Annotated in this window: 47 protein-coding genes and 1 tRNA gene (2 of these 48 cut by a window edge); 33 read left to right on the forward strand and 15 right to left on the reverse strand. The window is 68.3% G+C overall.

Annotated features, from left to right (window positions below; genetic code table 11):
• The 5 genes from ACG00X_RS02250 to ACG00X_RS02270 form a co-directional block, all read right to left on the reverse strand.
• A protein-coding gene (locus ACG00X_RS02250) for an MlaD family protein (protein WP_394486296.1) crosses the window boundary here: on the reverse strand, window positions 1–653 show its 5' portion. 313 nt of this gene lie to the left of the window's left edge; only the first 653 of its 966 coding nucleotides appear in the window; it begins with the start codon at window positions 651–653; its stop codon lies off the left edge, out of view.
• A 65-nt stretch (window positions 654–718) separates the two neighbouring features.
• Window positions 719–1,582, reverse strand: coding sequence for an ABC transporter ATP-binding protein (locus ACG00X_RS02255; protein WP_394486297.1), 864 nt, complete (start codon window positions 1,580–1,582; stop codon window positions 719–721).
• A complete protein-coding gene (locus ACG00X_RS02260) occupies window positions 1,579–2,742 on the reverse strand; it encodes an ABC transporter permease (RefSeq protein ID WP_394486298.1) in 1,164 nt (387 codons plus the stop codon). The genes ACG00X_RS02255 and ACG00X_RS02260 overlap by 4 nt, the downstream gene beginning before the upstream one ends.
• 94 nt (window positions 2,743–2,836) lie before the next feature.
• Window positions 2,837–4,531, reverse strand: a complete 1,695-nt coding sequence (locus ACG00X_RS02265) for a M20/M25/M40 family metallo-hydrolase (RefSeq protein WP_394486299.1) — start codon at window positions 4,529–4,531, stop codon at window positions 2,837–2,839.
• A gap of 130 nt (window positions 4,532–4,661) precedes the next feature.
• Complete coding sequence (locus tag ACG00X_RS02270; RefSeq protein ID WP_394486300.1) at window positions 4,662–5,981, reverse strand: leucine-rich repeat-containing protein kinase family protein; 1,320 nt, start codon at window positions 5,979–5,981, stop codon at window positions 4,662–4,664.
• A gap of 195 nt (window positions 5,982–6,176) precedes the next feature.
• Between ACG00X_RS02270 and ACG00X_RS02275 the strand changes: the two genes are divergently transcribed.
• From ACG00X_RS02275 to ACG00X_RS02305, 7 genes are all read left to right on the forward strand, one after another.
• Window positions 6,177–7,019 (forward strand): HDOD domain-containing protein, encoded by an 843-nt coding sequence (locus ACG00X_RS02275; protein WP_394486301.1) that lies wholly within the window; start codon window positions 6,177–6,179, stop codon window positions 7,017–7,019.
• Window positions 7,020–7,248: 229 nt separating this feature from the next.
• Window positions 7,249–10,017, forward strand: coding sequence for a M16 family metallopeptidase (locus tag ACG00X_RS02280; protein ID WP_394486302.1), 2,769 nt, complete (start codon window positions 7,249–7,251; stop codon window positions 10,015–10,017).
• Window positions 10,018–10,158: 141 nt separating this feature from the next.
• Entirely contained in the window at window positions 10,159–10,584 is a 426-nt protein-coding gene (locus tag ACG00X_RS02285; RefSeq protein WP_394486303.1) for a VOC family protein, read from the forward strand.
• Between the two features lie 151 nt (window positions 10,585–10,735).
• Window positions 10,736–11,254 carry a hypothetical protein gene (locus ACG00X_RS02290; RefSeq protein WP_394486304.1) on the forward strand — a complete coding sequence of 173 codons (519 nt, stop codon included), beginning with the start codon at window positions 10,736–10,738 and terminating at the stop codon, window positions 11,252–11,254.
• Between the two features lie 8 nt (window positions 11,255–11,262).
• Window positions 11,263–11,811, forward strand: coding sequence for a hypothetical protein (locus ACG00X_RS02295; protein WP_394486305.1), 549 nt, complete (start codon window positions 11,263–11,265; stop codon window positions 11,809–11,811).
• Window positions 11,808–12,434 (forward strand): glutathione S-transferase, encoded by a 627-nt coding sequence (locus tag ACG00X_RS02300; protein WP_394486306.1) that lies wholly within the window; start codon window positions 11,808–11,810, stop codon window positions 12,432–12,434. The genes ACG00X_RS02295 and ACG00X_RS02300 overlap by 4 nt, the downstream gene beginning before the upstream one ends.
• Window positions 12,434–13,555, forward strand: coding sequence for a patatin-like phospholipase family protein (locus ACG00X_RS02305; RefSeq protein WP_394486307.1), 1,122 nt, complete (start codon window positions 12,434–12,436; stop codon window positions 13,553–13,555). Before ACG00X_RS02300 ends, ACG00X_RS02305 begins: the two co-directional genes overlap by 1 nt.
• A gap of 34 nt (window positions 13,556–13,589) precedes the next feature.
• Here ACG00X_RS02305 and ACG00X_RS02310 read toward each other — a convergent pair whose 3' ends face one another.
• The 5 genes from ACG00X_RS02310 to ACG00X_RS02330 form a co-directional block, all read right to left on the reverse strand.
• Window positions 13,590–14,105, reverse strand: coding sequence for a DUF1697 domain-containing protein (locus tag ACG00X_RS02310; protein ID WP_394486308.1), 516 nt, complete (start codon window positions 14,103–14,105; stop codon window positions 13,590–13,592).
• A gap of 5 nt (window positions 14,106–14,110) precedes the next feature.
• Window positions 14,111–16,102, reverse strand: a complete 1,992-nt coding sequence (locus ACG00X_RS02315) for a M3 family metallopeptidase (RefSeq protein ID WP_394486309.1) — start codon at window positions 16,100–16,102, stop codon at window positions 14,111–14,113.
• Window positions 16,103–16,312: 210 nt separating this feature from the next.
• Window positions 16,313–17,167, reverse strand: coding sequence for a bifunctional methylenetetrahydrofolate dehydrogenase/methenyltetrahydrofolate cyclohydrolase FolD (folD, locus tag ACG00X_RS02320; RefSeq protein WP_394486310.1), 855 nt, complete (start codon window positions 17,165–17,167; stop codon window positions 16,313–16,315).
• Between the two features lie 59 nt (window positions 17,168–17,226).
• Window positions 17,227–17,850, reverse strand: a complete 624-nt coding sequence (locus tag ACG00X_RS02325; RefSeq protein WP_394486311.1) for a response regulator transcription factor — start codon at window positions 17,848–17,850, stop codon at window positions 17,227–17,229.
• A complete protein-coding gene (locus ACG00X_RS02330) occupies window positions 17,847–20,441 on the reverse strand; it encodes a PAS domain-containing sensor histidine kinase (protein ID WP_394486312.1) in 2,595 nt (864 codons plus the stop codon). Before ACG00X_RS02330 ends, ACG00X_RS02325 begins: the two co-directional genes overlap by 4 nt.
• A 200-nt stretch (window positions 20,442–20,641) precedes the next feature.
• On the opposite strand from ACG00X_RS02330, the gene aceE reads away from it, so the two are divergent.
• The 4 genes from aceE (at window position 20,642) to ACG00X_RS02350 (ending at window position 27,289) form a co-directional block, all read left to right on the forward strand.
• Complete coding sequence (aceE, locus tag ACG00X_RS02335) at window positions 20,642–23,350, forward strand: pyruvate dehydrogenase (acetyl-transferring), homodimeric type (RefSeq protein WP_394486313.1); 2,709 nt, start codon at window positions 20,642–20,644, stop codon at window positions 23,348–23,350.
• 18 nt (window positions 23,351–23,368) lie between these two features.
• Window positions 23,369–25,030, forward strand: coding sequence for a dihydrolipoyllysine-residue acetyltransferase (gene aceF / locus ACG00X_RS02340; protein WP_394486314.1), 1,662 nt, complete (start codon window positions 23,369–23,371; stop codon window positions 25,028–25,030).
• A gap of 66 nt (window positions 25,031–25,096) precedes the next feature.
• A complete protein-coding gene (gene lpdA / locus ACG00X_RS02345; protein ID WP_394486315.1) occupies window positions 25,097–26,896 on the forward strand; it encodes a dihydrolipoyl dehydrogenase in 1,800 nt (599 codons plus the stop codon).
• Window positions 26,897–27,076: 180 nt separating this feature from the next.
• Complete coding sequence (locus ACG00X_RS02350; RefSeq protein ID WP_394486316.1) at window positions 27,077–27,289, forward strand: hypothetical protein; 213 nt, start codon at window positions 27,077–27,079, stop codon at window positions 27,287–27,289.
• 65 nt (window positions 27,290–27,354) lie between these two features.
• On the opposite strand, the gene ACG00X_RS02355 is transcribed toward ACG00X_RS02350, so the two are convergent.
• Together ACG00X_RS02355 and ACG00X_RS02360 are read right to left on the reverse strand one after the other, a co-directional pair.
• Window positions 27,355–27,921 carry a hypothetical protein gene (locus ACG00X_RS02355; protein ID WP_394486317.1) on the reverse strand — a complete coding sequence of 189 codons (567 nt, stop codon included), beginning with the start codon at window positions 27,919–27,921 and terminating at the stop codon, window positions 27,355–27,357.
• Between the two features lie 6 nt (window positions 27,922–27,927).
• Window positions 27,928–28,824: an HDOD domain-containing protein gene (locus ACG00X_RS02360; protein WP_394486318.1), complete on the reverse strand. Its 897-nt coding sequence runs from the start codon at window positions 28,822–28,824 to the stop codon at window positions 27,928–27,930.
• 66 nt (window positions 28,825–28,890) lie between these two features.
• On the opposite strand from ACG00X_RS02360, the gene ACG00X_RS02365 reads away from it, so the two are divergent.
• Complete coding sequence (locus ACG00X_RS02365) at window positions 28,891–29,565, forward strand: transglutaminase-like cysteine peptidase (protein ID WP_394486319.1); 675 nt, start codon at window positions 28,891–28,893, stop codon at window positions 29,563–29,565.
• 10 nt (window positions 29,566–29,575) lie between these two features.
• Window positions 29,576–31,501 (forward strand): bifunctional diguanylate cyclase/phosphodiesterase, encoded by a 1,926-nt coding sequence (locus tag ACG00X_RS02370; RefSeq protein WP_394486320.1) that lies wholly within the window; start codon window positions 29,576–29,578, stop codon window positions 31,499–31,501.
• Window positions 31,502–32,151: 650 nt separating this feature from the next.
• Here ACG00X_RS02370 and ACG00X_RS02375 read toward each other — a convergent pair.
• Both ACG00X_RS02375 and ACG00X_RS02380 read right to left on the reverse strand, forming a co-directional pair.
• Window positions 32,152–34,434, reverse strand: a complete 2,283-nt coding sequence (locus tag ACG00X_RS02375) for a TonB-dependent receptor plug domain-containing protein (RefSeq protein WP_394486321.1) — start codon at window positions 34,432–34,434, stop codon at window positions 32,152–32,154.
• Between the two features lie 100 nt (window positions 34,435–34,534).
• On the reverse strand, window positions 34,535–35,431 hold the full coding sequence (locus ACG00X_RS02380) for a DUF3034 family protein (protein WP_394486322.1): 897 nt from the start codon (window positions 35,429–35,431) through the stop codon (window positions 34,535–34,537).
• A 119-nt stretch (window positions 35,432–35,550) separates the two neighbouring features.
• Here ACG00X_RS02380 and apbC point away from each other — a divergent pair, with 119 nt between their 5' ends.
• The 16 genes from apbC to ureC all read left to right on the forward strand — a co-directional run bounded on the left by apbC (window position 35,551) and on the right by ureC (window position 51,522).
• Window positions 35,551–36,645, forward strand: coding sequence for an iron-sulfur cluster carrier protein ApbC (gene apbC / locus ACG00X_RS02385; RefSeq protein ID WP_394486323.1), 1,095 nt, complete (start codon window positions 35,551–35,553; stop codon window positions 36,643–36,645).
• 164 nt (window positions 36,646–36,809) lie between these two features.
• Entirely contained in the window at window positions 36,810–39,881 is a 3,072-nt protein-coding gene (fdnG, locus tag ACG00X_RS02390) for a formate dehydrogenase-N subunit alpha (RefSeq protein WP_394486324.1), read from the forward strand.
• Window positions 39,882–39,891: 10 nt separating this feature from the next.
• Window positions 39,892–40,782 carry a formate dehydrogenase subunit beta gene (fdxH, locus tag ACG00X_RS02395; RefSeq protein ID WP_394486325.1) on the forward strand — a complete coding sequence of 297 codons (891 nt, stop codon included), beginning with the start codon at window positions 39,892–39,894 and terminating at the stop codon, window positions 40,780–40,782.
• Between the two features lie 12 nt (window positions 40,783–40,794).
• The gene (locus ACG00X_RS02400) at window positions 40,795–41,418 is read left to right on the forward strand and encodes a formate dehydrogenase subunit gamma (RefSeq protein ID WP_394486326.1); all 624 of its coding nucleotides are present in this window, start codon (window positions 40,795–40,797) and stop codon (window positions 41,416–41,418) included.
• The gene (gene fdhE, locus ACG00X_RS02405) at window positions 41,415–42,413 is read left to right on the forward strand and encodes a formate dehydrogenase accessory protein FdhE (RefSeq protein WP_394486327.1); all 999 of its coding nucleotides are present in this window, start codon (window positions 41,415–41,417) and stop codon (window positions 42,411–42,413) included. The genes ACG00X_RS02400 and fdhE overlap by 4 nt, the downstream gene beginning before the upstream one ends.
• Window positions 42,413–43,837 (forward strand): L-seryl-tRNA(Sec) selenium transferase, encoded by a 1,425-nt coding sequence (selA, locus tag ACG00X_RS02410; protein ID WP_394486328.1) that lies wholly within the window; start codon window positions 42,413–42,415, stop codon window positions 43,835–43,837. The genes fdhE and selA overlap by 1 nt, the downstream gene beginning before the upstream one ends.
• Entirely contained in the window at window positions 43,834–45,726 is a 1,893-nt protein-coding gene (selB, locus tag ACG00X_RS02415) for a selenocysteine-specific translation elongation factor (RefSeq protein WP_394486329.1), read from the forward strand. Before selA ends, selB begins: the two co-directional genes overlap by 4 nt.
• Window position 45,727: 1 nt before the next feature.
• Window positions 45,728–45,823, forward strand: a tRNA-Sec gene (locus ACG00X_RS02420).
• A 30-nt stretch (window positions 45,824–45,853) separates the two neighbouring features.
• On the forward strand, window positions 45,854–46,291 hold the full coding sequence (locus tag ACG00X_RS02425) for a glycine cleavage system protein H (protein WP_394486330.1): 438 nt from the start codon (window positions 45,854–45,856) through the stop codon (window positions 46,289–46,291).
• Window positions 46,291–46,671, forward strand: a complete 381-nt coding sequence (locus tag ACG00X_RS02430; protein WP_394486331.1) for a DsrE family protein — start codon at window positions 46,291–46,293, stop codon at window positions 46,669–46,671. Before ACG00X_RS02425 ends, ACG00X_RS02430 begins: the two co-directional genes overlap by 1 nt.
• 33 nt (window positions 46,672–46,704) lie before the next feature.
• Entirely contained in the window at window positions 46,705–47,574 is an 870-nt protein-coding gene (locus tag ACG00X_RS02435) for a putative selenate ABC transporter substrate-binding protein (RefSeq protein ID WP_394486332.1), read from the forward strand.
• Entirely contained in the window at window positions 47,571–48,167 is a 597-nt protein-coding gene (locus ACG00X_RS02440) for a nitroreductase family protein (protein WP_394486333.1), read from the forward strand. The genes ACG00X_RS02435 and ACG00X_RS02440 overlap by 4 nt, the downstream gene beginning before the upstream one ends.
• Window positions 48,168–48,319: 152 nt before the next feature.
• Complete coding sequence (locus ACG00X_RS02445) at window positions 48,320–48,622, forward strand: urease subunit gamma (RefSeq protein WP_394486334.1); 303 nt, start codon at window positions 48,320–48,322, stop codon at window positions 48,620–48,622.
• Window positions 48,623–48,858: 236 nt separating this feature from the next.
• The gene (locus ACG00X_RS02450) at window positions 48,859–49,422 is read left to right on the forward strand and encodes a HupE/UreJ family protein (protein WP_394486335.1); all 564 of its coding nucleotides are present in this window, start codon (window positions 48,859–48,861) and stop codon (window positions 49,420–49,422) included.
• A complete protein-coding gene (locus ACG00X_RS02455; protein ID WP_394486336.1) occupies window positions 49,422–49,727 on the forward strand; it encodes an urease subunit beta in 306 nt (101 codons plus the stop codon). The genes ACG00X_RS02450 and ACG00X_RS02455 overlap by 1 nt, the downstream gene beginning before the upstream one ends.
• A 76-nt stretch (window positions 49,728–49,803) precedes the next feature.
• Window positions 49,804–51,522, forward strand: coding sequence for an urease subunit alpha (gene ureC / locus ACG00X_RS02460; RefSeq protein WP_394486337.1), 1,719 nt, complete (start codon window positions 49,804–49,806; stop codon window positions 51,520–51,522).
• A 28-nt stretch (window positions 51,523–51,550) separates the two neighbouring features.
• Here ureC and ACG00X_RS02465 read toward each other — a convergent pair whose 3' ends face one another.
• Window positions 51,551–52,168: a DUF1294 domain-containing protein gene (locus ACG00X_RS02465; protein WP_394486338.1), complete on the reverse strand. Its 618-nt coding sequence runs from the start codon at window positions 52,166–52,168 to the stop codon at window positions 51,551–51,553.
• A gap of 536 nt (window positions 52,169–52,704) precedes the next feature.
• On the opposite strand from ACG00X_RS02465, the gene ACG00X_RS02470 reads away from it, so the two are divergent.
• The 4 genes from ACG00X_RS02470 to ACG00X_RS02485 form a co-directional block, all read left to right on the forward strand.
• Entirely contained in the window at window positions 52,705–53,550 is an 846-nt protein-coding gene (locus ACG00X_RS02470) for an outer envelope protein (RefSeq protein WP_394486360.1), read from the forward strand.
• A 97-nt stretch (window positions 53,551–53,647) separates the two neighbouring features.
• Window positions 53,648–55,174: an ABC transporter ATP-binding protein gene (locus ACG00X_RS02475; protein WP_394486339.1), complete on the forward strand. Its 1,527-nt coding sequence runs from the start codon at window positions 53,648–53,650 to the stop codon at window positions 55,172–55,174.
• A complete protein-coding gene (locus ACG00X_RS02480; protein WP_394486340.1) occupies window positions 55,161–56,243 on the forward strand; it encodes an ABC transporter permease in 1,083 nt (360 codons plus the stop codon). The genes ACG00X_RS02475 and ACG00X_RS02480 overlap by 14 nt, the downstream gene beginning before the upstream one ends.
• On the forward strand, window positions 56,240–56,826 hold the 5' portion of the coding sequence (locus ACG00X_RS02485; RefSeq protein WP_394486341.1) for an ABC transporter permease. It continues 334 nt past the right edge of the window; 587 of the gene's 921 nt are visible here — the first part of the coding sequence; the start codon lies at window positions 56,240–56,242; its stop codon lies beyond the right edge, outside the window. Before ACG00X_RS02480 ends, ACG00X_RS02485 begins: the two co-directional genes overlap by 4 nt.

Raw genomic sequence — 56,826 nt, forward strand, 5'->3', positions numbered from 1 at the left:
ATCTCGCGCAGCGCCGCGCTGGCGCGTTGCGCCGTGGTGTCGGCGTCCTTGAGCACCGTCGGTAGTTGCTGCGCGCTGGGCTGCAGCGCGGCCATCAGGCGGCTGGTGTCGGTGGCAGTTTGTTCGAGCTTTGCCAGCGTGCGTTGCAGCTGGGCGCGGTTGTCGTCGCTCAGCAGCGCATTCAGCCGGCCGGCGGTTTCGGCGAAGCCGGCCAGCAGCAGCGGGCCGCTCTCGGCCAGGCGGTCCAGCAAGGTCGGCTTCAGCGCAATGCGGGCGCCGGCCGGCGCCCGGGTCAGTGCGGCCTGGGCGTCAGCTTCCTCCAGGCTGACGAACGACAGGCCGGTGACGCCCTGCAGCCCGAGCTGGGCGTGTGTCGTGGCGGACACGGGTGCGGTGGCGTCCACCGTGATGCCGACGAGGATCTGGCGCGGGTCGTCGGGGTCGAAACCGATGCTGTCGACCCAACCCACCTCGACGCCGCGCAGCTTGACCGGCGCCTTCAGGTTCAGGCCGGGAACGCCGCTGCGCGCGACGACGGTGTAGTGGGTGCGCGCGGTGTGGTCGCCCTGGAACCAGAACACGCAGGCGGCCAGGGCGATGCCCAGCAGCAGCAAGAACAGGCCAGCGGCAAGGGCGTGGGCTTTGTTTTCCATGGGTGGAGTCTGCCTCGGTTATGGCGGGCCGAACGCGTACGGGGCTACCGGCCTGGTCGAGCGGCTCACAGCGCGTCCTCGCGCAGCATGGCGGGTACGCCGCCTTCCTCGCTGGTGTCGTCCAGGCTCAGGCGGAACCGCCGTACGTCGTCTTCGGCGCAGTGCTCGGCATGGCCGAGGAAGAAGTTGCGCACGAAGGGGTGGGGCAGGCGGGCGACCTCGGCCAACGGGCCGCAGGCGATGATGCGCTGGTCGGCCAGCACGGCGACGCGGTCGACCACGGCAAACAGCGTGTCCACGTCGTGCGTGACCATGACGACCGTCAGCCCGAGCTCCTGGCGCAGCTTGCGCAGCAGCCTGACAAACTGCTTGGCGCTGTCAGGGTCCAGGCCGGCGGTGGGCTCGTCGAGGAACAGCAGTTGCGGATCGAGGATGAGCGCGCGCGCCAGCGACACCCGCTTGACCATGCCACCCGACAACTCGGCCGGCCGCTTGAACGCGTCATCGGGCTTCAGCCCCACCTGCGCGAGCTTGAGCATGACGAGCGGGCCCACCATGTCGGGCGGCACGCTCTGCAGTTCGCGCAGCGGCAGCGCGATGTTGTCGAACACGCTCAGCGCCGAGAAGAGCGCGCCGTTCTGGAACAGCACGCCCCAGCGGTAGCGCACGTGCTCCAGGTCGCAGGCCGAGCAGCGCCCGAGCGGGTGGCCGAAGATCTTCACGCTGCCGGCCTGCGGCACCTCCAGGCCGAGCAGCAGCCGCAGCAGCGTCGTCTTGCCCGAGCCGGAGCCGCCGATCAGCGCGACCACCTCGTCGCGATGCACGACGAGGCTGAGGTTGCGGTGGATGACGTGGCCACCAAAGGCCGTGGTCACGTTGTCCACCTCGATGACCGGTGGCAGGGGTGTGGCGGGCAGGCTGGCGTTCATATGCCGACGTTGGAGAACAGGACGGCGAAGACGGCGTCGACGACGATGACCAGCGTGATCGCGGTGACGACGGATTGCGTGACGCTCTGGCCCAGGCTCTCGGTATTGGGCTTCACGCGCAGGCCGAAGTGGCAGGCAAGCAGCGCGATGAGGCCGCCGAACAGCACCGACTTGGTCCAGCCCAGCCAGAGGTTCACCGGCTCGACGACGCTGGGCAGCAGGTGCAGGAATTGCGTCGGGTCCAGCTTCAGCTGTGCGCCGGCGGCGGCCATGCCGCCCAGCAGCATCAGCGCGCTCGTCCACAGCGCCACGAGTGGCAGCGAGATGGCCAGCGCCACCACCTTGGGCAGCACCAGCCTCACGGTGTGCGAGATGCCCATGACCGAGAGCGCGTCGAGCTCCTGCGTGACCCGCATGACGCCGATCTGCGCCGTCATCGCCGAGCCGGAGCGGCCGGCCACGATGATGGCCCCGAGCAGCGGCCCGAGTTCGCGCAGCACCGCCAGGCCCAGGATGTTGACGACGAAGATGTCGGCGCCGTAGGTCTTGAGTTGCTTGGAGATCAGGTAGGACAGCGTCAGCCCGACGAGAAACCCGACCAGCGCGGTGATGGGCAGCGCCTGCGCCCCGGTGCGAAACACATTCGCGGAAATCTCGCGCCAGCCGATCAGCGACGGGCGTCGGAGCACATGGCCGACATCCAGCAGCAAGCGGCCCAGCAGTGCCACCACGTCGACGCCGTGACGGGCGAAGGCCAGCAGGCTGAGGCTGGCACGCGCCAGCCCTGGCCGCAGGCCCGGCTTGGGCCTGGGCGGCGCGCCCGTGTGCATGAACTGGGCGAACAGCGTCACGTGCTCCGGCTGCCAGAGCAGCCGCGCGGGCGGCTTCTGGCCCCAGCCCTGCCACAACGTGAGTGCGCCAGCCGTGTCCAGCCGGCTCACGCCGCGCAGGTCCCACAGCGTGTCTGGCGCTTCGGCCATCGCGCCGGCGATGCGTTGGCGGAACGCCTCATAACGGCCGCGCAGCGCGAGCAGCGTCCAGTCGCCGCTGACCCGCCATTCGCGGGCACCGCTGCGTTCCAGGCGAGGCTCGGCATCGGCCGGGCCGGCGGAAGCCGCGTTCGGCGGGGCTGATGGTGAGAGGGCGCCGGCATCGGTCATGGGGCGCACCCTAGCATGGCGTGCGGGTGTGGCGGCCCGCAAGCTGCGCGCGGCAGGGCCGGCACGGCAGAGCGTTGCGTGGTTCGCGCCGGCTTCAGCCGCCCGTTGTCAGTTCGCTCAGCGCCTTGCGCTCCTTGGTGCGTTGACGCTTGTCCGCCTTCTGCTTGGCCTGCGCCTTTTCATCGGCGCTCGGTTCGGCGGGCATGGGCTTGCGGGGCAGCCGCGCGTCCGCGATGGCCGCGTTGTAGACCAGCGTGGCCAGCACCACGGCGGCCTGCTTCATGTCTTCCGGTACGGCGTGGTCGTAGGAGTCCACATGTGTGTGGTGCAGCCGCGTGTTGTAGTCCAGCGGGTCCTGGATGAACTGGAAGCCGGGCAGGCCCACCAGGTCGAACGACACATGGTCGGTGGACGACTTGGCGTTGTTGCTGATGACGCCTTCGCTGAGGTCGCTCACCTGCCCGAACCAGTCGGCGAAGCTGGCGCGGGCGGCGGTGTTGCCCTGCGTCGCGATGCCGCGCAGCTTGCCGCTGCCGTTGTCCACGTTGAAATAGACGGACAGCAGCTCGTGCTCCGGTAGCCGCGTGATGGGCCAGCCCGGGCTGCTCCACATCCAGCGTGGCTGGGCGCGCTCCTGCGGGTCGCTCGGTTTGGGGCGGCTGGCGAAGTGTTGCTCCACGTAGGCAGCCGAGCCCAGCAGGCCCTGCTCCTCGCCGGTCCACAGGCCGATGCGGATGGTGCGCCGGGGCTGCAGGCCGATGGTCTTCAGGATGCGGATGGCCTCCATCGTGATGGCCACGCCCGCCGCGTTGTCGACACCGCCGGTGGCGCCGTGCCAGGAGTCGAGATGGGCGCCCAGCATGACGATTTCCGGCTTGTCGCCGGTGCCGGGAATCTCGGCGATGGTGTTGTGGGCGTTGACGTCGTCGTCGTGGAACCTGGCGTCCACGTTGAACGCGATGTGCGGCGTTTCGCCGCGCTCCAGCATGCGTGCGAGCAGGTTGTAGTGCTCGACACCCAGCATCAGCGCCGGCACGGGGAAGGTCTTGCCCACGCGGTGGTTCTGGCCCATGACGCGGATCAGGCCACCGTCCCATGAGCTGCGGAACAACGCGCCGCGCACCTTCTCCTCTTTCAGAAAGGCCATGCGTGCCTCGTTGAAGGCGTTGGCCCTGCGGCGCTGCGCGATGGCGTCCTGCGGTGGCGGGGCGTCACTGGCCGGTGCCTTCAGGTCGAAGTTCTTCATCTCGGCCAGCTCGGCCGCCGAGTAGCGCTTGGAGATCTCGCGGTGCGGCTCTTCGCTGTCGGTGGGCTCGTCGAGCATCACCACCTTGTCCTTGAGGCGGCCGCGGTAGTTCTGCAGTTCGGCGGTGGTCATGGCATCCAGGTAGATGACATCGGCCTCCACCGGCCCGGGCGTGGCCGGCGTCCACGCCAGCGGGATGGCCATCAGCGAGGTCTTGCGCGGGGACAGCAAGTCGATGCTGGCCTTGTCGTAGGTCCAGCCGCGCCCGAACTCATAGGCCTCCAGGTGCGCATGGCTCAGCCCCCAGCCCTTCAGCTGCGCGAGCGTCCAGCGGTTGGCCTCGCGCATCTGCGGCGAATTCGTCAGGCGTGGGCCGATGCGGTCGGTCAGGTGTTGCAGCGTCTGCATGACCTGGGAATGGTTGAAGCCCTGGTCGCGGATGGCGTTGAGCAGCTCGGGGTCGGGCTTGGCCGCCCAGAGCGCGCCAGGCAACAGCAGGCCGGCGACAACCAGCAGGCGGGGAAAAGGCTTGAACTTGGGCATCGACGGGGCTGCAGTGGCGCGCGAGTGCGACGGAAGCGGCGCAGTCTAGTGACACGACTGCAGGGTGCCGTTCGTCAGTCAGGGTATTGCCTGGGTCGGTGGCCGCGAGCCTGTCGCAGCTGCCCGTGGCTCAGACGGGCGGTATCGCGGCCAAGGCGAGAGCCAGCTCGTCGGCCGTCGGGCGCTGGCGGGCGTCGGGCTGCAGGCAGCGTTGCGCCAGCGTCGCCAGCGCATGGCCTGGTGCGGTGCGTGGGCTGGCTGCGCCTGCCAGCTCTGCCAGCTCTTCCAGCAGGCAGCCCAGCGCGCGCACGTCCAGTGCTCGCAGCCGCGCCGCCTGCGCCGCGGGTACGGCAGCCAGGAACGACGCGGCGCCGAAGTCGCCCAGCCGAGCCTGCCCCTGGCCGTCGTGGAGGATGTTGTGGGCATACAGGTCGCCGTGCGTGAGCCCACGCGCGTGCAGGTGCGCCAGCGCGGCAGCCATGGAGCTCGCAATGCCCAGCGCCGCGCTGATGGGCAGCGGCTGCGCCAAGGCGTAGACGTCGCGCGTGCACGAGGCCAGGCTCGGCGGGCCCGCCAGTACGCGGAACTCCGGCCCGATCAACGGCATCAGCAGCCCGTCGGCACCACCGGGGTGCCCGGCGAGCCGGGCCAGTGCTGGGATCAGCCCGGCGTGCGTGCCGGCCTGCAGGCACGCGGCCAGCTCCGTGCTGGGCAGGCCGTCGCTGGTGACCTCGCCTTTGAACACCTTCAGGGCCAGTTGTCGCCCATCCGGCAAGCCGACGCGGTGGATATGCCCCGACGCGCCTTCGCCCAGCAGCGCCTGCACCTCGAGTTGTTGCCAGGCCTGCGTCGGCAACGGGGCCTGCGCCAGCGCCCGGGCCTCGTGCCCGGCGCTGAAAGGGTTGCCGCCATGGGCGAGCCAGGTCAGGCGCGGCAGTGCCAGCAGCCAGTCGGGCAGGGCGTCGAGCTGGTTGGCCGAGATGCGCAGCAGTTCCAGCCGTTCGCAGGCGGCCATCGTGGCGGGCAGGGCGCGCAGCCGGTTGCCGGCCAGCGCCACTTTCTGCAGCCGGGGCCGCCGGCCCAACTCGTCGGGCAGGCTGGCGATGCGGTTGTCGGTGAGGATCAGCCAGCGCAGTCGTGGCGGCAGCGCCGCCGCGGGCACCTCGACGATCTGGTTGGCCTTGAAGCCCACCATCTCCAGCGCGGCGCAGCGCCCGAGCACCTCGGGCAGTCGGGTGAAGCGGTTGTCGGAGCAGAAGATGACGCGCAGCCGGTGCAGCCGGGGCAGTTCGTTGGGCAGGTCTTCCAGCGCATTGCCCGACAGGTCCAGCACTTCCAGCGTGTCGGCCAGCGTGTAGACCTCGGGCGGCAGTTCGCGCAGGCCGGCGCGCAGCGTGAGGCGCTGGGCGCCCACCAGGGCGCCGCTTCGAAGTTGATCGAGGGAATTCAAACGCGGATCTTTCAGGAGGCGCAGCATCGCCATCGACGGCGGGGCCGCAAGACGGGCCGCCGTGCGCCTTGCACGCCGGCTCGTGCGGCGGATTTTATGAACCCGGCCGAGTGCGTTCATTCATGCGCCTGCTGACGAGACCTCAGCGCGCAAGGCCGCAGGCCGGTAGCATTGCGCATCTGCTGCGAGGTGCGCATGAAACTCGAAGACCTGCTCGCGACCGATGCCACGATCCCTTCGTTGCCCGAGGTCGTCAACCAGATCCTTGTCGAACTGCAGAAGGAAGAGCCCGATCTGCGGCGGGTCAACGACTTGTTGACCCACGAAGGCGGTCTGACGCTGCGCATCCTGCGCCTGGTCAACTCTGCGCGCTACAGCACCGGCACCGATCGCATCGGCTCCATCGAAGTCGCAACAGCCCGCCTGGGCATGAAGGCTACGCGGGAGACGGTGCAGGCTGCGGCCGTGGGCGGCGTCTTCAAAGGGGTGCCGGGTGTTGACCTGGTGGAGTTCTGGCGCCACAGCCTGGACGTGGCCAAGATCGCGCAGTCGTTGGCCGAGGACCTGCGGCTCGACCCCGTGCTGGCGTTCACGGCGGGCTTGCTGCATGGCACGGGAGACCTGATCCTGAAGATGGCGATGCCCGACCGGCCCAGCGTGCAGCCCGAGTTCTACACCGACGACGGCAGGTATGCCGCTCAGCTGGCCGACCTGGGCTACGCCTACCCGGAGGTGGGGGCCGCCTTCGCCCGCAAGTGGCAGTTCCCCGGCGAGGTCGTCGACGCCATCCATCACCAGTGCGAGCCGCAGGAGTCGCCCGACCCGACGCTGTCCAGCGTGTTGTTCCTGGCCTGCTGGACCGCGCGCGTGCACGAACTCGACATCGACGGCACGGCGATGTTCGATGCACTGCCGCGCGATGTGGCCCAGTCCATCGGCCTGAACGATGTCGAGCGCCTGTGCGACGGCGATGTCATTCCCTGGACGCCGGCCGACGAGGCCCGCGATTTCATCCCCGGTGGAGGCGGCACGGCATAGCGCCTGCTCGCGTCGGGTAACAGGCCCAGCGGCCGCGGCCATCGGCATCGAGCGGCGCTGCGCCACGCCGAGGCGCGCTGCAGGCGACTCGCTGCTGTGGCCGGGAGGCCGCGGCTGTGGCAGGCGCCCTTCGCGTGCTTGGAAAGGTCGTTTCGGGTGACCACGCGCGGTGCGGTCAGAATCGCCGCCTGAACAACGCGACCGGCGCAGCCGGCCCCTGGAGACCTGAATGAATTTTCCTTGCATCGGCCTGCTGCTGTCCTGCCTGCTGACGGCGGGTTTGGTGGGAGCGCCGACCCCGGCTGCCGCCGTTTCACCTGCGAAGGCCACCGTGGTGGCCACGGCGCCCGCGCTGGTGCGCGAACTCGGTGGCATCGAGGAGTACCGGCTTCCCAACGGCCTGCAGGTGCTGCTGTTCCCGGACTCGACGCAGACCACCACCACCGTCAACATCACCTATCGCGTCGGCAGCCGGCATGAGGCGCCGGGTGAATACGGCATGGCCCACCTGCTGGAGCACATGTTGTTCATGGGCACGCAGCGCCAGCGCGACATCAAGGGGGCCATGGCCCGCTTGGCCGTCCGCTACAACGGCACGACGACGGTCGACCGCACGAACTACTTCGCCAGCTTCAATGCCAATGCGGACACGCTCGCCTTCCTGCTGGACCTGGAGGCCGACCGCATGGTGGGCAGCCTCGTCGCCAAGGCCGATCTCGACAAGGAGATGACGGTGGTGCGCAACGAGTTCGAGCGCGGCGAGGACCAGCCCTTTGCCGTGCTGAGGCAGCGCGTGAACGCCGCCGCCTTCGCCTGGCACCCCTACGGCCACGCCACCATCGGCCCGCGCAGCGACATCGAGAACGTGCCCATCGAGAAGCTGCAGGCCTTCTACAAGCGCTACTACCGGCCCGACAACGCGACGCTGCTGATCGCCGGCCAGTTCGACAAGGCGGCGACGCTGGCGCTCATCGGCCAGCGGTTTGGTGCGCTGCGCCGCCCGGAGGCGCCGCTGCCGCAGCCCTACACGGTGGAACCGGCGCAGGACGGTGAGCGCACGGTGACCGTGCGCCGTGTGGGCGGGCAGCCCATCTTGCTGGCCAATTACCACGTGCCTGCCGTCACCCACCCGGACACGCCGGCCCTCATCGTCTACGGCCTGTTGATGAGCCTGCAGCCCAGCGGCCAGCTCTACAAGCAGCTGGTGGAGCCCAAGCTGGCGGTGGCGGCGGGACTGGGCGGCATGGGCGGCGTGGACCCCGGCACGGCGAGCGTCTATGTGCTGCTGCCGCCTGACGCCGACCTGGCCAAGGTCGAGGCCCAGCTGCTGGACCTCGCGGAAGGGCGCAGCGCCCGGCCCTTCGACGACAGCGAACTCGCGCGTGTGCGCGACATCGCCGTCAACGGTTATCGCCAGCAGATGAAGAACCCCGAGGCGCTGATCCAGCAGATCTCGGGCCTCATCGCGGCCGGCGACTGGCGCTTGCTGTTCCAGCTGATGGAAGACATCCCCAAGGTCACGCTGGCCGATGTGGAGCGCGTGCGCGCCGCCTACTTCAAGCCCGCCAACCGGACGCTGGGGCGCTACCTGCCTGCCGCTGCCGTCGAGCGTGTGGAAATCCCCGTCGCACCGACGCTGGATCAGCGCCTGGCCGACCTGAAGGGGCCACCGAAGGTGGAAGAGGGCGAGCTGCTGGAGCCCGTGCCGCCCGTGCTGGAGACGCGCATGCGCCGCACCGTGCTGCCCAGCGGCATCCAGCTGCACACGCTGAACAAGCGCACCCGTGGCAACACCGTCGTGTTGCAGATGCAGCTGCGCTGGGGCGAACGCGCCGCCACCTTCGCGCGCCATGGCACCGGCATGGTGGGCCAGCTGATGGACGAAGGCAGCGCAGGCTTCAGCAAGCAGCAGCTGCAGGATGCACTCATCAAGCTGCGCGCCAACCTGTCGGTCGCCAGCCACGACCAGGGCGCCACCGTCTACCTCAGTGCGGAACGCGACACCTTGCTGCCGGCGCTGCTCGTCGCGGCCGATGCGCTGCGCCGGCCGTTGTTGCCGCAGGACGCCTTCGATCGCAACCTCAAGGCGGCCATCGCGAGCCTCGACGCGTCACGGCAGGAGCCGAGCGTGCTGCGCCTGGCGGCCACGCGAGGGCACTACAACAAGGCCCGCGGCGTCTCGCTGGGCGACCCGGACTACACGATGAGTGTGGACGAGCGCATCGCCGAGCTGAAGGCCACGACGCTGGACGACGTGAAGCGCTTCTACGCCGACTACTGGAGCGCCGACGATGCCATCGTCAGTGTGGTCGGCCAGCTGCCGGACGGCCTGGCCGCCGAGATCGAGCGGCTGTTCGGTGACTGGAAGAAGCCGACGGCGCCACGCTTTGTTCGCCATATTCCCCGCCATGTCGACGTGCCACCGGCGCGCTTCGAGGCCATCGCGCGCGACAAGGCCAACGCCATCGTCAGGCTGAACGTGCCGCTGCCGTTGAACGGTGAGGACGCCGACTACCCGGCGCTGGAACTGGCCGTGCACATCTTCGGTGGGGGCGGGCTGGAGAGCCGCCTGTCGGAGCGGGTGCGGCAGAAGGAAGGCCTGACCTACGGCATCGGCGCGTCGCTGGAGGCGAGCCACTGGGGCACGGTCGGCAGCTTCAGCATCCAGGGCAGCTATGCGCCGGACAAGCGCGACCGCGTCATCGCCGTCGTGCAGGAAGAGGTGGCGCGCATGAGTGCCGAGGGTGTCACGGCCGCTGAGCTGGCGCGCGCGAAGAAGGACATCCTCGAGGGCCGCCGGCAGGGCCGTGCCGACACCAGCACGCTGGCCGGCAGCATCGGCGGCATGGCCGACCGCGGCGAGACCTGGAGCGCCGTGCAGCAGCGCGACGACGCGCTGTCCGCCGTCACCGTCGAGCAGGCCAACGCCGCCTGGCGCAAGTACATCAAGGGCGAGAACTTCATCATCTCCACGGCGGGCGACTTCAAGGCGCCATGAGCTGCAGCCGCTCGTCCAACGAATAGCTTGGACGACCCGCCGGGCGGATGCTGATGGGCCAGGCATCGAGCCGCGCGCTGATCGGCGGGCGTGGCCGCGCTAGAGTGCTGACCTTCTTCCCTCGGCCCCAGGAGACCCGCCATGAAGATCGAGCCCTATCTGTTCTTCGACGGGCGCTGCGAAGAGGCCATCGAGTTCTACAAGCAGGCGCTGGGGGCCAAGGTGGAGTTCCTGATGCGCAACGCCGAGAGCCCCGAGCCGCCGCCACCCGGTGCGCTGCCGCCGGGCTCGGAGAACAAGATCATGCATGCCTCGCTGCAAATCGGCGGCGCGCTGGTCATGATGTCTGACGGCCTGTGTGGCGGCGACACGGCCTTCAAGGGCTTCTCGCTGTCGCTGGACTGCCCCGATGCCGACTCGGCCCGCGAGGCCTTCGCCGCGCTGGCCGACGGCGGCCAGATCCATGTGCCGCTGGGCAAGACCTTCTGGGCGCCGCTGTTCGGCATGGTCAACGACCGCTTCGGCGTGGGCTGGATGGTGGGCGTTTCGGAAGGCGCGGCGAAGTGACGGCCGCCGACGCCGTATGGCCGCCCGAGGGCGGCGGGCTCCCGCTTGGCGGGAGTGAGCCCGGACCTGCAATGCCCCTGCGGGCATTGCAAGCCTGGCGAACGCCTGTCCGCTCTGACGTTCAGGCAGCGCGAAGCGCGAAGGGTGCCTCATGATGCAGCTGCCTGCCCATCTGAGGGCTGATTGCTCGGCCTGCGCGGCGCTGTGCTGCGTGATTCCGCCGTTCGACGCCGTCCAGGGCTTCGGCTTCGACAAGCCGGCCGAGACGCCGTGCCAGCATCTGTGCGCCGACTTCCGCTGCGGCATCCACACCGATCTCGTGCCGCGCGGCTTCGAAGGCTGCGTGGCCTTCGACTGTCTGGGCGCTGGCCAGCGGCTGACCGCCATGGCCGTCGCGCGCTTCGACAGCGCCGACTGGCGCCACCGCAGCGACGTGGCGCGCTGGCTGTTCGCCGCCTACCCGCGGGTCCGCGAAGTGCAGGAGTGGATCGCGCGCTTGCACCTGGCTGCTAAGGTTGCGGGTTTGGGCGAGCTGCAGACGCTGGCGGACGAACTCGAGGCCGAGTCGTCGCGCTGGCCGGACTGGACGGCGGACGAGCATGGCGCGTGGCAGGCGCGCGTGCAGGCCGCGCTGGCGCCGCTCGCCCCGAACCGAATGACCCGGAATTGATGCAGACCATGGAATCCCCCAAGCCCGCCGCCCCGTCGGTGATCGCGTTGGCCGATGAACTCACCGGGCGGGGCTGGCGCCGCTCCCGCAAGGGCGCCCGCATTGCCGCCCTGGCGGTCTCGCTCGTCGCCGCCGTCGTCGTGTTCGGCTTGTTCAACCGCTTCGGCACGCCGCCGAAGGGCGAGGTGAAGCCCGAGCGTCAGTTGGTGGCGAGCGTCGACTTGAGCATCGGCAACCCGGTGGTGTCTGCCGAAAAAGGCGAAGCCCGGGCGCGCGCGGACATCGAAGCCGGCAAGCTGGAGCTGCACGTCTATGGCCCGGCGCCCAGCGAAGACGACAACGCCCAGGCCCGGCGCCTGAAGCAGCGCTACGGCATCACGCGGGTCTACAAGGGCAAGACGGGGCCGGAGGTCGCGCTGGCTTTTGCCGACGGCTACAACCGCGTCATGCGGGCCGAGATCGAGCGTCGCCACGGCCGCGAACTGGCGGACCGCCTGCTGCCCAGGCGCGACGCCGCCATGCCTGTCGCCGCGCCGGCATCCAAGGAAGCACCATGAAGCTCATCGGCATGCTCGACTCCCCGTTTGTGCGCCGCGTCGCGATCTCGATGCGGCTGCTGGGCCTGCCGTTCGAGCACGCGGCCGTGTCGGTGTTCCGCGGCTTCGACGAGTTCCAGCGCATCAACCCGGTCGTCAAGGCCCCTACGCTCGTGACCAACGACGGCAGCGTGCTGATGGACTCGACGCTGCTGCTGCAGTACGCCGAGGCACTGGCCGGCCGCAGCCTGTCGCCCGCCGACCCGGCCGCGCTGGTGCGCGAGCTGCGCCTCATCGGCCTGGCGCTGGCGGCCTGCGAGAAGACGGCCCAGATCGTCTACGAGCGCGGCCTGCGCCCGGCCGAGAAGCAGCATGCGCCCTGGCTGGAACGTGTCAGCGGCCAGCTGCAGGCCGCCTACCGCGCGCTGGATGACGAGCTGGCCGCGCAGCCGCTGGACGCCAGCGAGGGCGGCATCCGCCAGTCGGGCATCACGGTGGCCGTGGCCTGGCGCTTCACGCAGTTCATGCTGCCGGAGCTTGTGCCGGCCGACGGCTTCCCGCATCTGGCGGCCTACACGGCTACCGTCGAGCAACTGCCGGTGTTCCGCGCCATCCCTTGTGACGACTCGCTCCAGTTGAACTGATGGCCGCTCGCCGCCCACCGCAAACCGTCTACGTCTTCCAGGGCGGCGGCGCGCTGGGGGCTTACCAGGCCGGCTTCGTCGAGGCGCTGGAGAGTGCCGAGCTTCCGCCCGACTGGCTGGTTGGCACGTCCATCGGCGCCATCAATGCGGCGCTCATCGCCGGCAACGCGCCCGGCGACCGCCTGCAGGCGCTGCGCGCGTTCTGGGAGCGCGTGACGCGGCCGGCGTTTGCGCCGCACCTGCCGGTCAACCCCTTCCTGTCGCTGTGGCAGCAGGGCTTGCAGACCTGGCAGACGCTGGCCACCGGCATTCCCGGATTCTTCCGGCCGCGTGGGCCGCAGTCCTGGGACATGAACCGGCGTGCGCCGCTGAAGGAGCTGAGCTTCTACGACACTGCGCCGCTGGCCGAGACGCTGCGCGAGTTGGTCGATTTCGATCGCATCGCCGCTGCCGAGACGCGCCTGACCTTGTGTGCCGTCAACGTGCGCAGCGGTGAGCTGGCCCTGTTCGACAACCGCGACGGCCACACCCGCATCGGGCCCGAGCATGTCATGGCCAGCGGGGCCTTGCCGCCGGGCTTTGCGCCGGTGCAGATCGGCAAAGAGGCGTATTGGGACGGTGGCATCTACAGCAACACGCCGCTGGACGTCGTGCTCGACGATGCTGAACGCCGTGACACGCTGTGCTTCATGGTGGACTTGTGGGACGCCAGCGAGGCCGCGCCGCACACGATGGCCCAGGTGCTGACCCGCTACAAGGACATCCAGTACGCGAGCCGCATCATGGAGCACCTGGAAGACCACGAGCGCATGCAGAACCTGCGCCGGGCGCTGCGCCTGGTGGGCCGCAAGCTCGATGCGAAGACCGCGGGCGACCCGGCCGTGAAGGCGCTGCTCGCGTTGGGCTGCGATGCCCGCATCGACATCGTGCACCTCGTCATGCGGGCCTTGCCGGGCGAGGATTCCTGGCGCGACATCGACTTCAGCGACAAGCGGCTGCGCGCCCGCTGGACGACCGGGCTGAAGGACGGCCGGCGCATGCTGGCGCGCGCGCCCTGGCAAGCCCCGGCCCAGGAGGGCGTGGGCATGCGCGTGCACACGCTGGACGACGCGGACGCCTGACGCGGGTTGATGCCGTGCGGGGCGCGGCGTCGGTTCAGGCCTGGGCCAGTGCCTGGAGTTTGCCGACCGTGGCCCAGTTGCGCGTCGTGCCGGCTTCGCCGAGCCGCTTGAGCAGCGCCACGGCGGCCTTGCTCTCCAGGATGCCGTTGCCGCACCAGAGGTAGGCGGCGTGCGCCGTGACGACGTAGCGCTCGCCGCTGTCGGCCACGAGGCCTTGCACGGCCTGCAGCGCGGCGGCGTTGGCCGTGACGGCCACCAGCAGGCGGCTGGGGTCGTCGGCTTCGGGGATGGGCTGCTCGGCCGCGATGGCGGCCCATTCGTCGGCGGACTTCAGGATGATGGCCGCATCGACGCCGAGCCGCTCCGCAACCGTGGCGCGGAGTTTGTCGGCCGACAGCGCGCGCCTGACGTCGAAGACGGCGTTGCCGCTGTTGAGCAGCGTCGTGACCTGGGTGGCGCCCAGGTCGGTCAGCAAGGCCTTCAGGTCGGCCATGGCCAGGCGCTTGGCCTTGCCGACGTTGATGCCGCGCCACAGCGCCACCTGGCGCATGGCCGTCAGCCGCCCATGCCCTGGTGCCGCAGCAGCGCATCGATGCGCGGCTCGCGGCCCCGGAAGGCCTTGAAGTTGTCGATGGCGTCGCGTGCGCCGCCTTGCTCCAGCACCTCGCGCAGGAAGCGCTTGCCCGTTGCCGGGTTGAACACGCCTTCCTCCTCGAACGCGCTCCAGGCGTCGGCGCTCAGCAGCTCGGCCCACTTGTAGCTGTAATAGCCCGCCGCGTAGCCGCCCGCGAAGATGTGCGAGAAGCTGTGCTGGAAGCGGTTGAAGGGGGGCGGGATCAGCACGGCGACTTCGGCGCGGACGTCGTCCAGCACCTTCTGCACATGGCCTTCAGCGCCGGGCTCGGCGTGCAGCCGCATGTCGAACAGCGAGAACTCGATCTGGCGCAGCGTCATCAGGCCGCTCTGGAAGTTCTTGGCCGCGATCATCTTGTCGAACAGCTCGCGCGGCAGCGGCTCACCGCTGTCGACATGGCCGCTCAACTGGCAGAGGACGTCCCACTCCCAGCAGAAGTTCTCCATGAACTGGCTGGGCAGCTCGACGGCGTCCCACTCGACGCCGGAGATGCCCGACACGCCCAGGTCGTTCACCTGCGTCAGCATGTGGTGCAGGCCGTGGCCGAACTCGTGGAAGAGGGTGATGACGTCGTCGTGCGTCAGCAGCGCCGGCTTGTCGCCAACCGGTGACGCGAAGTTGCAGGTCAGCAGCGCGACGGGCGTCTGCTGCTCGCCCGTCGGCCGGAGCCAGCGGCTGCGCACTTCATCCATCCACGCCCCGGGACGCTTGCCATTGCGGGCGTAGAGGTCGAGATAGAACTGCGCAATGAGCTGACCATTGCGCTTCATCTCGTAGAACGTCACGGTCTCGTGCCAGACGGAGGCACTGGCCTGCGTGATGGAGACATCGAACAGCCGCTCGATGATCGAGAACAGGCCGGGCACGACCTTCGTCGCCGTGAAGTACTGCTTCACCGTCTGGTCGCTGAACGCGTAGCGGGCTTCCTTGAGCTTCTCGCTCCAGAAGGAGACGTCCCACGACTCCAGCGGCTGGCCCTTGGCGAACTCGCGCAGCTCGGCCAGGTCCTTCTCGGCGAACGGCCGCGCGCGTTTGGCGAGGTCGCGCAGGAAGGTCGTCACCTCGGCCGGCGTGGAGGCCATCTTGGGCGCCAGCGACACCTCGGCGAAGCTGGCATAGCCCAGCAGCTGCGCTTCTTCCTGCCGCAGCGCGACGATCTCGCGCATCGCGGCGGTGTTGTCCCACTCGGGCTTGCCTTGTTCGCTGGCGCGCGTCACGTAGGCGCGGTAGAGCTTCTCGCGCAGCGCGCGGTTCTCGGCGTACTGCATGACCGGCAGGTAGACCGGGAAGTGCAGCGTGAGCTTGTGGCCGCCGTCGTCGAGCCGGGTGGCGTCCAGCACGTCCTGCGGCACGCCGGCCAGCTCGTCGGTGCTGGCCACATAGCTCCAGCCGTCGGTGGCGTCCAGCACATGTTCGCTGAACTGCTGCTGCAGCTCGGCGCTGCGTTCCTGGATGGCGGCGTAGCGCTCGCGCGCCTGGCCTTGCAGCTCCGCGCCAGACAGCACGAAGTCCCGGATGGCGTGCTTGAGCACCTGCTGCCGCGCCACGCTCAGCGAAGCGCCCTGCGCGGCCATGACGGCCTTGTACTTCGCGAACAGTGCCTCGTTGGCACCCATCGCGGTGCTGAACTCGGTGACGACCGGCAGCATGGCGTTGTAGGCCTCGCGCAGCTCGGGTGTGTCGGCCACGGCATTGAGGTGGCCCACCGCATGCCAGGCGGTGCCCAGGCGCTCGGTGGCGGTGTCGAGGATGCGCGAGAGCGTGTCGTAGTCGGCCGGGGTCTCGGGCTGGGTCGCCTCGTCGAGCGCGGCCTGCGCCACCGCCAGCAGTTCGGTCATGGCGGGCTGCACATGCTCGGGCTGAATGGCCGCGAAGTCGGGCAGGGCGGCGGTGGAGAGGAGGGGGTTGTTCATTTCAGCCATGTGTTGAGTCTCGCGCAGATTTCAAGCCGGCCGCATCCCGGGTCGGTCATGGCGCGGCCGCCGTGGAGCCGGCCATGCCGGGCCACTGGCGGCGCCCCCTTGAGGGGGCTGAGGCCGGACACCAAGAGTCCTGAGTACTCTTGGTGCCTGCCGAAGGACAAAGCCTCCGGCTTCGGCGCGGCGAAGCCGGTGGGGGAGGGCTTAGCCTGCGGCTCGTTCCGCAGATTCGAGCGTATTGACGAGCAACATGGCAATCGTCATCGGGCCGACGCCGCCCGGCACGGGCGTGATCCAGCCGGCCACCTCTTTCACGCCATCGAAGTCCACATCGCCGCAGAGCTTGCCTTCGTCGTTGCGGTTCATGCCCACATCGATGACGACGGCGCCAGGCTTGACCATGTCGGCCGTCAGCACGTTGCGCTTGCCGACGGCGGCGACGATGACGTCGGCCTGGCGCGTCATCGCGGCGAGGTCGGCCGTGCCGCTGTGGCAGACGGTGACGGTGGCATTGGCCGCCAGCAGCATCAGCGCCATGGGCTTGCCGACAATGTTGCTGCGGCCGATGACGACGGCGTGCTTGCCCTTGAGGTTGCTCATGCCGATGCTCTCCAGCATCTTCATGCAGCCGTAGGGGGTGCAGGCCTTGAAGCCCGGCTCGCCCACCACCAGTGCGCCCGCGCTGGCGACGTGGAAGCCGTCGACATCCTTGGCTGGCGAGATGGATTCGATGACCTTGTGGTCGTCGATGTGCGCGGGCAGCGGCAGCTGCACGAGGATGCCGTGGATGCTGGGGTCGTTGTTTAGCGCGTCGACGCGCGCCAGCAGCTCGGCCTCGGTCATCGTCGCGTCGTACTTCTCCAGCACGGAGTGGATGCCGGCCTCCTCGCAGGCCTTGACCTTGTTGCGCACGTAGACCTGGCTGGCGGGGTTGTCGCCGACGAGGATGACGGCCAGGCCGGGCTGGCGGCCCTGCGCGGAGAGCGCGGCGGCGCGCGCGGCGACGTCGGCGCGGGTGGCCTTGGCCAGGGCGAGGCCGTCGATGAGTTGGGCGGTCATTGGAAACTCCTAAAAACAAAGAGGCCGCATGCAGCGGCCTCTGTGAGCGGTGAGGGGGATCAGGCCTTCGCCGTGGCGCCGAGGGCGATCTTGAGCAGATCGGCCACGGTGTTGGCGTTGAGCTTTTCCATGATGTTGGCGCGGTGCGCCTCCACCGTCTTGATGCTGATGCCGAGATCGTCGGCGATCTGCTTGTTCAGCCGGCCGGCGACGATGCGCTCCAGTACCTGGGCTTCGCGGGTGGTCAGGCGGGCCAGCAGGGCATCGCGGCTGGCCGCTTCCTGGTGGCTGGAGAAGGCGTCGCGAGCCTGGTCCAGCATGCGCTCCACCAGCGCCAGCAGCTCTTCTTCCTTGAACGGCTTCTCGATGAAGTCCATCGCGCCTTTCTTCATCGTCTGCACGGCCATGGGCACGTCGCCGTGGCCGGTGATGAAGACGATGGGCAGCGGGCTTCTGCGCTCGATGAGCCGGTCCTGCAGTTCCAGGCCCGTCATGCCGTCCATGCGGATGTCGGCGATCAGGCAGGCCACCTCGCGCGGGTCATAGCGGGTCAGGAAGGACTCGGCGGAGTCAAAACACTTGACCCGGTAGTCCTTGCCTTCGAGCAGCCATTGCAGTGAATCACGGACCGCTTCGTCATCGTCAACGACGTAGACATTGCCCTTCTTGGGGATCAAGCTCATGGTGTGGTGGGTTCGGTTCTCTGAGCACTGCTAGCGGCACCGTGGGTGGGGTCGTGACGCAGGTGTTCGGACGTGATGGTGACCGGGATCGTGAACGCGAATCGGCACCCCACGACCAGTGACGCATTGTAAAGGTTCTCGGCTTTTATCCGCCCCTGGTGAGACTCGACGATAGACCGGCATAACCCTAATCCGATGCCCAATCCATCGGCCTTCGTCGAGAAGAAGGCCTCGTACATGCGGGCCAGCACCTCGTCCGGCAGGCCTGGGCCCATGTCGGTCACCGAGAACTCGATCTGCCCGCCCATCTCGACGCTGTGCTTGGGCACCACGCGCAGTTCGATGTGGCGGCGCGACGTGGGCAGCGACGCGTTGTCGATGGCCTCCGCTGCGTTCTTCAGCAGGTTCATCAGCACCTGCTCGATGAGGATGGGGTCGACCATCAGCTGCGGCAGCCGCTGCGCGACGTAGGTGTGGATGGCCACGTTGCGCCGGCGCAGCTCGATGCCGGCCAGCTCGACCGCGTCCTCGACGATTTCGGCCGCATGCGCCGGCTGGCGCTGCGGCTCGCTGCGCTTCACGAAGTTGCGGATGCGGTGAATGATCTGGCCGGCGCGTTGCGCCTGCTTGGCGGTCTTCTCGAGCGCCGCCATCAGCGCGTCCTTGTCGATGCTGTCGCTGCGCACACGGCTGACCATGCCGTTGCAGTAGTTGGTGATGGCGGTCAGCGGCTGGTTCAGCTCGTGCGCGACGCTGGAGGCCATTTCGCCCATGGTCATCAGCCGGCTGGTGACCTGGGCCTTCTCGGCCTGCAGCGCGGCCTGGGCCTCGGCGTGGCGGCGCATCGTGATGTCGGTGGCGATCAGCATCTGCGCCAGCCGCCCGTCGGTCCATTGCAGGTAGCGGGCGCGCACGTCGAACCACATGGCCAGTGATTCGACGTAGACCTCACGCGGGTCCGAGCCCATGTCGGTCAGCGCCTCGGACGGCAGGCCCGAGTAGTCGTCCACCTCGTCGGCGCTGTCGTCCAGTCCGCGCCGGCTGGTCGCCACGAGTTGGCCACCGGCCAGCAGCGCGTGGCCTGCGGGGTCGGCCCCGAACCACAGGCGGTAGCTGCGGTTGGCGAACAGCAGTTCCGGCGGATGCACCGACAGCACGGACACCGCCGCATCCAACCCTTCCAGCACGGTCGTGAAGCGCTCGTGCGAGGCCGAGAGCTGGTCTCGCACGCGCTTGGCCTCGGTGATGTTGGTCATCGAGGTCATCCAGCCGGTCTGCTTGCCCTTGGTGTCCACCAGCGGCGAGACGTAGACGCGGGCATCGAACTGGCTGCCGTCCTTGCGCTGGATCTTGACCTCGACGCCACCCGACGGGCTGCGGCCGCGCAGTTCCTGTTGCAGTGCGCGCGCGTTGTCTTCGCCGCGGTCGCTGGGCCAGAAGGGGTAGGGCGGCGTGCGGCCGACGAGGTCGGATTCCAGAAACCCCGTCATCGCGCAGAAGGCGGGGTTGACATAGGTGATGCGCGTGTCCATGTCCATCGCGCGCATGCCGGTCAGCATGGAGTTCTCCATCGCGCGGCGGAAGTTGGTCTCCAGCGTCAGCGCGTTCTGGATCTGTGTGCGACGCCGCATGTGGCGCCAGGTGCCCAGCAGCATCCAGACGGTGAGGCCGGCCAGCGCGAGCACCAGCCAGAAGAGTGCATTGCTGATCAGGCCGATGGAGGTGCGCCAGCCCTGGCCGCGCAGCACCAGGCCGTTGAGCGCGGGCGCGAGCGGCACGTCGTGCAACAGCGCCGCGCGGCGCAGGCCCTGGCCGGGCATCGGTGTGACGGTGCTGCTGACGATCTGGTCGCGGGCGTCGAGCACGGCGATGCTGTGGCGCGTGGAGACTTCCGGCGGCACGTAATAGCGCAGCAGCGCCTCGACGTTGTATTCAGCGATCAGCACTCCCGCGAAGCCGCCGCGGTCGATCAGCGGGATGTGCAGCTGAAAGACGGTGAGGTCGTTGCTGTCCGTGAAGGGCGGCGAATACACCGGTTGGCGGCGTTCCTTGGCCGCGTCAAACGCCAGCGCCGCGGCGTTGGACTGGTTGGGCATTGGCATGGACGGGTCCTTGCCGTCCATCGACATCAGCCCGTCGGCCTGGAAGCCCGCCGCGCCGACGCTGCTGCGGCGCTCGCGGCGCGCACTCAGCCACGTGACGTGCGTGAGCTCGGGGCGATCGCGGGCGAACGCCTGGGCCTGGGCGGAGAACTCGTGCGCGTCGATCTGCCGCGTGACGACCTCGCGGGCGATGCGCACCAGCTGTTCCTGGTTCTCGATGAGGCGCAGGCGGATTTGCTGCTGGGCGATCTCGGTGTCGCGCTTGACGGATTCGGTCTCGCGCTCGATTTCCTCGTTCCGCAAGTACCAGAACGCGGAAATGATGGCCGCCAGGAACAACAGCACCGACACCAGCGGGCCGAGCGTGGCCAGCCGGTCCTGGCGCGAGGGAGATTGGCGGACCCACCAGGTGGCCAGCAGGCGGCGCCAGGGCGCCAGCAGGCGCTGGCCGCGGGTGCGGTGGTCGGACGAGGGCGAATCGGCGGGCATCGGCAAATTATGTGGGTCGCGCCGGGTCTCCCGGATGTCATTTATTTCGCAATGAGAAATGGCTTCGCACCATTTGAGAAAGCGGCGGGTGCTGTGCGACACTCCGCCCGCTCGCGGCCCGTGCGGCCTGCGTTCGCCTTGTCATCACCCCTCAGAACACCCTGCCGCCCGCCAGAGGCGGCCCACGTAGGAGACCGGCCATGTCTGCTCAGCCGCAAGAGTTTCTCGGCGCCGCCGCGAACGACAAAGACCCGCAGGAAACCAAGGAGTGGCTGGACGCGCTCTCGGCCGTCATCGGCGAGGAGGGCGGTGACCGCGCCCATTTCCTGCTCGAGACGCTGATCGACCATGCGCGCCAGGCCGGCATCGACGTGCCGTTCTCGGCCAACACGGCCTACGTGAACACCATCCCGCCGGACCAGGAGGAGCGCTTCCCCGGCAACATCGAGATCGAGGAGCGCCTGCGCGCCTACATGCGCTGGAACGCGATGGCGATGGTGGTGCGCGCCAACCGCCACAACCCCGAGGACGGTGGCGACCTGGGCGGCCACATCAGCTCGTTCGCGTCGCTGGCCACCATGCTGGGCTGCGGCTTCAACCACTTCTGGCATGCCGATGACGGCGTGCACGGCGGTGACCTGCTCTACATCCAGGGCCACAGCGCCCCCGGCATCTATGCCCGCGCCTTCATGGAAGGCCGCATCACTGAAGAGCAGCTGCTGAACTTCCGCCAGGAAGTGGACGGCAAGGGCCTGTCCAGCTACCCGCACCCCAAGCTGATGCCGGAGTTCTGGCAGTTCCCGACCGTCTCGATGGGCCTGGGCCCCTTGATGGCCATCTACCAGGCCCGCTTCCTGAAGTACCTGCATGCCCGCGGCATCGCCGACACGAGCAAGCGCAAGGTCTGGGTGTTCCTGGGCGACGGCGAGATGGACGAGCCGGAATCGCTGGGCGCGATTGGTCTCGCCGCGCGCGAGAAGCTCGACAACCTGATCTTCGTCGTCAACTGCAACCTGCAGCGCCTGGACGGCCCGGTGCGCGGCAACGGCAAGATCATTCAGGAGCTGGAAGGCGAGTTCCGCGGCGCGGGCTGGAACGTCATCAAGCTGATCTGGGGCGGCTACTGGGACCCGCTGCTGGCGCGCGACAAGGACGAGCTGCTGCGCAAGGTCATGATGGAGACCGTCGACGGCGACTACCAGGCCATGAAGGCCAACGACGGCGCCTTCGTGCGCAAGAACTTCTTCGGCAAGCACCCCAAGCTGCTGGAACTCGTGGCCAAGATGAGCGACGAGGACATCTGGCGCCTGCAGCGCGGCGGCCATGATCCGCAGAAGGTCTACGCGGCCTATCACAAGGCCGTCAACACCGTGGGCCAACCCACCGTGCTGCTGGTGAAGACCGTCAAGGGCTTCGGCATGGGCAAGATCGGCGAAGGCAAGAACACCGCCCACCAGACCAAGAAGCTGCAGGACGAGGACATCCGCGCGATGCGCGACCGCTTCAACATCCCGGTGTCGGATGAAGACCTGCCCAAGCTGCCGTTCTACCAGCCGCCGGAAGGCTCGCAGGAACTGAAGTACCTGCACGAGCGCCGCAACGCGCTGGGCGGCTACCTGCCCAAGCGCCGCCCCAAGACCGACGAGTCGCTGAAGGTGCCCGAGCTGGCGACCTTCCAGGCCGTGCTGGACCCGACCGCCGAAGGCCGCGAGATCTCGACGACCCAGGCCTATGTGCGCTTCCTGACGACGCTGCTGCGCGACAAGGAACTGGGCCCCCGCACGGTGCCCATCCTCGTCGACGAGGCGCGCACCTTCGGCATGGAAGGCCTGTTCCGCCAGATCGGCATCTACAACCCCGCGGGCCAGAACTACACGCCGGTCGACAAGGACCAGGTCATGTACTACCGCGAGGACAAGGCCGGCCAGATCCTGCAGGAAGGCATCAACGAAGCCGGCGGCATGGCCAGCTGGATCGCGGCGGCCACCAGCTACTCGACGAACAACCGGGTCATGATCCCGTTCTTCGTCTACTACTCGATGTTCGGCTTCCAGCGCATCGGCGACCTGGCCTGGGCCGCCGGCGACATGCAGGCGCGTGGCTTCCTGCTGGGCGGCACGTCCGGCCGCACGACGCTCAACGGCGAAGGCCTGCAGCACGAGGACGGCCACAGCCACATCATGGCCGGCACCATCCCCAACTGCGTGTCCTATGACCCGACCTTCGCGCACGAAGTGGCGGTCATCATGCAGCGCGGCTTGAAGCGCATGGTGGAAGACCAGGAAAACGTCTTCTACTACATCACCCTCTTGAACGAGAACTACCCGATGCCCGGCCTGAAGGCCGGCACCGAGGAGCAGATCCTCAAGGGCATGTACCTGCTGGAAGAGGCCGATGCGGCCAAGCCGGTCAGCGTCAACCTGCTGGGCTCGGGCACCATCCTGCGCGAGAGCCAGGTCGCCAAGCTGCTGCTGGAAGAAGAGTGGGGCGTGGGCGCCAACGTGTGGAGCTGCCCGAGCTTCAACGAACTGGCCCGCGACGGCCAGAACGCCGAGCGCTGGAACCTGCTGCACCCGACCGAGCTGGCCTGCGTGCCCTATGTGACGCAGCAGCTGGGCCAGACCAGCGGCCCCGTCATCGCGTCGACCGACTACATGAAGAACTACGCGGAACAGATCCGCGCCTTCATCCCCAAGGGTCGTTCGTACAAGGTGCTGGGCACCGACGGTTTCGGCCGTTCGGACTTCCGCTCCAAGCTGCGCCAGCATTTCGAGGTCAACCGCCACTACATCGTCGTTGCCGCGCTGAAGGCGCTGGCCGATGACGGTGCGATCCCCGCCACGAAGGTGGCCGAGGCGATTCGCCGCTACGGCATCGACGCCAACAAGATCAATCCTTTGTACGCATAAAGCCGAGGGAGACAAGACATGGCATTGGTTGAAGTCCAAGTTCCCGACATCGGCGATTTCGACGAGGTCGGCGTCATCGAGGTGCTGGTCAAGGTGGGCGACACCGTCAAGGTGGAGCAGAGCCTGATCACCGTCGAGAGCGACAAGGCATCGATGGAGATCCCGTCGTCGCAGGCTGGCGTCGTCAAGGAGATCAAGGTCGCCGTGGGCGACAAGGTCAAGCAGGGCAGCGTCGTGGTGCTGGTGGAGGCCGCAGGCGCCGCCGCTGCAGCGCCCGCGCCGGCAGCCGCCGTGCCGGCCCCAGTGGCCGCAGTGGCCGCAGCACCCGCGCCGGCTGCTGAACCTGCTGCCGCTCCCGCAGCGGCCGCCGGTGGTTCCGTCACGGTCGTCGTGCCGGACATCGGCGACTTCGACGAAGTCGCCGTCATCGAGCTGCTCGCCAAGGTCGGCGACACCGTCAAGGTCGAGCAGAGCCTGATCACCGTCGAGAGCGACAAGGCATCGATGGAAATCCCGTCCTCCACGGCCGGTGTCGTCGAGGAGTTGCTGGTCAAGATCGGCGACAAGGTCAGCAAGGGCACGGCCCTGGCGCGCGTGAAGGCCGCTGGCGGTGCCGCTGCCACCCCGGCGCCGGCAGCCGCAGCGCCTGCTCCCGCAGCCGCAGCCCCCGTGGCCGCCCCGGCCGAAGCCAAGGCGCTGCCCACGGCCGCGCTGCCGCCACACCAGCCCGTCGCGCCGACGGGCAAGCTGCCGCACGCGTCGCCCAGCATCCGCAAACTCGCTCGCGAGTTGGGCGTGCCGCTGGCCGAGGTGAAGGGCTCGGGCGCCAAGGGCCGCATCGTCGAGAGCGACGTGGCCGGCTTCGTGAAGGCTGTCATGGCCGGCACGGTGCAGACCGCCGCGCAGAAGGCCGTTGCTCCCGCTGGCGGCTCCGGTGGTGGTTCGGGCCTGAGCGTGCTGGCCTGGCCCAAGGTCGACTTCGAGAAGTTCGGCCCCACCGAGCGCAAGGAACTGTCCCGCATCAAGAAGATCTCGGGCGCCAACCTGCACCGCAACTGGGTCGTCATCCCGCATGTGACGAACCACGACGATGCCGACATCACCGAGCTCGAAGCCTTCCGTGTCCAGCTGAACAAGGAAAACGAGAAGGCCGGCATCAAGGTCACGATGCTCGCGTTCATGATCAAGGCGGCCGTGGCGGCGCTGAAGAAGTTCCCCGAGTTCAACAGCTCGCTGGACGGTGACACGCTCGTCCTGAAGAACTACTTCCACATCGGCTTCGCGGCGGACACGCCCAACGGTCTCGTCGTGCCGGTCATCAAGGACGCCGACAAGAAGGGCATCTTCCAGATCAGCCAGGAAATGTCCGAGCTGGCCAAGAAGGCCCGCGACGGCAAGCTGGGCCCGGCCGACATGACCGGCGGCTGCTTCTCGATCTCGTCGCTGGGCGGCATCGGCGGCAAGTACTTCACGCCCATCATCAACGCACCCGAAGTGGCCATCATGGGCGTCTGCAAGAGCTCGATCGAGCCCGTGTGGGACGGCAAGGCCTTCCAGCCGCGCCTGATCCTGCCGCTGTCGCTGAGCTGGGACCACCGCGTCATCGACGGCGCGGCAGCCGCGCGCTTCAACGTCTACTTCGCCAGCCTGCTCGCCGATTTCCGTCGGATCGCGCTGTAAGCCTAAGTACTTGCGGGACAGACCGAGCGCTAGCGAGCTCTGTCCCCAACTGATTAGAAAGAACTCATGGCAACCATTGAAGTTCAAGTTCCCGACATCGGCGACTTCGACGAAGTCGGCGTCATCGAGGTGCTGGTCAAGGCTGGCGACACCGTCAAGGTCGAGCAGAGCCTGATCACCGTCGAGAGCGACAAGGCGTCGATGGAGATCCCCTCCAGCGCCGCCGGCGTCGTCCAGGAGATCAAGGTCAAGCTGGGTGACAAGGTCGCCAAGGGCTCGGTCATCGTGACGCTGGAGTCAGCCGGAGCCGCTGCGCCCGCGCCCGCCCCGGCCGCTGCCGCGCCGGCTCCTGCAGCCGCCGCGCCCGTGCAGGCGCCGGCCGCCGCCACCTACACCGGCAGCGCCGACCAAGCCTTCGACGTCGTCGTGCTGGGCGGCGGCCCCGGCGGCTATTCGGCCGCCTTCCGTGCCGCCGACCTGGGCCTGAAGGTCGCCATCGTCGAGCGTTACGCAACGCTGGGCGGCGTCTGCCTGAACGTGGGCTGCATCCCGTCCAAGGCGCTGCTGCACGTGGCCGCCGTCATGGACGAGGCCAGCCACATGGCCGACCTGGGCGTCGTCTTCGGCGCCCCGACGGTCGACATCGACAAGCTGCGCGCGCACAAGAACAAGGTCACGGGCAAGCTGACCGGCGGCCTGGCTGCCATGGCCAAGATGCGCAAGGTGACGGTGTTGCGCGGCGTCGGCACGGTGCTGGACGCGCAGAACCTGAAGGTCGAGGCGACTGAGGGCGCTGTCGGCCAGGCCAAGACCGGCCAGTCGCAGACGGTGGCGTTCAAACGTCTCATCATCGCGGCCGGCTCGCAGGCCGTGCGCCTGCCTTTCCTGCCCAACGATCCGCGTGTTGTCGACTCCACCGGCGCGCTCGAGATGGGCGTCAAGCCCGAGAAGATGCTCATCGTCGGCGGCGGCATCATCGGCCTGGAGATGGGCACGGTGTATTCCACGCTGGGCGCGCGCCTGGACGTCGTCGAGATGCTGCCCACGCTGATGACCGGCGCGGACCGCGACCTCGTCAAGGTCTGGCAGAAGTTCAATGCCCACCGCTTCGACAACATCATGTTGAACACGAAGACGGTCGCGGCCGAGGCCAAGCCCGACGGCATCTGGGTGACCTTCGAAGGCGAGGGCGCGCCCAAGGAACCCCAGCGTTACGACCTCGTGCTGCAAGCCGTGGGCCGCACGCCCAACGGCAAGAAGATCGGCGCCGAGAACGCCGGCGTCATCGTCGGTGACCGCGGCTTCATCCCGGTCGACGTGCAGATGCGTACCAACGTGCCCAGCGTGTTCGCCATCGGCGACATCGTCGGCCAGCCCATGCTGGCTCACAAGGCGGTGCACGAGGGCCATGTGGCGGCCGAAGTCTGCGCTGGCGAGATCCTGGGTGACGACAAGCTCAAAAAGAGCCAGTTCGATGCCCGCGTGATCCCGAGCGTGGCCTACACCGACCCCGAGGTGGCTTGGGTGGGCATGACCGAGGACGAGGCGAACGCCAAGGGCATCAAGTTCACGAAGGGCCTGTTCCCGTGGACGGCCTCGGGCCGCGCCATCGCCAATGGCCGCGACGAGGGCTTCACCAAGCTGATCTTCGACGAGGAAAGCCACCGCATCATCGGCGGCGGCATCGTCGGCACGCATGCCGGCGACATGATCGGCGAGATCGCGCTGGCCATCGAGATGGGCGCGGACGCCGTGGACATCGGCAAGACCATCCACCCGCACCCGACGCTGGGCGAATCGCTGGGCATGGCCGCCGAAGTGGCGCACGGCTCCTGCACGGACGTGCCCCCGGCGCGCAAGAAGTAAGGCGTCGCCCCATCCGCAGCCCGCTTCGGTGGGCTTCGGCCGGGCAACGCCGTACGCGTCGGCGCGGAGCGGCTGCGCCGAACTGGTGTGCTACCAGTTGTTGCGGGCGTGTGTCGCAATACCCTCAACCGGGGGCTCGTGCTGGCGCCGCCACTGCGGCACGTGGCCACAATCCCGGCCATGAAGTTGTTCTACGGCGCCATGGCCTTGCTGATGGCCGGCACCCTGTTGCCGTCGGTGTTTTTTCTGGTGCTCTACATGGCGACCGGCGAGCGTGTCGCGCTGGTGCGGGCGGGCAAGCTTTGGAATTTCCTGCGCGTTTTCACGCTGATGGGTTTCAACATCGCGCTCTGGGGCCATCTGGTGGTGGCGGCCTGGGAATTGGCGCATTAGCGCTCGTGGCCCGTCGTCGTGAGACGCAGGGCGGGCGCCGGCGACCAGGTCGTCAGGCGTGGCGCTTACAGGGCGGATTCGCGCATCTGTGGGCAGTTGGCGGTGCCGAACCGGTCGACCGGCATGCGAAAGCGCATGCCCACGCGCAGTTGGCGCCAGCGCTCGGGCGTGAGGCGGCACACCCAGGCGTGGTTCTCGCGGTCGCGCAGCTCGATCTCGAAATAGGCTTCCCGCTTGCCGATGCGTTCGCTGCCGGGCTCGCCCGGCGGTGCCAGCCGCAGTGGCGGGCGCGGCCAGTCCGGGCGGTCGCCGGGGCCGCCCTCGTTTTGCGCGATCCAGCTGCGGCGCCAGGCGAGTTGCGTGTAGCGGCAGTGTTCACCGGGGGTGGTGCGCTTGCCCGTCGGGTCGGCCAGCACGCGGCGGGTCACGTCCCGGGCGTCGGCGGGCATTTCATCGCACCAGTCGGAGCCGCTCTCGGCGCGCTGGCGCTCGATGATGAGCTCATAGCGCCAGCTCAGTCGGGTGGCCACCACGGCCACGCCCGACGGGCCGAAGATCCACCAGCCCAGGGTGATGAGCGTGCTCAGCGCCATGACGGCGAGCACGACGACGCGCAGGCGCGGCAAGCGCATCGCGGGTCAGACGGCGTCGAGCTGGGCGGTGACGGCTTCTTGCCAATGCGCCAGCTCGTCGTGGCCGATGTGCAGCCACTGCATGGCCGCCGCATGGTGCTGGGCCCAGTCGTCGTCTTCCGGCAGGCCTTCGTGTCGGCGCATCAGGTGTTCGGCAATCAGGCCGGCAGCGATCAGCGTGTGAACCTCGGGCTCGATGTCGTTGGCGCCCAGTGCCGTGAAATCATGGTGCAGCCGGATGGCCCCCATCAGTGTGGGCGGCAGGTTCCAGACCCGCACGACCAGCGCGCCCACGACGGCATGGTCGGTGCGGTGATTGGCGTTCTCGGTGGCGATGTAGGGCCGGTCGATGCGCGCTGCGGCTTCCGCCATCGTCGCGGCATAGCCCCTGACGCTTTGCAGCAGGACCGGCTGCCCCACATGCAGGAACAGCCCGAAGCTGTGGGCCAGGTCGAGCGACAGGCCGGGCAGCTCCGCGGCGATGGTGACCATCGCGATGGCGCGTTTGGTGCTTCGCTCCCAGAAGCGCGCGAGTTGCGGTGCGTTCACTGGGATGGCGTGCTGCGCCAGGAATGCCGTCATCACGGCCACGCTCTCGCGCAGGCCGATGCGGGTCATGGCCTGGCCGACATGGGTGCAAGGCAGCCCCACGGGCCGGAACAGCGGGCCGTTGGCGATGCGCAGCAGCGTGGCCGCCATGGCCACGTCACTCGAGGCGATGCGGGCGACCAGGTTGAGGTCGGGCTCTGGCGTGCTCATGGCCTGCTGCAGCTGGGCCAGCAGCGCCGGGCATGGGGGGATGTGGATGTGTTGCAACGGCCCGCGTCGGCGGGACTGGTCGAGATCGTCGCGGATCTGCTGCGCGCGGCTCACGCCGGCGTGGGAAGGTGCCGAGTTCTGCATGGTCCGAAAATCTTAGGGGTGCGCCGGGCCGGGTACAGTGAAATCAATCCTTGCCTGCCGTCAATCTTGCCGACTTATTCCGCCAGCTTTGCCTCTGCATACCGGCTCAGTCGATGGTGGCCGGTGTTGCTGGCCGCCGCGCCGGTGCTGGCCCTGGCGGCCTATGACGCGTCGCGGGTGCTGGAGGTTGCGGCCGAGCGTGGCCCGCGTGTGCTGGAGCAGGCCCAGGCCCTCGTGCAGCAGATCGATCGCAGCAGCACGCAGGATGAACTGCTGCGGCTGCGCGACATGAACGACTTCTTCAACCGGCGCCTGACGTTCCGGGAAGATTTCGTCACCTGGGGCATGCCAGACTACTGGGCTTCGCCACTTGAAAGTCTGGACAAACGGGCCGGCGACTGCGAGGACTACGCTATTGCCAAATACTTCAGTCTGGCGGCGTCGGGCGTGCCAACAGCCAAGCTGCGCATGGTCTACGTGCGGGCTCGTTTGCAGGGGCAGTCGTTGGCGCACATGGTGCTGGCCTACTATTCCCAGCCGGGCGTGGAGCCGTTGATTCTGGACAACCTGCGTCCGGAGGTCTTGCCCGCCTCGCAGCGGACCGACCTGACGCCGGTGTTCAGCTTCAATACGGAAGGGCTTTGGCAGGGGACCAGCCAGGTGACCGCGGGTGATCCGCAGGCTCGGCTGTCCATGTGGCGGGAACTGGTGGCCAAGGTAAAGGGCGAGGGATTCTTGTGAGGAAAACAACATGTCGTTGATGCGGCAGATCTCCTGGCTGGTGCTGGGGGTGGTGCTGGCCTCGTTGGTCGGGGCAGTCGGTCTATCGGCGCTGTCGGCGCAGCAACTCATGCAGACCCAGTTGGGCCTGAAGAATGCGGACAACGCGCAGTCGCTGGCGTTGGCGCTGTCTCAGCAGGGCGGAGACCGCGAACTGATTCGTCTGCTCATTTCTGCGCAGTACGACACCGGTGCGTACGAATTCGTGCGCTGGCGCGGCATTCGCGGCGAGACCCTGTTCGAGCGCGTGGGTGTGGCCAAGCCGGGTCAGTCGCCGGAATGGTTCAGGTCGCTGGTACCCATCGAGGCATCACCTGGCGTGGCCCAGCTCTCCAGCGGCTGGACGGCGATCGGCTCCGTTGAACTGAAAAGTCATTCCAGCTACGCGCACGACGCGCTGTGGCTAGCGTTGCGCCAGTTGATGGCCTGGCTGCTGGGCGTGGGCAGCGTGGCTGCGGTGGTGGCCTGGGTGGGCTTGCAGCGCATCCGCCGCCCGCTGGATGCCGCCGTCGCGCAGGCCGAAGGCGTGCTGGCAGGTAGTTATGGCCAGGTGCCCGAACCCAAGGTGCCGGAGCTGCAGCGTCTCACGCGTGCCATGAACGCGATGGTGCAGCGCGTGCGCGACCTCTTCGAGGCCCAGGCGGGCCAGTTGCTGGTGTTGCGTGAGCAGGTCCACCATGACCCGCTGACGGGGGTGTCCACGCGCCAGCATTTCCTGGCGGAGCTGGACGCGGCGCTGCAGCGTGACGATGGTCCGGCCGTCGCCGGCCTCGTGCTGGTGCGGCTTCGTGACGTCGGTGAATTGAATTCGCTGCTGACGCGCGGCGGTGTCGACGACGTGCTGCTGACCATCGTCACGGCGCTCCGGGCCTACCCGGAATCGGTGTCGGGCTGCCGGGTTGGCCGTTTGAATGGCGGCGACTTTGCGCTATGGCTGCCGGCCAAGGGTGTGGCGGCCGAGACGGCGCATGCGTTGTCGCACGCGCTGCGCGCCAGCCTGCCGGCCTTCGGGCCGGGTGTGCAGGTGGCGCTGGGTGCCGTGGAGTTGCCGCGCGAGCAGCCCAGCAGCGTGTGGCTGGGCGAAGCGGACGCGGCGCTGGCTCGCGCCGAGCATCTGAGTGAATCGCGCGGCGGCTTTGTCGTCGAGATCGTGGCTGACCCCGGGGTGGGCCGCGAGCAAGGTGAGGCGATGTGGCGCGGGCAGTTGCAGGAGGCTATCGCCAAGCAGCGCGGTCGCCTGGTGGAGTACCCCGTGCGCGACCGCAGCGGGCGCGTGCTGCATCTGGAGTGCCCGTTGCAGCTGCAGTTGCTCGAGGGCGGGGAGCCGCTATCGGCCACGGCCTGGTTGCCGTTTGCGGTGCGGGCCCGGCTGACCTCGGCTGTCGACCTGTTCGCTGTTCGCCTGGCGCTCAAGGCGATCTCGCAGGATGGCCAGGCGCGTTGCATCAACGTGGCGCCTGCATCGTTGTCCGATGCCAGCTTCCTGCCGAAGTTGCGTGAACTGCTGAGCCAGTGGCCGCAGGCCGCCCGGTCCTTGCTGCTGGACCTGGCCGAGGCCGCTGCGACCGATCACTTCGAGCGGCTGCTGGAAGTGGGGCTGCAATTGCGTCCGCTGGGCGTGAAGCTGGGTATCGAGCATGCCGGCGCTGGGTTGGCGCAGGTGGAGCGGCTGTATCAGGCTGGGCTGGATTACGTGAAGCTGGATGCGTCGGTGTTGCTCGGCGTGGCCGGCGAGGCAGGGCGGGCGGCGTTTGTGCGCGGCATGGTGATCATGTTGCGCAGCCTGGCGCTGAAGGTCTACGGCGAAGGCGTTGTCGATGAGATGGATGCGCAGGCGTTGTGGGACTGCGAACTGGATGGCATCACGGGGCCGTGGGTGACGGCGAGTGGTTCTTGATGTTGGGTTGCTTTAGCGGAGCGTGCGGCTCATCGGTGCATTGCCGGGAGTCCCGCCCGGCGGCGGGGTAACTTTCTTCTGCGGCGCCAGAAGAAAGTCACCAAAGAAGAGGCGCTGAACCGCACACGAGCGCGGCACCGCCAGGAGCGGCGCGCGAAAACGCTCGGTCGTGTTGCGCCTAGAAGCGAACCGCTGCGCTCTCGCGTCTGACTTGTCACGAGCACCACGCATCGCCGCACCTGCCCGTCCGACGCGCGGCTGCACGCCGTGCTCATCAAAACAGCCCAATGCAGCGCCGCCCGAGCGGCGCGGCTGTTCGGTATTTCGACTGCCTAGCGTCGGCGTGCAGCCGCGCGTTAAGCGGGGTGCTGGTCCGAGCCGTCGTGCTCACGACAAGTGGTGGGCGAGAGCGCAGCGGTTCGCGTCGGGGTGTGCTCCGGTTCGAGCATCGCGAGCGCGTCATCGCACTCGAGTGCGGATTGCATTGAGCGCCTCTTCTTTGGTGACTTTCTTCTGGCGCCGCAGAAGAAAGATACCCCGCCGCCGGGCGGGACTCCCGGCAATGCACCGGGCATGCGCTCGCTTGGAAAGTTAACCAAAAAGAAGCGGGGCCGCAGCCCCGTCTTCCTCCAAGAGGCGAGCCCGCCTCCTCAGATCTTCATCTCCCACCGCAACTGCCACTGCGTATAACTCGGCCCGCCGCTGCGGCTCGTGGCAACCAGCGTGTCGGTCGTGCTGACGCTGCCCGTGTAGTAGTCGAGCGGCGCCAGGTTGCTGGCGGACAGGCGCAGCGACTGCTCGAGTGACAGGTTCCATGTCGCGAAGGCGTCGGCCACCACCTTGCGGTCGGCGGTCACCGCCGTCTGCAGGCTCTGCTGGATGGTCGACGAGGGCGTCCAGTTCACCGACGCGCCCACCGACACCGGCACGGAACGCAGTCGGTAGTCGAAGCCCAGGTTGGCCGTCGCCTTGGGCTGGCTTTCGATGCGGTTGTTGGGCCCGGGCAGGTCGTTCACCTTGGACGTGAAGATGCTCAGGTTGCTGCGCACGTTGATGGGCAGTGCGCTGTCGAAATATTCGTCCAGCCGGAACTTGGCCTCCAGCTCCAGGCCCATCGTGCTGGCCTTGCCGAGGTTGCGCGGCCGCGAGACCCAGCGCGGTGTCGCGCTCCACGACACGGTCTCGAGCTCCGTCACGTTGCGCATCACGTTGCTGATGCTTCGCGCGAAGAAGTTGACGCCCAGCATGCCGCCCTTGGAGAGGTACTCCTCGTAGCCGATCTCGACGCCGGTGGCCAGCTCGGGCTTCAGGTTCGGGTTGCCGGCGCGGTCTGGCGTCGTGATGTCGTGGTTCTCATCGGTGTTGATGCTGGGCCGCGCGACGAGATCCTGCAGTTGCGGGCTGCGGTAGCTGCGCGTCAGGCTCATGCGGATGGCCTGCTTGCCGGCCGGATCCAGCTTGTAGCGGGCATGGGCCAGCGGCGTGAACACGCTGGACGTGTTGTTCACCGCATAGTTGGCCGCGCTGCTCTCGGTCTTGATGCCCTCCCAGCGCAGGCCGGCGTAGAAGTCCCATTGCTTGCCGACGGTCCACTCGTCCTGCGCGTAGGCTGCGAAGCGCGTGGTGGAGGCGTCCATGTCGTCGCCGAAATCGCCCAGGCCTTGCTGCGGCTTGTTGTCGATCAAGGTCACCCGGTGCGAGCGCCGGGTATTGCCTTCGCCTTCGAAGCCGAACACCAGGTTGTTGTCGTTCTCCAGGCTGCGCGAATACTTGCCCGTGAAGTTCCAGCTGCGGTCACGGCTGTCGGTGGTGTCGTCCTGCACCACCTCGCGGTCGGTGGCAGGGAGGTTCGGGTGGTTCTCACGGCGCACGCTGTGGCTGTTGCCGCTGGCGCCGCCCACACCGCCACGCAGGTCCACGCGGGTGTCGCTATCCAGGCGCATCAGCCATTGGGCATTCAGCCGCGCCATCGTGAAGCGGCTGTCGCTCGCGGTCTGCACGCGGTCGTAGTAGCCGTCGTCGCCGGTCGGCGTCGGCGTGACGGTGCGCGAAATGTCGGAGTAACCGTCCGACTTGTTGACGACGATGAAAGGCTGGATGGACAAGGTGTCCTGCCCGCCCAGCTTGAACTGCACGCGGCCGTTCAGGTTCAGGCTCTCGCGGGTGCCTTCGCTCTGGCCGCGCGTGGTTTGCAGCGACTCGCTGCCCGTCGCCCGGTCCTGACGGACGAGGTCGGTGTAGACGTCGTCCACGCGCTTGCCGCGCATCGCGTTCACGCCGATGTTGTACGTGTGGCCGGCGCCGAAGCTGTCGTTGCGGCTCCAGCTGATGTTGGGGGCGAGTTCGCCGCGCTCGATGCCCACGCCGGCGCGGAACTCGTTGAGCTTCTTCTTCATCGGTTCGCGCAGCACCACGTTGATGGTGCCGGCGATGGCGCGTGTGCCGTATTCGGCTGTCGGCGCGCGCAGCACCTCGATGCGCTCGACCTGTTCGGGCGGCAGCTGGTCCAGCGAGAAGCCCGGCGGCATGCGTTCGCCGTCGACGAGGATCTGTGTGAAGCCGGCCCCCATGCCACGCATGCGCACGTCGCCGCCGCGGCCCGGGCGGCCACCGGTGGTCACGCCAGGCAGCCGCTTCAGCACTTCTCCGACGGTGGAGTCGCCGAACCTCTCGATCTCCTCGCGCGTGATGACGATCTTGCTGGCGGTGGACGCACGGCGGATGGCGTCGTCGCTGGCGGTGCCGTTGATCTCGACGCGCTGCAGTTGCTGGTTCTTGGTCTCGGGCGACTGCGGCTCGGGGCGGGCGCTTCGCGTGGTGGCAGAGGCCGCGCCGTCCGGCGGTGTCGGGCTGGTCTGTGCGAGCGCGGCAGTGCAGCTGCCGCAGGCCACCAAGGCGGCGGCGGTCGTGTGGCGGAGGCGATGAGTTTGCATGGCGGGCAGTTTGCCCGGCACCCTTCTGGAGGCTGTGGCTGGGTGGTTAACGAAAGACTTCTTTACAGTGCCTGTGGGATCCGCTCAGCAGACGGATCCGTCAGGGTGACCATTGCACCGACAGGTAGGCGCCGTGCTGACGCCGTGGCTGCACGGCGGGCGCAATGCGGCCGAGGTCGACCCAGGCGGCGGTGAGCGAGCAGCGTTTGCTGGGCGCCCAGGCGACGAACACATCCTTCCAGGCGTCCTCCGCCAGCGCACCCCGGCCCAGGGCAGACGCGTTCAGGTTGTCCGGTTTGGCGCGGTATTCGGCCCCGATCACCAGCCCCTTGGCGAGCAGCCGGGCGAGGGAGATCTCCGGCCTCAGCTGCAGGCGCGACGCTTGCGCACCGCCGAAGCCCAGCAGGCCGTTCTGGTTGGCTCGTGTCGCGCGTAGCGTCAGGTTGGTGAGCACGCCCGTGGACATGAAGAGCTTGCTGGCGCTGATGTAGGCATCTGTTCCCCGTTCACGTGCGCCGAGCGGCCCGAACAGCGTGGGGCCCAGTGCTCCAGCATGACCCTGCTTGCGCTCCAGCCCGACGGCGACCTGCGGCCATGCCGTGTCGGTGTCGAGCACGCCATCGCCGGCAAGCCGCAGCTTGACGGCAAGAATGTCCTGCCGCAGATGCAGGCCGGCGAGGCCCAGCGGCGCCAGGTTGTCGCGCGTGTCCAGGTCCTGTCGGGCCACGCTGAGCTCCAGGCGGTCGTTGACGGACAAGGCCGCGCCGAAAACCCACAAGCCGTAGTCGCCGGTGACCACGCGCGTGGCGAAGGTGGTGGCGCCAAATTCGCCGGCGGTGGCGTAGCTGCCCGTCAGGGCCCAGGGGCTCAAGCCGCCGCCCGCCGCGCCGTCGATGCTCGACACGCCGCCGGTCAGCAGCAGTTTGCCGTGGCCGGTGGCGGCCATCGCAGAGGTGCCAAGCAGCATGGCGGCAAGCAGCAGGGCAGGGCGTTGCATGCAGAGTCTCCGGCATCAGGCGGCACCCCGGCACTCTACGCACAAACCCCCGCGCCAGGCGCGCCCGGGCGGCCGCAGCTAGACTGACTACCTGGAATTTCTGTGAACCGCTACCTGCCATGACCGCCATTTCTGAAGCCACGCTTCAACCCTTGCTGCAAGCCGTGACCGACCCTGGCAGCGGGCGCACGCTGGGCGAATCGCGGGCGATCCGCGCGGTGCAGGTCGCCGGCAGCGACGTGGCCGTGGACATCGAACTCGGCTACCCCGCTGCCAGCCTGCATGCGGCCCTGCGCGCGGCCGTCATCGCCGCCGCCCGCAGCCTGCCGGGCGTGGGCAACGTCAGCGTGAGCATCGCCACCAAGGTGGTCGCCCATGCGGTGCAACGCGGCGTGCAGTTGCTGCCGGGCGTGAAGAACATCATCGCCGTCGCGTCGGGCAAGGGCGGCGTCGGCAAGAGCACGACGGCTGCCAACCTGGCGTTGGCGCTGGCGGCCGAGGGTGCCAAGGTCGGCATGCTGGACGCCGACATCTACGGCCCCAGCCAGCCGACCATGCTGGGCACCAGCGGCCGCCCCGAGACGCTGGATGGCCAGACGATGGAGCCGCACATCGCCCATGGGCTGCAGGTCAACTCCATCGGCTTCCTCGTCGACGACGACCAGGCCATGATCTGGCGCGGCCCGATGGCCACGCAGGCCCTCGAACAATTGCTGCGCCAGACGCGCTGGCAGGAACTGGACTATCTGGTCGTGGACATGCCGCCGGGCACCGGCGACATCCAGCTGACGTTGTCGCAGCGCGTGCCGGTGACGGGCGCGGTCATCGTGACCACGCCGCAGGACATCGCCCTCATCGACGCGAAGAAGGGGCTGAAGATGTTCGAGAAGGTGGGCGTTCCCATCCTCGGCATCGTCGAGAACATGGCCGTCCATGTCTGCTCCAACTGCGGCCATGCCGAGCACATCTTCGGCGCGGAAGGCGGCCAGAAGATGGCGGCGGACTACGGCACGGAGCTGCTGGCCTCGCTGCCGCTGGCGATGAGCATCCGCGCGCAGGCCGACGCAGGCACGCCCACGGTCGCAGCCGACCCGGCCAGCGAGGTGGCGGCGCTCTACAAGGCACTGGCCCGCAAGGTGGCCGCGAAGATCTCAGCGCAGGGCAAGGACTATTCGTCCAAGTTCCCAAGTATTTCCATCTCCAAGGCAACCTGACAAAATACTGACAGTGAGGGAATGTCCCAGTGCAATGCTCGCCCTGGGGCGCCTTCGATGGACAAGGGATTGCGTTTATGACGCAATCACGTAGTGGATGCCGCGTGACGGCTCGTTTTCCGATGCTCAACGAGCGGACAACGACGTCCGCAGGAGACTCCAGAATGGACATGAACCGGAGGCAATTCTTCCGGGTGAGCGGTGCGGGGCTGGCGGCGTCCAGCCTTGTCGCACTGGGTTTTTCGCCGACGGCGGCTCTCGCCGAGGCACGTAACTTCAAGCTCTCCCGGGCCACAGAAACCCGCAACACCTGCCCGTACTGCTCGGTGGGTTGCGGCGTCATCATGTACAGCCTTGGCGACAAAGCCAAGAACGTCACCTCGTCGATCATCCACATCGAAGGTGACCCGGACCACCCCGTCAACCGCGGCACGCTGTGCCCGAAGGGTGCCGGTCTGCTGGACTTCGTTCACAGCCCCAACCGGCTGAAGTTCCCTGAGATCCGCGAGCCGGGCAGCAAGGAATGGAAGCGGGTCGGCTGGGACGAGGCCATGGATCGCCTCGTCAAGCTGATGAAGGCCGACCGTGACGCCAACTTCCAGGCCACCAACGCCGACGGCAAGACCGTCAACCGCTGGCTGAGCACCGGCATGCTCTGCGCGAGCGCATCGTCCAACGAAGCGGGCTACATCACCCACAAGGCGATGCGCTCGTTGGGGATGCTCGTCTTCGACAACCAGGCGCGCGTTTGACACGCCCCGACGGTGGCCAGTCTGGCCCCGACGTTTGGGCGCGGTGCGATGACCAACCATTGGGTGGACATCAAGAACGCCGACCTCGTGCTGATCATGGGCGGCAATGCCGCCGAGGCCCACCCCTGCGGGTTCAAGTGGGTCATCGAAGCCAAGCACCACAACAAGGCCAAGCTGGTCGTCGTCGATCCGCGTTTCACGCGTTCGGCCGCGATGAGCGATTACTACGCGCCGATCCGCGCGGGGTCTGACATCGCCTTCCTGGGCGGCGTCATCAACTACCTGCTGTCCAACGACAAGATCCAGCACGAGTACGTCAAGGCCTACACCAACGCCAGCTTCATCGTTGGCGAGGACTACAAGTTCGAGGACGGGCTGTTCAGCGGCTACGACGAAGCCAAGCGTCGCTACGACCCCAAGAGCTGGGGCTACGAGCTCGACGAGAAGGGCTTCGCGAAGGTCGACCCGACGATGCAGCACCCGCGCTGCGTGCTCAACGTGATGAAGGCGCACTTCTCGCGTTACACGCCCGAGCAGGTCAGCAAGATCACCGGCACACCCACGGACAAGTTCCTGAAGGTGTGCGAGATGATCGCGGAGACCGCCAAGCCCAACAAGGTCATGACCATCATGTACGCCCTGGGCTGGACGCAGCACAGCCAGGGCTCGCAGATGATCCGCACCGGCGCCATCATGCAGCTGCTGCTGGGCAACATCGGCCTGCCCGGCGGTGGCATGAATGCCTTGCGCGGCCACTCCAACATCCAGGGTCTGACCGACCTGGGCCTGCTCTCCACCTCGCTGACCGGCTACATGAGCCTGCCGCGCGAGACGGAGCAGGACCTGGCGACGTACTACAAGCCGCGCGCGATCAAGCCGCTGCGCCCGGGCCAGATGAGCTTCTGGCAGAACTACCCGAAGTTCTTCGTCAGCCAGCAGAAGGCGTGGTGGGGCAAGGCGGCCACGGCCGACAACGAATGGGCCTACCACTACCTGCCGAAGTGGGACAAGGCCTATGACGTGCTGCAGGCCTTCGAGCTGATGAACCAGGGCAAGCTCAATGGCTACATCTGTCAGGGCTTCAACCCGGTCGGCTCGTTCCCGAACAAGAAGAAGATCGTCGCGGGCCTGTCCAAGCTCAAGTACCTCGTCATCATCGACCCGCTCAACACGGAGACCGCCGAGTTCTGGAAGAACTACGGTGAGCACAACGACGTGAACAGCGAAGAGATCCAGACGACCGTCTTCCGCTTCCCGAGCACCTGCTTCGCCGAGGAGGAGGGCTCGCTCACCAACTCCGGCCGCTGGCTGCAGTGGCACTGGAAGGGGGCCGAGCCTCCGGGCGAGGCCAAGGGCGACCCGGAAATCATCGCCCACCTGTTCACGCGCCTGAAGGCCGCGTACGCCAAGGACGGTGGTGCTTTCCCCGACCCCATCCTGAACCTCAGCTGGCCGTATCTGCAGCCGACCAACCCGTCGGCCGAGGAGCTCGCCAAGGAGTACAACGGCAAGGCGCTCGTCGACCTGGTGGACCCCAAGGACCCGACCAAGGTGCTGGCCAAGGCGGGCGAGCAGCTCGCCGGTTTCGGCCTGCTGCGGGATGACGGCTCGACGTCGTCAGGTTGCTGGATCTACGCCGGCGCCTGGACGCAGGCCGGCAACCAGATGGCCCGTCGCGACAACGCCGACCCCTACGGCATCGGTCAGACGCTGAACTGGGCCTGGGCCTGGCCGGCCAACCGCCGCGTGCTCTACAACGCCGCGTCCTGCGACACCAACGGCAAGCCCTGGAACGCCAAGCGGCGCCTGGTGGGCTGGACGGGCGAGAAGTGGGCAGGCTCCGACGTGCCCGACATCCGCCCGGACGCCAATCCGACGGATGCCGACGCCGTGCGGCCGTTCATCATGACCGCCGAAGGTGTGGCGCGGCTGTTTGCGCCCACCGGCATGGCCGAAGGCCCACTGCCCGAGCACTACGAGCCGTTCGAGACGCCGCTGGCGGCCAACCCCATGCACCCGAACAACGCCAAGGCCAAGAGCAATCCGGCCGCGCGCGTGTTCAAGGGCGACATGGAGGCCTTCGGCACGCCCAAGGACTTCCCGTACGTGGCCACGAGCTACCGCCTGACGGAGCATTTCCACTACTGGACCAAGAACGTGCGCACGTCGGCCGTCGTGCAGCCGCAGCAGTTTGTCGAAATCGGCGAGGAGCTGGCCAAGGAGAAGGGCGTCGCCAATGGCGACTGGGTCAAGGTGAGCAGCAACCGCGGCTTCATCAAGGCGGTCGCGGTGGTCTCCAAGCGCATCGCATCGCTGGATGTGGACGGCAAGCGCGTGCACACGGTCGGCCTGCCCAACCACTGGGGCTTCGTCGGGGTGGCAAAGCCCGGGTATCTCGTGAACACGTTGACCCCCTTCGTGGGCGACGCGAACACGCAGACGCCCGAGTTCAAGAGCTTCACCGTCAACCTCGAAAAGGCCTGAGGAGTCCGGCATGTCATCACTTCAATCCCTGGACATCGCCAAGCGCTCCGCCACCACGACGCCCAGCACCCAGGCCCGCAAGACCATCGAGGTCGCCAAGCTCATCGACGTGTCGTCCTGCATCGGCTGCAAGGCCTGCCAGGTCGCCTGCATGCAGTGGAACGACCTGCGTGACGAGGTGGGCGAGAACCACGGCACCTACGACAACCCGCGCGACCTCTCGGCCCAGAGCTGGACGGTCATGCGGTACTCGGAGGTCGAGGTCGAAAAGGACAAGCTCGAGTGGCTGATCCGCAAGGACGGCTGCATGCACTGTGACGACCCGGGCTGCCTCAAGAGCTGCCCGGCGCCGGGTGCCATCGTGAAATACGCGAACGGCATCGTCGACTTCATCTCCGAGCACTGCGTGGGTTGCGGCAACTGCGTGACGGGCTGCCCGTTCGATGTGCCGCGCATCTCCAAGGTGGACAGCAAGGCCTACAAGTGCAGCCTGTGCTCCGACCGCGTCGGCGTGGGCCTGGAGCCGGCCTGTGCCAAGGCCTGCCCGACCGGCGCGATCCGCTTCGGCACCAAGGAGGACATGCTGGACTTCGGCGCCGAACGCGTGACCGACCTGCAGGAGCGCGGCTATGCCAACGCCGGGGTCTACGACCCGCCGGGCGTCGGTGGCACCCACGTCGTCTACGTGCTGCAGCATGCCGACAAGCCGGAGCTCTACCACGGCCTGCCGGCTGATCCTAAGATCAGCCCGCTGGTGTCGCTGTGGAAGGGCGTGGCCAAGCCGCTGGCGGTTGCCGCCATGATCGGTGCGGCCGTTGCCGGCTTCTTCCATTACACCCGTGTCGGTCCCATCGAGTCCAAGGACGAGACGCCCGACAGCGAACCCGCCGAGAAGGTCTGAGGAGGACGCATCATGGGTATCCGCTACCTGCCGCGCTACAGCGCGAGCGAGCGCACCAACCACTGGTTGATCGTGCTTTTCTTCATCGGCGCGGCCCTCTCGGGTCTGGCCTTCTTCCACCCTAGCCTGTTCTTCCTGTCGGCCTTCGTCGGCGGCGGCACCTGGGCGCGCATCCTGCATCCCTTCATGGGCCTGCTGATGGCGCTGTGCTTCCTCGTCATGTTCATGCGCCTGTGGCGCCACAACGTGATGACGGCGGCCGACCGGGAATGGATGAAGCACAGCGCCCAGATGCTGCGCGGCGACAAGAGCGGCATGCCGCCAGCCGGCCGCTACAACGGCGGCCAGAAGCAGGTGTTCTGGGTCATGGCCACCAGCCTGGCCGTGCTGGTGTTGACGGGGTTCATGTTCTGGCAGCCGTGGTTTGCCAACGCCTTCCCCATCCTGCTGCGTCGCATCGCCGTGCTGCTGCACGCGTTCTCGGCGACGGTGCTGGTGATCTCGGTCATCGTCCACGTATATGCCGCGATCTGGGTCAAGGGCACCATCCGCGCGATGACGCGCGGTACGGTCACCGAGGGCTGGGCGCGTCAGAATCACCCCCTGTGGCACCGCGAGATGACAGGCAAGCAGTGACTTCGACGAGCTCCCAGAAGGTCCTCAGCCCCGAAGAAATCGCCGTCCGTGCAGGCGAGCAGCTGACCTTCCTGCACCTGCCCGAGCCTGGCGTCTTCGCCGCGCGGGCGGTGCGGTTGCGCCAGCTGGCCGCCGGCCATGCGATGCGCGACTTCCTGCTGTTCGCGGCCGAGCTGGCCGATGCGCAGCACCGCGCGCTCACGTCGGCTGTTGCCGTGCCGCTGCCGACTGCCGAGGAGGTCGACGCCGCAGCGCGGGCCGGCGTGCCGCTGCTGCCGGCCGAGACCTGGCCGCGTGCCGCAGTCTGGCGTGACTCGCTGCGCGCCCTGCTGCAAGACCTGGCCAAGCATCTGGCCGAAGGCCCGGCGCGCGCCGCCGCATCGCAGCTTGCCGCCGCGAGTGACGAGTATCTCGAGACGCAGGCTGGCCGGCTGCTGGCCGGCATCATGCTGGGGCTGGACATGGCCGCCGCGCCGCTGATCGCTGCCGGCCTGCAACTGCACTGGGTGCGCCTGGCGCAGCAGACGTCGGCGGCGCACGTGGGCGGTCCTGTGGCGCCGTTCGGTCGTGTCGACGATGCCACCGTCTGCCCCTGCTGCGGCTCGCGCCCGGTCGCGTCGGTCGAGCGGCTGGGCAGTGACGGCGCGCGCTACCTGGCCTGCGCCCTGTGCGCGACGCAGTGGCATTACGTGCGCATCAAGTGCACGCATTGCCAGAGCACCAAGGGCATTTCGCTGCAAAACCTCGTGGCGGCCGATGCCGCCGCCGGGGAAACGCAGCCGGCGATTCAGGCCGAGTGCTGCAGCGAATGCGGCCATTACCTGAAGCTCATGCACCCGGCGCGCGACAACGGCATCGAGCCCGTCGCCGACGACCTCGCGACGCTGACGCTGGACCTCCTCGTCAGCGAGGAAGGCCAGCAACGCCACGGCCTCAACCTGCTGCTGCTGTTCGGCGAGCCTGACGAAGCCCCGCCACCCGGACGGGGACACTGATGAACGCGCCCGACGAATCCGTGGTTCACGGTTCCAAGGCCAGCCCCAAGGACCTCCCCGCCCTGGACAGGGTGCTGCGTGACTGCGCGGGCGTTGTGGCCGAGCACGGCCACACGCTCGTCGCGCGCGAGGCGAGGGCGTTGCTGGACGGCCTTCGGGCCCGCGCCATCGCGGGCGAGCTGATGCTGGCCGAGCTGGCGTTGCTGCCGCAGGCGCTGGCCGCCCGCGTGGCGGCGCGCATGCAACCGGCGATGCGGCCGGTGGTCAACCTGACCGGCACGGTCATCCACACCAATCTCGGCCGCGCGCTGCTGGCCGATGCCGCGCTGCACCAGGTGCTGGCGTTGATGGGCTCGCCCAACAACCTCGAATACGACCTGGCCAGCGGCAGCCGCGGCGACCGTGATGACCTCATCGAAGACCTGCTGTGCGAGCTGACCGGCGCCGAGGCGGCCACGGTGGTCAACAACAACGCTGCCGCCGTGCTGCTGGGCATCGCCGCGCTGGCCGGTGGGCGTGAGGCCATCGTCTCGCGCGGTGAGCTGGTCGAGATCGGCGGGGCGTTCCGCATGCCTGACGTGATGAGCGCGGCCGGGGCCACGCTCGTGGAAGTGGGCACGACGAACCGCACGCATCCGCGCGATTACGCGGGGGCCATCTCGCCGCGCACCGGGCTCATCGTCAAGGTCCACACCAGCAACTACGCGGTGCAGGGCTTCACGGCGTCGGTGGACGAGGCGACGCTCGCTCCCATCGCGCACGCGGCCGGCGTGCCGCTGATGACCGACCTGGGCAGCGGTGCGCTTGTCGACCTGTCGACATGGGGGCTGCCGGCCGAGCCGCTGCCGCAGGCCATGCTGGCCGCGGGTTGCGACGTGGTCACCTTCAGTGGCGACAAGCTGCTGGGCGGCCCGCAGGCCGGCCTCATCGTCGGCAGCAAGGCGGCCGTGGGCCGCATCCGCAAGTTCCCGATGAAGCGGGCGCTGCGCCTGTCCAAGCTGCCGTTCGCGGCGCTGGAAGCCACGCTGCGCCTGTACCTGCGGCCCGAGCGGCTGGTGCAGGACCTGCCGACGCTGCGCCTGCTCACGCGGCCGCAGGCGCAGATCCAGGCGCTGGCGGCGCAGCTGGCGCCGGTCGTGGCGGCGGCCGTCCAGCCTCGCTTCAGCGTCGAGCCGGTGGCGCTGCAGAGCCAGATCGGCTCGGGTTCGTTGCCGGTCGAGCGCTTGCCTTCTGCCGGCCTCGCACTGCGAGCGGTGGACGGCCGCGGGCGCACGTTGGAGGCGCTGGTCACGGCGCTGCGTGCGCTGCCGCGCCCGGTCATCGGCCGTTTGAATGATGACCGTCTGCTGCTGGACCTGCGCTGCCTGGAAGACCCGGCGCAGCTGACGTCGCAGTTGCCGGCCCTGACGGAGTCGCTGACATGATCATCGGCACCGCCGGGCATATCGACCACGGCAAGACCACGCTCGTGCGCGCGCTCACGGGCGTCGACACCGACCGGCTGCCGGAGGAAAAGGCGCGCGGCATCAGCATCGAGCTGGGCTATGCCTACCTCGACGTGCCGCCCGGCAGCGGCCTGCCCGCGGGTCAGTCGGCGCCGGAGCGCCTGGGCTTCATCGACGTGCCCGGCCACGAGAAGCTCGTGCACACCATGCTGGCGGGCGCCAGCGGCATCGATTTCGCGCTGCTGCTGGTGGCGGCGGACGACGGCGTCATGCCGCAGACGCGTGAGCACCTGGCGGTGCTCAGCCTGCTGGGCGTCACGCAGGGCATCGTCGCCATCACCAAGGCCGACCGCGCCGAGCCGGCGCGCATCGCCGCGCTGACCGAAGACATCCGCGCGCTGCTGGTCGGCACGGGGCTGGACGACGCGCCGGTCGTCGCCGTGTCGGCGCCCACGGGGCAGGGCGTGGCCGAACTGCGCGAACGCCTCTTCAACACGGCCCGCCGTCTGCCGTCGCGGCATGTGCACGGGCTGGCGCCGCGGCTGGCGGTGGACCGTGCCTTCACGCTCGACGGTGTCGGCACGGTCGTGACCGGCACGCTGCATGCCGGCGAAATCGCCGTGGGCGACGAGTTGCAACTCAGCGGCTCGCGCGCCCGCGTGCGCAGCCTGCATGCACAGAACCGCTCGGTCGAGCGCGCCCACGCCGGCCAGCGCTGCGCGGTGGCGCTGGCCGGCATCGAGAAGCAGCAGGCGCCGCGCGGTGCCTGGCTGACGGCGCCCCATGTGGCGCTGACGACCGAGCGGCTGGATGCGCAGCTGCGCCTGTGGCCCGGCGAAGCGCGGCCGCTGCGATCGGGGGCTCGAGTGCACCTGCACCTGGGCGCGCAGGACGTCATGGCCAGCGTGGCCGTGCTGGACGGCGACCTCATCGAGCCCGGTGCGTCGGCCCGCGTGCAGCTCGTCTGCCATGCGCCGGTGGGGGCGTGGCGGGGCGACCGCCTCGTGCTGCGCGACGCGGGCGCCACGCGCACGCTGGCCGGTGGCAGTGTGCTCGACCCGTTCGCGCCCACCCGCTATCGCCGCACGCTTGAACGCCTGTCCGAGCTGGATGCCTGCTCGCAGCCCACGCTGGCCCGGCGCCGCGAGCGGCTGCTGACGCTGTCGGCGCTGGGCCTGGACCTGGCCCGCTTCGCGCAGGCCGAGGGCCTGGCCGAGCCGCTGCAGGGCTGGGCGCTGGGTGAGGACGCGGGTGCCGCGCTGACGACCTGCCTGTGCGGCATGCTGGCCGACTACCACGCCAAGTCGCCGGACGAGCTGGGCCCGGATGCCGCCCGGCTGCGCCGACTGGTGGCGCCGCGCATGGCCGAGGCGCTGTGGCGCGACGTGCTGGCCGAGCTGCGCGACGGCGGGCGCATTGCCGTGCGCGGCGCCTTCGTGCACCTGCCGGAACATGGTGTGCGCCTGTCGGCCGCCGAGCAGCGCATCGCGCAGAAGGTGGCGCCCAAGCTGGCCATGGCGGGCGCCGAAGGGGCCTGGGCGCGCGATCTCGCCAAGGACTGCGGCGAGCCCGAGGCGCTGATGCGCACCACGCTCGCGCGGCTGGCTCAGCAGGGAGAACTTCACCAGGTCGTGAAGGACTTGTACGTGGACACGGCCACGATGACCCGCCTGGCCGCTACAGTGCGGCGTCTGGCGGGAGAGGCCGGCCATGTGGCCGCCGCTGCCTTCCGCGATGCGACGGGGCTGGGCCGCAAGCGCGCCATCCAGCTGCTGGAGCATTTCGACCGCGTGGGCCTGCTGCGCCGCGTGGGAGACGAACACCGCCTGCGCGCGGACAGCACGCTGTTCGCCGCAGCCGATCAATGATGGAAAGAGAACGACACCGGTGTGTCGGCCGGGCTTCAAACCCGGTGGGTGGCGCCACGCGTCGCCGGGTGGGTTCGACTCCCTCCTCTTTCCGCCACGCCCGCGCGCGCATGGCCGCAGCGTCGCCATGCTGATCGCGGGCGCCGAACTGCCCGAGGCCCTCTGGTACTGGGTCGATGACCAGACCTGGGCCGCGCCGCTGCCCGGCGGCCAGGTGCGCATCGGCATCACCGCGCTGGGCCTCAAGGCCTCAGGCGACATCTACATGTGCCGCCCCAAGCCTGTGGGCAGCGACGTGGTGCAGGGGCGCTCCGTCGGCGTGGTGGAGCTGGCCAAGTCGGTCGTTGCCGTGAAGTCGCCGTTGTCCGGCATCGTCACGCGCGTGAACGACGCGCTCGAGGCCCGGCCGGAACTGGTGCATCAGTCTCCGTACGACGCGGGCTGGCTCGTCGAGCTGTCGCCGTCGCGGCTGGAGGCCGAGCGCGCCGCCCTCGTCACCGGCGAGGCGGCCCTGGCCGAGGTGATGGGCCGCTGGGCGCGGCTCAACCGGCTGGACGCCGCCTGATGCCGCGCACCGGCCTTGCGCTGCTGCTGTGGGCCGCCGACCCTGCCGACCCGGTGCGCCTGGCCACACCGTTCGCACATGCGGCGGCGGCGGCGGCGCTGGAGCTGCAGGTGGAGGTGTATTTCTCGGCGCGCTCCGTGTTGCTGCTGCAGCCTGGTGTGGCCGAGGGGCTGCGGGCGTCGCCGCGGTTCGACAAGACGATTGCCGACTGGATGCAGGACGCGCTCGATCACGGCGCCCGCTTCCTCGCCTGCTCGGATGCCCTTGCCGCGCAAGGCCTGGTGCATGCCGACCTCATCCCCGCCGCGCGCCAGCATGGCGGCGCGGTGCAATTCACTGCCCGGGCGGGTGATCCCGCCTGGGCCACCCTGGTGTTCTGAACGGACACCGGATCTTTCCCCAGGAGAAATGCAATGAAACTCAGTCGTGTCGTCGCCGGTCTGGCGCGTGGTGTGGTGGTGTCGCTCGCCCTCGTGGGTGCCGCGGCGCAGGCCCAGCAAGTGCTGCGCGTGACTGCCATCCCCGACGAGTCCCCCACCGAACTGGCGCGCAAGTTCGCGCCGCTGGGCCAGTATCTGGAGAGCAAGCTCGGCATGAAGGTCGAGTGGACGCCGGTCACCGACTACGCCGCTGCCGTGGAGACGGTCGTCAACAAGAAGATTGACCTGGCCTGGTTCGGCGGCTTCACGTTCGTGCAGGCCAACATGCGCTCGGGCGGCAAGATCGTGCCGCTGGTGCAGCGCGAGGAGGACGAGAAGTTCCGCTCTGTCTTCATCACCGAGGCCAAGAGCGGCATCGCCAAGCTCGAAGACCTGAAGGGCCGCACGCTGTCGTTCGGCTCGCAGAGCAGCACCTCGGGCCACCTGATGCCGCGCAGCTACCTGCTTGCCGCCAAGATCAACCCCGATGCCGACCTCAAGCGCGTGGCCTTCAGCGGCGCGCACGACGCGACCATCGCCGCCGTCGCCAGCGGCAAGGTGGATGCCGGCGCGCTGAACATCTCGGTGTGGGAGAAGTTCGTCAACGAGAAGAAGGTGGACACGACGCAGGTCAAGGTCTTCTACACGACGCCGGCCTACTTCGACTACAACTGGTCCGTCCACGCCGACATGCCGCAGGCACTGCAGGACAAGATCAAGGCCGCCTTCCTGGCGCTGGACCCCAACACGCCGCAGGGCAAGGAAATCCTGGGCCTGCAGCGTGCCACGCGCTTCGTCGCGACCAAGCCTGACAACTACAACGGCATCAAGGCCGCCGCCGAGAACGCTGGCCTGCTGAAGTGAGCGGCGCACCGGTGGCGCTGGCCGCGCTTGAAGCGCTGCTGACGCGCCATTCGGTCGGCCCCAAGCACCTCGTCGAGCCGGGGCCGAGCGACGCGCAGCTGGCGTTGATGGTGCAGGCCGCGCTGCGTGCACCCGATCACGCCGAACTGGTGCCTTATCGGTTCAAGTTGGTGCGTGGTGACGCAAGGCGAGGCATGGCTGCCCTGTTTGCCGACGCGGCACGCGCCGCCGGCAAGGGCGAGGAGGGCGCCGCGCTGGATGCCGAGCGTGCGCTCAGGCCGCCGGTCAGCGTGGCCGTGGTGGCTCGCATCGACCCCGGCCACCCCAAAGTGCCGGCCCACGAGCAATGGGCGGCGGTGGGCGGCGCCATCGCCCACTTCCTCGCCGCCGCCCATGCCATGGGCTTTGGCGGCAAGATGCTCAGCGGCGCCAAGGTGCGCGATGCGGCCGTCGCCGCTGCTTTCTGCGAGCCCGGCGAGACGCTGCTGGGCTGGATGACGCTCGGCACGCCCGCGCGAGCGGCGGCCGACCGCTCGCGCAAGCCCCCCGCAGCTGACGTGCTGGTCGACTGGCATCCGCCTTGCAAGAACTGACCTCATGCAACTGAGCCACCGGGTTCGGCCGGCTCCGGCCGCCGCCCCCGCGGACCGACCGGAACCGAGCCTCGCCCGATGGAACTGACGCCCCGAGTTCGGCCGGCCCTTACGGCCGCACGCGCTGACTGAAAAGAATCGAGCCAAGCGAGATGGAACTCACGCCACGTGAAAAAGACAAGCTGCTGCTGTTCACGGCAGCCCTGCTGGCCGAGCGCCGCCGTGCACGCGGCCTCAAGCTCAACTACCCCGAGGCGGTTGCGTTCATCAGCGCGGCCATCCTCGAAGGCGCGCGCGACGGCAAGACCGTCGCCCAGCTGATGAGCGAGGGCCGGGAGATCCTGACCCGCGCCGACGTCATGGACGGCATCGCCGAGATGATCCCGGAGATCCAGGTCGAGGCCACGTTCCCTGACGGCACCAAGCTCGTCACCGTCCACCAGCCCATCCCTTAGTCCAGCGAATCAGTGAAATTGGTGGTGCGTGAGCCCCTGGCCAGCGGCAATCAAGGCGCAAGCGCGCAGGCGTGTAGGCACCCGGCAAGCGCGTGCAACGCGGAGTGCGGCTGGCCAGCCCCCTGCGCACCACCAATTTCACCGATTCGCTGGACTAGGCGCCGCCGGCGGCTGCGGCCAGCGCCGGACGAACGGCAGTCGCCGCCGGCCCCGTCACTTCAACGCTCCTCAAGCTCATGAAAAAAGCCCTTCCTCTTCTGATGGCGCTGGCTGCCGCGCCGGCTCTCGCCCACACGGGTGAATCTGGCCACCTGCACGGCTTCGTCGACGGCGTTCTGCACCCGTTGACCGGGCCCGATCACCTGGCTGCGATGCTGGCCGTCGGCGTGTGGAGCGCGCTGGCGCTGAAGCACCCGCTGCGCGCGCCGCTCGCGTTTGCGGGCAGCCTGCTGGCTGGCGCACTGCTGGCCATGGCCACCGGCTGGCAGTTGCCGGCGATCGAAGCCGGCATCACGGTGTCGCTGGCCGTGCTGGGCCTGCTCGTGGCGCTGCGCCTGGCCATGCCGCCGGCTGCGGGTGCGGCCACGGCGGCCGTGCTGGCGTTCAGCCATGGCGCCGCGCACGGGCTGGAGCTGAGCGGCGCCGCCGCGCTGGCCGGCATGGTGCTCAGCACCGCCGTGCTGCACGGCACGGGCCTGGCGTTGGGCTGGCAGCTGCGCCAGGCGCCGGTGCTGGCCCGGGCGCTGCTGGGCGCCAGCGTCGCCGCACTCGCCGTGGCCCGCCTGAGCGGGGTGGCGTGATGATCCCCGGCGAGCTGATCACGGCCGAGGGTGAGCATGAACTCAACCCCGGCCGCCGCACGCTGACGCTGAAGGTTGCCAACACCGGCACGCGGCCCATTCAGGTGGGTTCGCACTATCACTTCGCCGAGACCAACGCGGCGCTGGGCTTCGACCGCGAGGCCGCGCGTGGCATGCGGCTCAACATCTGCAGCGGCACGGCTGTGCGCTTCGAGCCCGGGCAGACGCGCACCGTCGAGCTCGTCGACCTGGGCGGCGACCGCGCCGTCTGGGGCTTCCGCGGCCTCATCCAGGGAAAGTTATGACCACCCCCATGCTCACTGCTCTCGCTGCCCCCCGAGGGGGCGCTTGCCTCCTTCGGGCGGCCGTGTGGAGGCTCAAATGAAGATCAGTCGGCGCGCCTATGCCGAGATGCTCGGCCCCACCGTTGGCGACAAGCTGCGCCTGGCCGACACCTCGCTCATCATCGAAATCGAGCAAGACCTGACGCTGCGCGCCGGCGGCTACGGCGAAGAGGTCAAGTTCGGCGGCGGCAAGACCGTGCGCGACGGCATGGGCCAGTCCCAGCGCGTCAACGGCCCGGGCCCGGGTGACGCGGTGGACACCGTCATCACCAACGTCGTCATCGTCGACCACTGGGGCATCGTCAAGGCCGACATCGGCATCCGTGGCTGCCGCATCGCGGCCATCGGCAAGGCCGGCAACCCCGACACGCAGCCGGGCGTGGACATCGTCATCGGCCCCGGCACCGAAATCATCGCGGGCGAGGGCGCCATCGTGACGCCCGGCGCTATCGACACCCACATCCACTTCATCTGCCCGCAGCAGATCGAAGAGGCGTTGATGAGCGGCGTGACGACGATGATCGGCGGCGGCACCGGCCCGGCCACAGGCACGCTGGCCACCACCTGCACGCCGGGGCCGCACCACATCGCCACGATGCTGAAGGCGGCCGAGGCCTTCCCGATGAACCTGGGCTTCATGGGCAAGGGCAACGCGAGCCGCCCCGAAGGGCTGATGCAGCAGATCGACGCCGGTGCCATCGGCCTGAAGCTGCACGAAGACTGGGGTACCACGCCCGCCGCCATCGACAACTGCCTGAGCGTGGCCGAGCTGACCGACACGCAGGTCGCCATCCACACCGACACGCTCAACGAGAGCGGCTTTGTGGAAGACACCATCGCCGCCTTCAAGGGCCGCACCATCCACAGCTTCCACACCGAGGGCGCGGGCGGCGGCCATGCGCCGGACATCATGAAGGTGGTGGGCTTGCCCGAGGTGCTGCCCAGCTCCACCAACCCGACGCGGCCGTTCACCGTCAACACGCTGGACGAGCACCTCGACATGCTGATGGTGTGCCACCACCTGGACGCCGGCATCGCCGAAGACCTGGCCTTTGCCGAGAGCCGCATCCGCCGCGAGACCATCGCCGCCGAAGACATCCTGCATGACCTCGGCGCCATCAGCATGTTCAGCTCCGACTCGCAGGCCATGGGCCGTGTGGGCGAGGTGTCGCTGCGCTGCTGGCAGACCGCGCACAAGATGAAGCTGCAGCGGGGTGCACTGCCGGGCGACGGCGCCGGCAACGACAACGCCCGCGTCAAGCGCTACCTCGCCAAGCTGGCCATCAACCCCGCGCTGGCCCACGGCATCAGCCACGAGGTGGGCTCGATTGAAGTAGGCAAGTGGGCCGACCTGGTGCTGTGGAAGCCCGCCTTCTTCGGCGTGAAGCCGTCGCTGATCCTGAAGGGTGGCTTCATTGCGGCTGCCGCGATGGGCGACGCCAATGCATCCATCCCGACGCCGCAACCGGTGCACTACCGGCCCATGTTCGGTTCGTTCGGCGGTGCGCTGTCGCAGGGTTCGCTGACCTTCGTGAGCCAGGCGGGGCAAGCCAACGCCGAGAAGCTGGGCCTGGCCAAGACGCTGGTGCCGGTGAAGGGCTGCCGCACGGTCAGGAAGACCGACATGGTCCACAACCACTACCTGCCGACGATGGAGATCGACGCGCAGACCTACGAGGTGAGGGCGGACGGCGTGCTGCTGACCTGCGAGCCGGCGAAGGAGTTGCCGATGGCGCAGCGGTATTTCTTGTTTTGAGCGTGGCTCGCTGAGACCGGCTCAGCGGCTATCCAATCAACGACTGCCGCAGCGGTGAGGCCAACACCACCAGGCCCGCGAGGTTCAGCAAGACGGTGACCCAGAACGTCTGTCTGAACTCCTGCTTGGTGGATTTGTGGCGCAGGAACTGTTGTGCCAGCAGCGCGCCGGGCCAGCCCCCTACAAGTGCAAGGGCGTGTAGCGTGATCTCCGGCGTACGTTGCGCGTTCGTGCTGGCGGCGGACTTGTCTACCGCGTACACGATGAAGGTGACCACGCTCGAAACAACGTACAAGCCGGCGACCCACATCGGCAGCCTCCACACCATGCTGATCACCACATAGAGCAGCAGGAATGCGGGGATCGCGAACAGCGTGGCTGTTCCCCACTGGGCGCGAGCGGCACGCGCACTCCGCCTGGGCGGGTTGGGCGCCTGGCGGGTCTGGATGAGTCGCACGCTCCGGGCCCGCTTCCCCTTCGGTCCGACTTCGATCTCGAATGTGATCGCCTGGTTCAGACTGGGTCGGCCGGCGCCACGTGGCCAGGCGGAGATGTGAAGGAAGATCGGTTCGCCGCCTTGCGTCGACTCGATGCGCCCGAAGCCGCGATCGTCATTCCAGGAGGTGAGGAAGCCTTCATGGCGCATGGGTGTAGGAAGGAAGGTTGGTTGGAACTGCCGCTCCGCTTGGGCGGTGCGAGGTGACCGCTGTCCCGTCGCCATGGCATCTGTGCGGCGAGGTTTCGCGGTGCCGACGCTGCAGCGTGTGTAGTCGGTGAGTTAGGCCGCATTCTCCGATGAAGGAAACGATGTCTCTCAAGAAAAGCCCCCAAAGTTATTGATGGGCAACGTGTTTCTTCGACGCAGCGCCGTGTCCAGGTCTTGTGTTGGGGTGCACTTTGTGGCCAGAACGCGGGCTTGTTTCGACGACATCGGGGCGTCGATGCAGGAGGCGAGTGGAGGAGCGCGGGGCATTGGTGAGGGGCGATCTCGGGTCTCGCCCCACCGACTTACGGCGGGTTGCAGCAGTCATAGCTTGGCGTGTTTGCATGCAGCTGGAAACCCCTACTGGCCCGCGACTTGCTAATGCCCGATACCAAGCCGCCTGGGTGCTGACGAACACCCTGCGATGTCGAGGTGATCTTGATCCATCGATTTCAACTGACCAGGAGCCGACCTTGAGAATGAAGACCCGTTTGATCTGCGCCGCCCTCATCGCCACGGCTGCTAACGCCAGCGTCGCGGCGGACTGGGCCGATACATCCATCGGCTATCGCTACGGCACCAAGTTTGGCGAGCCGTTCGGATCCAACGACATTCACAAGCACATCCTCGATCTGAACCACGCCAGCGGCTACGCCTACGGCAGCAACTTCTTCAACGCCGACGTGTTGCTGTCCGACAAGAAGGACCCTTCCAGCCCGAACTCGGGCAGTGGCGCGACCGAGGTCTACATCGTCTACCGCCACACGCTGGACTTCGGCAAGATCAGTGGCAGCAAGATCGGGTTCGGCCCCGTGCGGGGTGTCGGCCTGACGGCGGGCTTTGATGCCAACGTCAAGGTGGATGCCGGCTACAACTCGCGCAAGCAGATGCTGGTGGCGGGGCCCACCTTGATGATGGACGTGCCTGGTTTTTTGAACGTGAGCCTGCTCGCCTTGAAAGAGAGCAACGCTCCGTACAACAAGTTCACCGGCACGGCCACGCCGCGCTATGACTACAAGACCCATCTGATGCTCACCGCGGCCTGGGGTATTCCGTTGGGCAAGCTGCCGTTGGCCTTCGAGGGTTTTGTCAACTACATCGCCAGCAAGGGCCGCGACGAGTTCGGCGCGGCGACGGCCCCCGAGTTCAACTTCGATGGCCAGGTCATGTACGACGTGGGCGCCGCATCGGGGGCGCCGGGCAAGTTCAAGGTGGGGCTCGAGTACCAGTACTGGCGCAACAAGTTCGGGAACGCCTACAAGGGTGCTTCCGGTAGCGGCGCATTCGCGAAGACGCCGATGATCCGGGCGGAGTACCACTTCTGATCACCGGGATCATGCGTCAGCCGGCGATGGTGCTTGCGGTTCCCGGGCCGAGCGCCGGGCCGCTCGCACGCAGGGCCAGACTGGTCGAGGGGCACCAATGAACCGCCTAGAACTGATCGGCATCAGCAAGCAGTACCCCGGCGTCCGCGCCAACGACGGCATCCACCTCAAGGTGGCGCCGGGCCAGATCCACGCCATCCTCGGCGAGAACGGTGCGGGCAAGTCGACGCTCATGAAGATCATCTACGGCGCGGTGCGGCAGGATGCGGGGCAGCTTGCCTGGAACGGCCGTGAGGTTCAGGTGTTCAGCCCGGCGCAGGCGCGTGCGCTGGGCATCAGCATGGTCTACCAGCACTTCTCGTTGTTCGAAACGCTGACGGCGGCGGAGAACATCTGGTTGGGCCTGGATCAGTCGCTGTCACTGGCCGAGGTGACCGAGCAGACGCGCCGCGTGTCGGCCACCTATGGCTTGCACGTGGACCCGGTCCGGCCGGTGCACACGCTCAGCGTCGGCGAGCGTCAGCGCGTGGAGATCGTGCGCGCACTGCTGACCAAGCCACAGTTGCTCATCCTCGACGAGCCGACCTCGGTGCTGACACCGCAGGCCGTCGAGAGCCTGTTCGTCACGCTGCGCCAGCTGAGTGCCGAGGGTTGCTCCATCCTCTACATCAGCCACAAGCTGCATGAGATCCGCGCGCTGTGCCACCGCTGCACGGTGCTGCGTGGTGGCCGTGTCGTCGGTGAGGTGGACCCTCGGCAAGAAAGCAATGCCAGCCTGTCGCGGCTGATGATTGGTGCCGACGCACCAGCGTTGACCGCCCGTGTGGGCTTGGCCGGTGCGCCGGTGCTGCGTGTGGCCGGGCTGGACTTGCCGCAGCAAGACCCGTTCGGCATCACGCTGCAGGGGGTCTCGTTGGAGGTGCGTGCCGGCGAGATCGTCGGTGTGGCCGGCGTGTCGGGCAACGGCCAGCAGGAACTGCTCGCGGCGCTGTCGGGCGAGGACCCGCGTGCGGCGGCGGGCAGCATCCAGCTGTTCGATCAGGACATCGCGCGCGCCTCGCCGCGCAGGCGCCGTGCCGCCGGACTGCACTTCGTGCCCGAGGAGCGGCTGGGCCGCGGCGCGGTGCCGACGCTGTCGCTGGCGATGAACACGCTGCTGACGCGCACGGAGGCGGTGTCGCGCAGCGGCTGGATACGCAGCGGCCAGGCGCGCCAGCTGGCCGCCAAGCTGATCGACAGCTTCCGTGTCAAGGCGCCGGGCCCGGACGCGCCCGCACGCACGCTGTCCGGCGGCAACCTGCAGAAGTTCATCGTCGGCCGCGAGATCGATGCGGCACCCAAGCTGCTCATCATTGCGCAACCGACCTGGGGCGTGGACGTCGGCGCGGCAGCACAGATCCGCGGCGAGCTGCTGCGGCTGCGCAACCAGGGCTGCGCGCTGCTGGTGTTCAGCGAAGAGTTGGACGAGCTGTTCGAGCTGTGCGAGAGGCTGCACGTCATTGCGCAGGGCCGCTTGTCGCCGACGTTGAGGGTCGGGCAGACCACGCGCGAGCAGATCGGCGAATGGATGTCGGGGCTCTGGCCGGTGACGGGGAGCGCGGAGGTCGCCGATGCTCAAGCTTGAGCCGCGTGCGCAGACGTCGCTGGCGCTGGCCGTCGCCGCGCCGCTGCTGGCGCTGGTCATCACGGTGCTGATCGGCATCGCGCTGTTCTCGGCCCTCGGTAAGGACCCCGTGCAGGCGCTGCGGCTGTTCTTCGTCGAGCCGCTGAAGGATGGCCGCGCGCTGTCGGAGCTGAGCGTCAAGGCCGTGCCGCTGGGGTTGATCGCACTGGGGCTGGCGGTGTGCTTTCGCGCCAACATCTGGAACATCGGCGCCGAGGGCCAGTTCGTGCTCGGCGCGCTGGGTGCCGGTTGGGTGGCGATGCAGGCCGGGCCGGCCACGTCGGCCTGGTTCGTGGTGCCCGTGCTGTTGGGCGGCGTTGTCGGCGGCATGCTGTGGGCGGGCGTCGTCGCGCTGCTGCGCGACCGTTTCAACACCAACGAGATTCTGGTGAGCCTGATGCTGGTCTACGTGGCCGGGCTGCTGCTGAATTACCTCGTCTACGGCCCGTGGAAAGACCCGGATGGCTACAACTTCCCGCAGACGGTGCTGTTTGCCGCATCGACCCGGCTGCCGCGGCTGGTGCAGGGCCTGCGCATGAACGCCGGCGTCGTGGTGGCGCTGCTGGCCGTCGTGGCGTTCGTGGTGTTCCAGTTCCGCACCTACCGCGGCTATGCGCTGACGGTGGGTGGCATCGCACCGGCGGCCGCGCGTTACGCCGGTTTTTCATCACGCAGTGCGCTGTGGACGGCACTGCTGCTGTCCGGCGGCATGGCGGGCCTGGCCGGCGCGCTGGAGGTGGCCGGGCCGCTGGGGCAGCTCACGCCCTATGTGCCGGTGGGCTACGGCTTTGCGGCCATCATCGTGGCCTTCGTCGGCCGGCTGCACCCGGTGGGCATCGTGTTCTCGGCCGTGCTGATGAGCATGTTCTACATCGGCGGTGAACTGGCGCAGAGCCGCCTGGGCCTGCCCAAGGCACTGACCAGCGTGTTCCAGGGCTTGCTGCTGTTCACGCTGCTGGCCTGCGACCACGGCCTGCAATACCGCATGCGCTGGGTGGCGGCGGCGAAGGCAAAGGCGGCCCTCGCATGAACGAAATCGCGCTGCTCATCGCCGCGACGCTGAGCGCCGGCACCGTGCTGGCCATCGCCGGGCTTGGCCTGCTCGTCAACGAACGAGCCGGCATCGTCAACCTCGGCGCGGAAGGGCTGATGCTGGTGGCCGCCATCGCCGGCTTCGCGACGGCGGTGCACACGGGCTCCGACGTGCTGGGCGTTCTGGCCGGCATGGCGGCGGGCGCGGTGTTGTCGCTGTTGTTCGGCCTGCTGGTGATCTGGCTCAACACCAACCAGTACGCCACGGGGCTGGCGCTGAGTCTGTTCGGCGCCGGTTTCTCGGCCTTCGTTGGCACGTCGTACACGCAGCAACGCTTGTCGGAGCGCTCGACCTGGGCCATCCCGGGCCTGGCGGACCTGCCGGTGATTGGCAAGGCGCTTTTCGCCCATCATCCGCTCGTCTACTGTGCGATCGTGCTGGCGGTGGCGCTGCATGTCTTTCTCTACCGCAGCCGTGCCGGGCTGGTGTTGCGCGCGGTGGGCGAGTCGCCCGAGTCTGCTCACGCGCTGGGTTATCCGGTGCGGCGCATTCGCCTGGCCGCCGTGTGTGCGGGTGGCGC

The organism is Pelomonas nitida, assembly GCF_043555975.1.
GTDB classification, from domain to species: domain Bacteria; phylum Pseudomonadota; class Gammaproteobacteria; order Burkholderiales; family Burkholderiaceae_C; genus Pelomonas; species Pelomonas nitida.

What these genes read in the sequence shown, in the direction of transcription:
- ACG00X_RS02255 (WP_394486297.1), bottom strand. Translation starts at nt 1,582, where the DNA reads ATGAACGCCAGCCTGCCCGCCACACCCCTGCCACCGGTCATCGAGGTG.
- fdxH (WP_394486325.1), top strand. Translation starts at nt 39,892, where the DNA reads ATGTCATCACTTCAATCCCTGGACATCGCCAAGCGCTCCGCCACCACG.
- ACG00X_RS02265 (WP_394486299.1), bottom strand. Translation starts at nt 4,531, where the DNA reads ATGCCCAAGTTCAAGCCTTTTCCCCGCCTGCTGGTTGTCGCCGGCCTG.
- aceE (WP_394486313.1), top strand. Translation starts at nt 20,642, where the DNA reads ATGTCTGCTCAGCCGCAAGAGTTTCTCGGCGCCGCCGCGAACGACAAA.
- ACG00X_RS02280 (WP_394486302.1), top strand. Translation starts at nt 7,249, where the DNA reads ATGAATTTTCCTTGCATCGGCCTGCTGCTGTCCTGCCTGCTGACGGCG.
- ACG00X_RS02465 (WP_394486338.1), bottom strand. Translation starts at nt 52,168, where the DNA reads ATGCGCCATGAAGGCTTCCTCACCTCCTGGAATGACGATCGCGGCTTC.
- ACG00X_RS02315 (WP_394486309.1), bottom strand. Translation starts at nt 16,102, where the DNA reads ATGAACAACCCCCTCCTCTCCACCGCCGCCCTGCCCGACTTCGCGGCC.
- ACG00X_RS02435 (WP_394486332.1), top strand. Translation starts at nt 46,705, where the DNA reads ATGAAACTCAGTCGTGTCGTCGCCGGTCTGGCGCGTGGTGTGGTGGTG.
- ACG00X_RS02470 (WP_394486360.1), top strand. Translation starts at nt 52,705, where the DNA reads ATGAAGACCCGTTTGATCTGCGCCGCCCTCATCGCCACGGCTGCTAAC.
- ACG00X_RS02370 (WP_394486320.1), top strand. Translation starts at nt 29,576, where the DNA reads ATGTCGTTGATGCGGCAGATCTCCTGGCTGGTGCTGGGGGTGGTGCTG.
- folD (WP_394486310.1), bottom strand. Translation starts at nt 17,167, where the DNA reads ATGACCGCCCAACTCATCGACGGCCTCGCCCTGGCCAAGGCCACCCGC.
- selB (WP_394486329.1), top strand. Translation starts at nt 43,834, where the DNA reads ATGATCATCGGCACCGCCGGGCATATCGACCACGGCAAGACCACGCTC.
- ACG00X_RS02450 (WP_394486335.1), top strand. Translation starts at nt 48,859, where the DNA reads ATGAAAAAAGCCCTTCCTCTTCTGATGGCGCTGGCTGCCGCGCCGGCT.
- ACG00X_RS02325 (WP_394486311.1), bottom strand. Translation starts at nt 17,850, where the DNA reads ATGAGCTTGATCCCCAAGAAGGGCAATGTCTACGTCGTTGACGATGAC.
- ACG00X_RS02300 (WP_394486306.1), top strand. Translation starts at nt 11,808, where the DNA reads ATGAAGCTCATCGGCATGCTCGACTCCCCGTTTGTGCGCCGCGTCGCG.
- lpdA (WP_394486315.1), top strand. Translation starts at nt 25,097, where the DNA reads ATGGCAACCATTGAAGTTCAAGTTCCCGACATCGGCGACTTCGACGAA.
- ACG00X_RS02380 (WP_394486322.1), bottom strand. Translation starts at nt 35,431, where the DNA reads ATGCAACGCCCTGCCCTGCTGCTTGCCGCCATGCTGCTTGGCACCTCT.
- ACG00X_RS02285 (WP_394486303.1), top strand. Translation starts at nt 10,159, where the DNA reads ATGAAGATCGAGCCCTATCTGTTCTTCGACGGGCGCTGCGAAGAGGCC.
- ACG00X_RS02330 (WP_394486312.1), bottom strand. Translation starts at nt 20,441, where the DNA reads ATGCCCGCCGATTCGCCCTCGTCCGACCACCGCACCCGCGGCCAGCGC.
- ACG00X_RS02455 (WP_394486336.1), top strand. Translation starts at nt 49,422, where the DNA reads ATGATCCCCGGCGAGCTGATCACGGCCGAGGGTGAGCATGAACTCAAC.
- ACG00X_RS02400 (WP_394486326.1), top strand. Translation starts at nt 40,795, where the DNA reads ATGGGTATCCGCTACCTGCCGCGCTACAGCGCGAGCGAGCGCACCAAC.
- aceF (WP_394486314.1), top strand. Translation starts at nt 23,369, where the DNA reads ATGGCATTGGTTGAAGTCCAAGTTCCCGACATCGGCGATTTCGACGAG.
- ACG00X_RS02480 (WP_394486340.1), top strand. Translation starts at nt 55,161, where the DNA reads ATGCTCAAGCTTGAGCCGCGTGCGCAGACGTCGCTGGCGCTGGCCGTC.
- ACG00X_RS02350 (WP_394486316.1), top strand. Translation starts at nt 27,077, where the DNA reads ATGAAGTTGTTCTACGGCGCCATGGCCTTGCTGATGGCCGGCACCCTG.
- ACG00X_RS02375 (WP_394486321.1), bottom strand. Translation starts at nt 34,434, where the DNA reads ATGCAAACTCATCGCCTCCGCCACACGACCGCCGCCGCCTTGGTGGCC.
- ureC (WP_394486337.1), top strand. Translation starts at nt 49,804, where the DNA reads ATGAAGATCAGTCGGCGCGCCTATGCCGAGATGCTCGGCCCCACCGTT.
- ACG00X_RS02305 (WP_394486307.1), top strand. Translation starts at nt 12,434, where the DNA reads ATGGCCGCTCGCCGCCCACCGCAAACCGTCTACGTCTTCCAGGGCGGC.
- ACG00X_RS02360 (WP_394486318.1), bottom strand. Translation starts at nt 28,824, where the DNA reads ATGCAGAACTCGGCACCTTCCCACGCCGGCGTGAGCCGCGCGCAGCAG.
- ACG00X_RS02430 (WP_394486331.1), top strand. Translation starts at nt 46,291, where the DNA reads ATGCCGCGCACCGGCCTTGCGCTGCTGCTGTGGGCCGCCGACCCTGCC.
- ACG00X_RS02290 (WP_394486304.1), top strand. Translation starts at nt 10,736, where the DNA reads ATGATGCAGCTGCCTGCCCATCTGAGGGCTGATTGCTCGGCCTGCGCG.
- ACG00X_RS02310 (WP_394486308.1), bottom strand. Translation starts at nt 14,105, where the DNA reads ATGCGCCAGGTGGCGCTGTGGCGCGGCATCAACGTCGGCAAGGCCAAG.
- ACG00X_RS02260 (WP_394486298.1), bottom strand. Translation starts at nt 2,742, where the DNA reads ATGACCGATGCCGGCGCCCTCTCACCATCAGCCCCGCCGAACGCGGCT.
- selA (WP_394486328.1), top strand. Translation starts at nt 42,413, where the DNA reads ATGAACGCGCCCGACGAATCCGTGGTTCACGGTTCCAAGGCCAGCCCC.
- ACG00X_RS02295 (WP_394486305.1), top strand. Translation starts at nt 11,263, where the DNA reads ATGGAATCCCCCAAGCCCGCCGCCCCGTCGGTGATCGCGTTGGCCGAT.
- ACG00X_RS02445 (WP_394486334.1), top strand. Translation starts at nt 48,320, where the DNA reads ATGGAACTCACGCCACGTGAAAAAGACAAGCTGCTGCTGTTCACGGCA.
- ACG00X_RS02425 (WP_394486330.1), top strand. Translation starts at nt 45,854, where the DNA reads ATGCTGATCGCGGGCGCCGAACTGCCCGAGGCCCTCTGGTACTGGGTC.
- ACG00X_RS02355 (WP_394486317.1), bottom strand. Translation starts at nt 27,921, where the DNA reads ATGCGCTTGCCGCGCCTGCGCGTCGTCGTGCTCGCCGTCATGGCGCTG.
- apbC (WP_394486323.1), top strand. Translation starts at nt 35,551, where the DNA reads ATGACCGCCATTTCTGAAGCCACGCTTCAACCCTTGCTGCAAGCCGTG.
- ACG00X_RS02475 (WP_394486339.1), top strand. Translation starts at nt 53,648, where the DNA reads ATGAACCGCCTAGAACTGATCGGCATCAGCAAGCAGTACCCCGGCGTC.
- ACG00X_RS02275 (WP_394486301.1), top strand. Translation starts at nt 6,177, where the DNA reads ATGAAACTCGAAGACCTGCTCGCGACCGATGCCACGATCCCTTCGTTG.